We start from the raw sequence: 57671 nt of genomic DNA, 5'->3' as shown, positions 1-57671 counted from the left end.
GCATTACTAAGGTGGTTACTGAAATTGAAAACAGTACCTTTGGCAATGATTTTAAGAGATACTTTAGTCCACCTAATAAAAGAAAAAAAGCCCGAAAGAAAAATGCATTCTCTCGTTTCCCCTCATATTTTTCCTGTCAAGACAAAAAGACAGCCCGAATAAACTCTTCTTTTATAATGCTACGAAGTTGAACCATTAAGACTGTATGAGAATATTTCACCGAGTCCTGAAAAAACCTACTGGCAGCCGGTGGGTTAATATTAGGCACTTATTGAAAAAAGTAATCAAGAAGCTAAACTTCTTTTTTTCATCCAATACTTCTACTGATATTTTTAGCTTTTCTAAGATAAATGGCTTAACTTCTTTGAACTAACCGAAATATTTTTTATTTAACAATCATCCAATTTTTATCTTTTTGCAGAGTCAAATCAAGCTGTGAAATCTGCGTCGCCTTTGTTTGCTGATCGAGATACTTCACGGATACTGAAACCTGCACTTGATTGCCCACTTTCCGATACACCGGATTGATCATCTCTGAAAAGACATAGTCCTTGCCAATCGGTTTCAGCACATTGTCTTTGACATAGTAGGACAGTTCTTCTTTACTTGCAGTAGGATATAGTTTAAAGAACGTTTTTAAAAATACGTTGATTTCTTCTGTCGTACCTCCATTCACCGTACCATCATTTTCTACTGCTTTTGGCTCATAACCTGACTTCACAGGAATCTCGCAAATGGTGGGATTTCTGACGATGACCATGTTTCCGGCTTTATCCATATAGACTCCCACCTCATAAGAGGCATTCACCGCCTTTTTTGTGTGGCCCTCCGTTATCAGCTGATCAACGGAAAAAATGACGGCATACTCGTGTTCATCGATTTGCCTTACCTTCCAGATTTCCACGTCGTTAACTGAAGAAGAGGTAGGAATGTCCCTGCGAATGGTGTCGATGTTTAAATCCTGTAATTCTTTAGTCAGATACCCTTTGAGAGCTTCTGTCCGTTGGTCGATTACATTCTGGTTGTTTTTCCATGAATAATAGACTTTGGCAAAGTTTTTGATGAAATTTTCGATCGGGTTGATATCTATCACTTGTTTTTCAATCACTTTTGTTTCATGAACCGTGTGCCTATTGATGGCGGTAAAATTTTTGTAGATGCCAAAAGCAACACTGCTTATCAGCAGAATCCACAGAAAAATGACCCATTTTCTGTGGATTCCGACTTTCATCACGTGGACCTTTGGGGACTTGAGCTGCTTTTCTTTTTTTCTTATTTTCATAGCTTAAATCTTCCTTTCTATTTGTTTTTGATCCGACCAGCGCTGACTAGGTGTTTCTGCCAGTATGAGGTTGTAAGATCGGCATACCCAATCGGATCACCAGCTTGATACATGCGATTGTTACCGACATAAATACCGACGTGTGTGATATAAGTAGCTGCATTATAGGTATCGTGAAAAAAAACCAAATCTCCCGGTTTCGCTTCCGATAGCGGAAGATGCTGCGTGACGTCATACTGTTCCTGAGCTGTCCGAGGCAGTCTAATGCCCGCTTTTCCAAAGCTCCATTGCGTCAATCCACTACAATCAAAGGACGTGTTGGGATTGTCTCCCCCAAACACATAGCGCCAGCCTTGATATTTCAAGGCTTCGTTCATGATTGCCTGAACGGTGGCATTGTCGAAATGTGCCACGGTCAAATATTGCGAGACCAAAGCGACATAGAACATATTTCCGTAACGGTATCGCCAGCCACTATTTTTCTTCAATGCAATCGGGTTTGTGTAAGAAACTTTTTCCCCATCGGATTTTTCTTTCGCAAAGTTCTCCGCAAGTTCAAAGGTGTATTTTTTACCGTGGCTCGCCACGTAATCGATGAAATTTCCTCCATAGTTGTAAGATTGAATCACGGTATTGATGTCGCCTCCTTTTTTCCTAGAAGACTTTAGTAAAGCCGCAAAATATTTGCACCCTTGCTGAATCGACTTCTCCACAGTAAAGGAATGCTGAGGTTGTCCGGTCGAGGCCATCGACTGCATGACATCTGTGCCACGACCTCCGCTTTCCACCTGCATGATGGCAAGCAAATCACCGACATAGCGTTCGATTTGATATTTCTTGGCATACTTTTCCACCATTGGCTGGTGGGCCAGTACTTCCTGTGACAGATTAGCACCTGCAAGATCGATCCCATTGCTGCTGCCATCTCCATCCTCTTCATTTGAAATGAAAACAGCGACAAAAATTAGTAGGGAAATCAGCATAGCGAAGACGGCACCGAAGATTAGCCAAACGTTTAATCTCATTTTTGGCTTCCTCTCTGCCTACGAGTCACGCGTTGCCTTGTCTGTTGACCCGTTTCTGTCCGATTATGCCTGAGGGTTGCCTCTTGTTTTTTGATCATCGGGGCCAGTTGTCGGCTCTTTTTTGGTGTAAACGGTTGTCGCGTTGCGTTTGGATGAGTCGGTGCGTGCTCTTTCTGCGTCGCAACTGGGCTTCTCCTGTTAAGATCCTGCTTGGTGAGATCTTGGCGTACTGTAGAATCTGGCATCTGGACGACCGGACGATTGAGCTCGGTATTTTTTGCTTGGCTTTTTTTCGCCTGATCCTTGAATGAGTGGATTGAGTTTATCGTCCTTTTGTTTGTCTTCAGCGTGGAATCAGGCATTACAGACCGTGCAGGTGCCGAATGAGGCCTTGCCGTTTTTTGCTTCTTGGCTGGTTTATCTTTTGTTAATTTGGTTTTAGGCCGTTCAACGAAATCCTGTTCGGTTGCCTTTTGTTGACGGGTCCGGTTAAATTCCAGTCGGCGTTGCGCAATCGTCGGACGCTGCTGCATTTGGTTCTTTTCACGGTTCTGTTTTTTGTCCGCGATTTTTTGCACTGTACGACTTTTGGCGTCCTCTGTCTTTTTTGTCATCGTGTCGTGCTTTTCTGTCTTCCCATGAATCAAGACTTGGCGGGTATTCAAAGGTAAAGCCGCTGTTTGCTTCTTTCTTGGATTTGGGTTGTCCGTGCTTCGCTTTATTGTCTCTTTGCCCGCACCCGCTGACCGACCCGTACGAGGCTCAAGCTGGGATTTCTTTGATCCTTGTGTTGGACGTTGGCTGCGGGTTTGCGTCTGTTGGGAAGCTCCGGACCTCGAAGCTTTTGCCCTTGCCCCAGGGCCAGCTGCCGCACCGGTTGCTCCGGCCGTAAAAAAGCGACCCATTTTCCGCTTCCATCGCCGCGTCTCGCGATGTAAGAACCGATAAGGCCGTTGCAGGATTGGGCTTCCCATCTGCTGAGAATCACTCGCCTGCAAGTGGAATAGACCCATAAGGTCACCCAGTTTGGCGTAAATACCCGCAAAAGTCACAATCTGTAAAAAGGCAATCAGGAAAAACGGGAATTCTCCGGATAGGGCGTAAAGCATGGTGGAAATAGAAAAGGCAATCGTGACAATTAGCGTAATGCCTGCCCGTGTCATGATGACATTGAAAAGCTTCATGATGGCCTGTTTGCCCATGCCATTAAAGCCCGGGATCATGGAAAGCAGAAAACTGATGGGCAGGAAGAGGGCATAGATGATGAACAAGATCTGCGAGAAAATCATGATCCCCGAAAGTAGAAACACGAAGATGGAAATCCCGATATTGAATAGAAACAGGAAGAACACCATCCCCAAACGTGGGGTCGTCTTGGTGAGTGTCAGGTTCTTATTGCCTTCTTTTTCAATTTCCTCTTTAACAACCGCTTCCCGGTCTGCGCCGTTGTTTGCGTCCGGATCTGCGGACAGCAGCTTTTCCACCCGTTTCTGTCCGATTTTAGTCATATCAGAATTGCCATACTGTAGAAGCAGCCAGGGCTGCTGCACTTGTATCGAAAACAAGTTATCCCGGATGAGGGCTGCGCTGTCCTGACCATGACTTCCCGAGTGTGGCATCACCATTTTTGTCCCCAGCGACAGACTAGCCTTGCTGATGTCCGCCGAAAATCCATTGATTTTGCCGATATAGTCTGGGGCATAGGCAATAAAGGAAGCGGACAGAAGAAAAACCACCAAAAAGTTCATCACGGCGTGAATCACTTTGGTGGTCTCTCGCTTGATCAGCCCCACATAGGCCACATAGATCCCGAGGATTAAAATAAAAATCAGCAGGAACCCTGGATAAAAGCCAGAACTATGAAAGCCGCTGGGCGAAATACCTGCCAATGTTTGCATGTTTTTTCCAATCGCGTTTGCAGTCTTGGAAACGAAATCTAAGGAATAGGCTTCCTGTACGAGATACCCTGTCGCATTGGACAGGTAGAGGGAGAGCGTCCAGATAAAATTCGTGATGGCGTAGAGTCCATACATGACCTGTTTGCCAATACCATCGGTCCAATTCCACGGCAGCCAGTCCCATGAATTGTCCACATAGAAGTCCAGCTGGTAATTGCCCAGAGGATATTTAGAGTAAACATGTTGCGCACTGACTGTATCATCAACAAGACCGGCCGCATGGGCTGCTGTTCCAAGTAGGACAAAGAAAAGCAGCGATCCAACCGTAACCAGCAAAATGGTGTAGACGATGTGCCAACTCTTTTTCAAATGCATTTAGGTCGCCTCTTTTCTAACCGGAGGGCGGGTATCGAAGGCATGGAGCAGTTCTTCAAAAACCGGATGAATCTGGATCACGCCGACGCGGCCATACAAGTCGGAAATCAAACACTGACCGTTTTCAAGATCACGCAAACGTTTCTGATTGTGCTCATCCTCCTTGTCCACGCCGAAAAATTCGAGCGTCTTCTTAATCTCGTGGATATCCGTTGAACGAAACGCAAACTTCAGGCCGATATTGTTTTTCATCTTTTCATCCAGCAAATCATCTGCGTTCTGCGTGACAAAATAAACACCGGCGTTCATGGCCCGTCCAGCCCGCACCAGCTTATTGGAAAGGGTCTTCCCCTGGGCAACTTGCAGGAAGCTCCAGGCCTCATCCAAGCCTACAATCTTAAACACGCTGCGGTCGGAGTGAATGAAGTCAAGCGCAAAAGTGCTGATGACGATTAAAATGGCTACACTTAAAAGCTCCACCGTGGTGTATTCTTTAAATTCGGTTTCAGCATCGGGAAGCACCAGGTCGGCCACTTGGATGATGTTCAACTGCTTATCCAGACTGATTGACTGAAGGGTAGTGCCATCGGAGAACAATAAGTGTCCCAGATTACTGTCCTTAATACTGTCGATATGATCGGCCATGCTGCTCGCGACCGTAGTGCCTTCCTTGTAGAGCTCGTCAATCACGCATAAAAGACCTCGCCGGTTACTCTGCGTCACCCGACGGATGGCCTTACGAAGCGTTGGGAACTTCTCACCATCTCGACTTGAAATGCCCGTGAGAAAAGTCAGAATGTCGATGGCGAGGCTTTCTCCATCCTTCGTCTGCTTCATAATCACGTAGGGATCGAGCAGACCTTTATTCCGTTCTTCTCTTGTCAGATTAATGATGTTAATTTCCTCGACCATTTCCGGCAGCGTTTCCTTCCACCCACCACGCTCAGATTTGGGGTCGACGATCACTGCCTGTCCGCCGTAGAGGACGGCATAATAGACGAGTAGGTTGTTCGAAAAGGATTTGCCGCCGCCAAGGGAACCGAGAAAAGCGGCCGCAAGGGCGTTAGTGACGGAGCCCTTCACGCCTTGTGCCGCAAGGCTCGGCTTTAAGTAAACGTTGCGCCCGGTGTCAAGATTGTAGCCGATATAGATCCCCTCTGGTTCCCCAAGCATCTGCGCCGCACCAAAGCCTAAACCGGCGAGAAAATCACTGGTTACATACTGGATGTAGTCATTCATATACCGCTTGCTGGCAGGAAGGAACTCACCATGCAGCCCGATCATGTCCCCGAACGGTCGCACGAGTTTAATGCTTAAATCGTCGTAGAAGTCCATGACTTCGTTACACCGACGCTTTAATTCGTCCAAATCCGGGGCTGCTACCCGTATCACATAACTGAGTTTATACATCGCTTCCTTGGTCTGGTCGAGATTCGCTTCCAACTCGTTCACGCTATCTAAGGCGTCCATCACGTCGTTACCTGACTCATTGTTGGACTGCCAAGCATGGTTGTCTAAGTCTTTCAGCTCTTTTTTCTTGTTTCGAACCGTCGTTAAGGCTTTCTTATTCGTGACAATCTCCACATTCATTGACGTGTCAATCGGGAACGTAAATTGTTGTTGTTGATAGTAAAAGATTTCTGAGGAAGGGAAGTCCAGCTCTCGTACAATCGAATTGATCGTGAAATAGGAAACATAAGTCGTCTGGTCTTCCTGCTCGATTTTCAAATATCTCTGGTTTTCCTCGACAAGGCAGCGAGTCGGCTTGATGAGGTCATACCGCTTCACCAGCATTTCCTGCTTCAGTTTCTTTGCCGGTAAATGGTAGGCATATTCCTCATAGGGCGAACCCGTCTTCCCATAAAGATGTTCAATCAGATAGCCAAAGTCATCTTTATCCAGCCTGCGAACTTTGAATCTGCGGGAAATCTTGCTTTCCAGCAGGTGTTCCATTTTCATAAACCGGTTAATCTCTTTCGTACTCATGCTGACGAAATCGCCCATCAGTTTGTGATTGACCTCGTAAAGGAAATCAGAAAAGGTCATCAGAATGGATTCACTGATCACCTTAAGGCTGACTTCCTGTTCGTTTAAAAGCAGTTTGAAGCCAATAAAAAAGCGATAGTCGATTTGGTTTTCACCAATCATTCCGACTAACGCTTCAGTCTGTTCATCAATTTTCCGGCAAGCAATGTCTCTCAATCTTCCAGAGATTTCTTTCTTGCTTCGCTCCTGCGTGGCCCGAATACTTGATTCTGTAGCAATCTGCAAGGCATGAATTTTCCCGTCACGGCTCTGGGCGACCAACTGACGAAAATGCTCATGCACCTGGTATTTTTCTTCTGGACTCAGAAAGGAGTAGTTGTAGGGAATCAGTTCATAATAGGCGAAACATTCCCCGTCGTGATTAAAAACGAGGTTATTTTCGATGTACTTGATCGGATACAGCATAACGTTCCCTCCTCACGGCGGTAATCGCTCCACCGACGGTCTCTTTTTTCAGCTTCACAGACTTTCCAGCATAGGTGACTTTGGGACGGAGCATATAGGAAAATACGGATTTCAGAAAGCCATAGGGCTTTTTCCCATCAAAGGTCTTCTGTGACATGAACCACGTGAAGCCAACCGGAAGACCCACATATTTCAGCAGGACGCCATGAATGAAAGACAACGGTGGCACGTTCGCAAAGAGCACCACCAGCAAGAGCGAGCAGACAAACCAAGCCATTTGCGTAAAAGTGACCGGAAAGGGTAGTTGGAAGTCATTGATGGCGTAGATCACCTTCTCCACGTTCCAGATGCTAGTATAGCTTCTGATTTTTTTCATCTGTCACTATTCCTTTCTGTTTAAGAGACTTTTTAGTTAACTGACGTATTCAAAAACACCGTGGGAAGTGACGAGAAAATTTCCTTCCAACTCCAAATCCCGTCCATAAGCTTCATAGTCAATATAGTTTTGCAAATGAGAAGGGACTTCACCAAGGGTACCTGACTCTTCCAATAGGTAACGGGCCACATTCTCCATATCATCACAATCGGGATAACAGATGATGTCATCCTTATGCTCCACCATTTCTTCAAAACTGCCAAAAAAGGCGTTCTGGATTTCTCTCATTTCCTCCTCAATCGGTGTTCCTTCTAATTCCTTCGCTAGAGAACACAGACGGTTGATTTCCTCAATGGGCGTGTATTCATCAATATCAAAGGGCAATTCGTAATCGTGGATGGCATATTCTTCATATTCATGATTCAATCCGATACGCTCCTTGACCTCCTCAAAGTCAACGGGTGGAGTGAACCATGCACCGACTAATTCGCCCTCATTGTACTTGCCAAGATTGGCTATATAGACTTTCATTTCCATCTATATATCACTTCCTTTTCCTAAAAATAGATACAAAAAAAGCAGTGGTTTTCGACTGCGCAATGGCTACCCATTAAATTTATTTAGATAAAAGTGCATTTCCCTGTCGCACTACCGTTTGACGTACCTGTTTTTTGGCATGCATAAGAAAAGCCCTTATACATGCCAAAAGAACAGGTGTTAAAGTTACGCACCCACGACTCTGTTAAACAGATTCAGTAAGACATCTTTGACACCTGCCGCATTGAAGACTAATCCCACGGCAATCAAAGCAATCACTAGAAAACCAATCAGCTTGGAAAATTCCCGTTTAAAACCGAGATAAAGCCCGATGACCACAATCGCCATCAAGACGAGAGACTGAGCATTATTTAAAAACCAAGTGTATAAATTCCGTCCAAAATTCATGAGCGATTTCTCCTTTTATACATCCAATTTGTGATTAAAATTTCGTTGATGCATTGTTTAAAGATCATTTTTGCCGATGATGATTCGTGACCATCTGTTCGGCAGCATCGGCCTGCTGCTGGACTATTTTTTCGTGGCGTTTCGTGAGCTTGGCATGCCGGATCATGTCATCAATGACGGTAGTATCTTTGATCTGGTCGAGCCAAAGCGCCACTTTTAATGTCGGGGCCACCTGTCGCTGTAACCAGCCTAAGGTCCGGTCAAAAGAATACGGCTCCGGTTGGGTGGTTAATTTCAATTTCTCCCGGTTTTTTCCGATAAACCAGGCCCAGTTTTCGTTCATTTTCCATGTGCTGCGTCGCTTATTTTCCACTTTGTCCACAAAACGCAGGTAACGGTTGATGATGGAAAAAGCCGTACGCTCCGCATCGTGGTAAGCCATCAGGTCAAGGATGGCGTGATCGGCACGTTCGTTTTTCAGGCGGATTTCAAATCGGTTTTTGACTTCGGCTTCGTCGATAGGGATGTCACTCTTTGCATACTGCTCGTAGTCCTTTTCATAAAGGCAGAAATAGATTTCACTTTTTAGAGAACCGATATAGAGCGTGTGCCCCATGGCTTCCTTTTCCTCTCGGCGGATGAGCTCGCCGCTACGGTAACTTTTAAAGCTGCGAAACACAGAAATACATTCTTCATGTCGGCATTTTTCCGTCAGCTGCGGAATATCCAAAATGTCTGCCTTGTCATTGATCGCTAAGTCCAGCCTCTTGAATACACCGCCCTCGCAGATGGCATCCATGAAAAAGTCGGTCCAGCTTCGGTGTTGGGCTAAAAGGAATCCCTCAAACTGGCGGCAGCCTCGTCCTTTCAGTTCCAGCAGCACACCTTTTTGTTCATCAGGAGAGACCATCACAAAAATATCTCCCAAAGCGTAATGTTCCGTGTAGGAATAGAAGCCATAGTCTTCATGAAGCATGTAGTTCATTTTCAAAAGCAGAATGTCTTCAATGACATGCTTCACATCCGTGGTTGGGAATCGTATCCGCACATAGTCAAACAGCATCTCAAGTGGTGCATCGGGATTGAGCCGTTCCAATGCTTTTAGTAACGCCGTTTTGATGTCATCCGATGGGGAAGCCCTGCTGTTTTCAATATCGTTGAGATACTGTCTGGTCATTCCGGCAACAACCGCCAGGCGATTTTGTGAAAGGCCGTATGAAAGCCGCTTTTCCTTCAGATGTTGTACCCATAAATCATTTTCGCTCAATGATTACCCTCCAATCAAAAAGAGGATGTCAACTGAAAGGGGCATAGTTGACATCCTCCAAAAATTCCAGAAACCTAGACAGAATAGGGTGTTTACTGGATTTTGAAACTGTTTTTTATTGTATTTGTGCCCCCCTGTTAGATACGGGGGGCTAAATCGCTGGCGTGGCTGACGCCACACCAGCAGCAGGCTAGTCCGTCCCTTCGGCTTTCGCTTCGCACGCCGCCTGTCCGTCCTGCCTGCTTCTTATCAGTGTTCCAATCTCTTTTATAAAATTGTGTCCTTTAGGGACTAAAGGGGTATAAAACTCTGAGATGACACTTGTCCCTGTATCCACATAACCTCGCCCTTTGATTTGTTTTAGGAAAAAATCCTTTTCCACCTCACCAAACATCATGCTGTAGCCCATTTCCGACATGCGTCCCAAGGCCACACGGAAGTTGAATTGGTCACGAATCCCATCGCCTAAAAATTTAGCGTCTGGACGCTGGCAGGCAAGGATCAGGAAGTACCCGGCCTGTCTCCCAAGCATGACGATCCGTTTCAACTTGGTTAAAACAACAGAACTCTCTTTCCCAAGCATTTCCATGAACGCCACGTATTCATCAAAGATGAGGAAGTGAGCGGGCAATCCCAGATAAGCATAGTTCTCTCCGGTCTTGTAGCCAGTCATCTGTTTCATGGCTTCACTGCGTTCCATCATACTGTCATAAAACTGGTTCAGACAGGCCATCATGTCTTCTTTCTGATGATGGACATTCGGCATGACTTCAGAAAGATCAGCAAGATCCGAATTTTTTGGGTCAAGGACATAAAGCATGGCGTTTGTGCGCGCTAAGGCTTCAATGAGTGAGAAGATGAAGTAGGTTTTTCCTCCGCCTGTTCCCCCAGCAATGAGCATATGAGGTAACTTATCATACTCCCAATAAACAGACTTCATCAGCTTTAAGCGCCCGTCTTTAGCAGTGACTTCTTCAATGGAAATACGATTCGTAATCGTATCATAGAGCAGGGTATATTCTAGATAAGAATCCTTGAGCTCTTTGTCCACCAGTTCACAGTACAAGCCACTTTCCAGCTTCTTTTCCAAGTGCAGGAGCTGATCCTGATATTTACCCAACGTAATTTCTACGTGGATGTGAATCAGTCCATCTTTGAGCCGGTAATACATCTTTGGGAAATGGCGGATTCTCTCCTTTGGCCTGCCGGATGGTAGGTCTTTAAAGAGCCCGTCATGTTGCACCTGTTCGGATTCATACCATTTATTTTCTAGGATCATTTTGGCTAGCTTTTGGCGGTGCACGAGCTGTTTCACTCTATCTCGATGAAAGTGGTAATAAAGGCCGGCCACAAGCATGCTTATTCCTGCAGCTACACTGACACTGAACATGAGATAGGGCGTGATAGCAAACTGCAAGCTGCCTTCATGCAAAAGTCGTACCTTCTTCCAGTCCATTAGCATGAGCCGCTTCCCATGAAAGGCCAGCAACACGAATAGGAAAACAAGAACGAGTGAGGTAGCAGCAAATCGAAAGACAAGATGTTGATCACCCGCTCGAATCCTTTTTCCTTTATAGATGAAATGTTTCATAAATGATCCTTTCCGGAAAATGAAATGGCATTACTTTCCTTTAGTTTGTGGCTGCGGATGGGGGACGGCTTGTTTATTTTTCAGCGCTATGTCCTCGGCCTTGATATACCAGTCCACATCCGCTCCCAAAAATGTGGCAGTCGCTACTGTATCCGCTACCGGGTTGATCAGTTCCACTTCGGCATTATAGTCAAACTCTTTTAACGGGACGGCAGCCGGAATACTGACCTGTATCATGCGTCCTTGTCCACGGGATTTAAGGTCATAAGTCCGTTCTTTAATTTCATCACTAACCGTCCCGTCCTCATTATTCACGCGCACTTCACGGCGGAGTGCGGAGAATTTCAGCGCACCAAATGTCTTGTCCTTATCAATCACAATGCCTTCAGCTAATCTCATTTTTTGCCCTCCTTATGCTTTCACCATATCGTCTGCATGGAGAATATAATTTGTAAAACCACGAGCACCAATTTTATAACCCTCTGCGGTAATTCGAGGATTGATCAATTTCACCTTGTCTTCTACTTCAAAATGCTTTTCACCCGCTTCCGGTGGTAACACCAAAACGATATCGTCCGCTCGCTGGATGTCGGAATACAAATTGTAGCTGCGGGAAAGGATCATCGTGCGACCATTAACCCGGCGCTGTTCTACATTGCCTTCTCCAGCATATTCGAGGTTTCCAAATGTCTTTTCAACGTTTGGAATAATGTGTTTCAGTTCCATAAATCATTTTCCTTTCTGTAAATAATTTTGTTTTGATTAATACGCTGATTCAAGCTTAAATTTTGTCGGGAAAAGAGCGAGATGCTCTGGTGAAAGCACATCCCTTCCAACACCAAAAACTTGAAATAAAAAGGCTGAAATGATTTCTCATCTCAGCACAGGATTGATTAAAATTTGTGACACAGTGATGGTACCTTTCGAAACAGAATGACTTGGCGGAAAAATAAAATAAAAAAGAAGGCATATTCTTCAAAATATACCTTCTGAACCTCGAACTGATACGGTTCTCTGACTCCGGTCCTTGGCGGAATTTTGGCGGAGATCCTTATCAATTTAAGTGTTTTTATCCATTTTACCTTTGCCAAAAATGCTGTTAAATCAACGTTTTGACACCAAACGAGGTATCTACTTTATTCCCACTCAATCGTTGCAGGTGGCTTACTTGTAATGTCATACACGACGCGGTTAACGTGATCGACTTCGTTAACAATGCGAACTGAGACTTTTTCAAGCACTTCCCAAGGGATTCGGGCCCAGTCACTTGTCATACCGTCGATTGAGGTAACGGCACGAATGGCGATACAGTGATCATACGTTCTACCATCGCCCATAACGCCAACACTTCGAATTCCAGGGAGGACGGTGAAGTATTGCCAAATGTCTCGATCAAGACCAGCGTTTTTAATTTCTTCGCGAAGAATGGCATCAGATTCACGGACAATTTCAAGCTTGTCTTCCGTTATTTCGCCAAGCACACGGATTCCAAGGCCGGGGCCTGGGAATGGTTGACGCCAAACGATATCATCTGAAAGACCTAACTCAGAACCGAGTCGGCGAACTTCATCTTTGAATAATGTATTCAACGGTTCAATGAGATCGAAGCTCATGTCTTCTGGTAGACCGCCTACGTTGTGGTGAGATTTAATCGTTTGTGCTGTATCTGTACCACTTTCGACGATATCAGTATAGAGGGTTCCTTGTACCAAGAAGGAAATATCATCTAATTTTTTTGCTTCTTCTTCAAAAAGATAAATAAATTCATTACCAATGATTTTACGTTTTTTCTCTGGATCACTTACACCAGCTAATTTATCTAGGAAACGATCCTTAGCATCGACGCGAATAAAGTTCATGTTAAATTGATTTTGGAAAACATCGACGACTTGATCTGATTCACCTTTACGGAGCAAACCATGGTCAACAAAGACGCAGTATAATTGATCACCAATCGCTTTATGAACAAGTGCTGCAGCAACAGAAGAATCTACGCCTCCACTAAGAGCACATAGAACTTTTTTATCGCCAACACCTTTACGGATCTCTTCAACTTTTTCATCAATAAAATGTTCCATTGTCCATGTCGTTTCTGCTTTACAAACATTAACGATAAAGTTTTTCAACAAGTCATTTCCATGTTCACTATGTCTTACTTCTGGATGATATTGCACGCCATAAAGGCCTTTAGCTTTATTACTCATCGCAGCAACTGGACAAGATGAACTGCTTGCATCGACGACGAAATCTTCAGGCGGAGCAATCACTAAGTCTCCATGACTCATCCACACCGTTTGGTCGGTCGGTTGGTTCTCATATAGTTCACTGCCTGGATTTACACTGATGGAAGCTTTTCCATATTCACGATGTGAGGCTCTTTCAACTTTCGCACCATAATGCACACTCATTAATTGCATGCCATAACAAATACCTAAAATTGGAATGCCGAGTTCAAAAATTTCTGGATCACATTTTGGTGAACCTTCACCATAAACACTGTTAGGACCACCAGAAAAAATAATGCCTTTTGGATTTTTTTTGCGGATTTCTTCAGCTGTTAGTGTGTTTGGCAATAGTTCACTGTAAACACCCAAGTCACGGATCCGCCTAGCAATAAGTTGATTGTATTGGCCACCGAAATCCATAACAATAATCGAATCTTGATGATTTTCCATTGATACACCCCATCTAATATACTTTTATCTCATCTACTTTAATGCCAATCCTATAGTAAATCCCTTAGAAGCTTTGACAGAGTAGATTTTTTCTTGCTCTTCTAAAAAAAGGACCTTCATATGTCAATGCCGCCTTAACGGCGAGTAAAGACCCCCACCTCAATTTTCTGAGTTTTTTAGGAAGGTAGGCGGTGGATCAACTGCCCGTAAAGGTCCGATTGGTTCAGGCTTTCCATCAGTGGGGGATGACGCAGGCTAAAAACGCGACGTCCTGTCGCAACGCCTGCACTAGCACATCCTGTGCGTCGAAAAATCCCCACTGATGGAAGTTTCACTTTATGAAATCTCATGAAAAGAACTAGAGTCTACAAAAGAAGTAAACCACTAGTCCTTTTAATGCCCAACACTACTTTCCTTGCTAAAACAATCTCATGAAATCATTCTAACAAGTTCGACATCGTTCATCAAGCATCCCATTTCTTTATTATATTTTCGCAACATTCGATCATTATTTTAATTTGTTCGTTAGTAAATGAATCTCTATTTCCATAAATCATTTGCTCATAATATTTTGTTAAAGTCGTCATATCGGAACGATTTAATTTTTCGTCAACCTTCTCTGCATATTCACGCAAGGTCAGATTGACATTATTTACAAGTCCCTTCGTATCTAACCATCTTTTAAGAAGCGTGTAGGTCTCATTTAAATAAAAGTCTTCTTGTCTTAGACTCTTGTTCAGCCGATTCAAGAATATCCATGATAGCCATTTTTTACGAGTGAACCAAGTAACAGCCGCAATGATAACAACACTTAGTATACTTACTAGCAACCATGTTTTTGTAGATATTGAGTGATGCCGTTTATCCTCTTTTATCGTCTCATTTTTTGGTTCTTGCTGCTGTTTTTGCGTTTCTGTTCGTTGCTGTTTTTGTCCGTTTTGTTTTTGCTTTGGTTGTTGCTGTTGTTCATGGTTATTATTTTTTGATGTAGCCTCTGAACGGGATGGGTTTGTGGTTTTCCCATCATTTTTAAATTCGGCTACACTTGAAAACGATTTGGTCGGCTCGAATGGAACCCAACCGCTTCCTGGAAAATAGACCTCTACCCATGAATGAGCATCCGCATTTCTTATTTCATACATTTGATTTCCTTGTTTTGACGTGCCTTGATACGTCCCGGTTGAAAAACCCTTCACCCATCTTGCTGGAACGCCCATGGTTCGAAGCATCACAACCATTGACGTAGAAAAATTATCACAATAGCCAATCTTTGATTGAAATAAAAATTGATCGACGTAATCTTGATTTTTTTTCGGAAATGGGATATCGTCTGACCGATACTCAAAGCGTCCTGATGTCAGGTAATTGACGATCGCATTAGCCTGATCATAGCGATTTGTGGCTTTAGCCGTAATTTTTGCCGCTAAATCTCTCACTCGGTTTGGCAATTCACTGGGTAATTGAGTGTATTCTGATCGTATATCTGCCGGGTCTTGACTTAAATCCTTTACACTTTTCAATTTTGTAATCGAAAAAATAGGATGAGTCACATCCATCTTATAACTTTTTACTGAATCCATATTATTCGTCGTTAATTTCCCACTTTCAAGATTGACACTCATTGGTCGATTCTGGATAAAAAGATGGGTTAGCTGATCTGAATAAGGTAGAAAGTCATGACTATTACTTACAAATCGAACGGAAATTTCCTGTTTGGCTAAGGTCGCTCCCTTTTCATATAGCTTTAATGTATCGAATTGATCATAAGGTTTCTGTAAGGCGGTAAATCGATTTTTCGTATTCACCCATCCTTTTCCTGTATACCGATCTTTTGATTCAATACGCCAGTATCTTTCGCCTGCAACTTCTGCATGAAACAGAGGCGTCTCATCCATCGTAAACGATCCTCCAAGTCGTGAATCGTCTTCATCGTAGCCAATTCGATGGGGTACCGAAAGAGGCAGACTAGAATGACCTTGCATGACTTGCGATATATATGGAACAGGATCTGGCCATTTTGAATCTGACTTGGGTGCTCTAAAACCGATAAATGTGAGGACGAGCAGGATACATACAATACTCATTAACCATATCTTTTTAAAATGTTTTGTGATGAATCGAACTTGATCATCTTGCATTCGAGCCATTTTTAAACAGCTCATTAAAAGCAATCCAGCTACAATTACAACCACGATAGCGCCAGTAGCTTGATAGTCTGTAAAGGTATCCAAAATCCCTAAGTACACTAATGTAATAAAAAGAAAGAGTAAAAATCGACGTGCTTGGATTAACCAATGGTGCATTAAATAGGTTATCAACCACAATAGAATGAAAAAAACAAAAATACGAAACAGATCTGTAAAACCAGCGTAATTCCGATTGATAAGAAAAATAAAATTTTGATTCAGTTCTTGAAAAAGATAATCAATCCAATCAAAACTTAACAACGGATCTTGATAGAAAAACAAGGCATGAAGACAATAAAAAAGGGCTAGTGCTTTTAAGATGAGACTCAGCCACATGGAAATGCGTAAGTAAGATACTAACAAAGTTCCAGCAATGAAGAAGATGAATACATAGCCTTTATTTAGGTTCATAAGTTCATTAATTGGTCTTGCCCATTCCCATAAGATGAGAAAGGCAAGACAATATAAAGCTATATCAAAAGCATGGCTTTTTTGTTTGTTCATGAGGGTCGGTCACCTGCCTTTATTACCCTATTCGGTAAAGATGAAAAAATGGAGAACCCGCAACATCTAAATGCTTGGACATCTTAACTTCCTTATCCACCATGACAAAGACATGGATTGGATGCGCCTCTGTTGCGGCTTTTTTTAACAATCTGAACTGATGTTCTGAAAAATGGACCATCACATAATAATAAACCGTGCCTTGCTGCCTATCATCAAGTACATATCCATCTGAGTTATCTTGATGGTTTGGACTTAATCTAGCAAGAGTTTGATAGATTATGGACATTTGATAATCACCCGCGGCACGTGGTACTAGTGAAGACATCGAGCCAATCTGTTTTAATTCTAACGTGTAACCGTTTTTCAGCAGAACTTGAGCAAGGGATGCGCAGAAGGACACACTCCTCTCAAATTGATCATCGTGATGAGTTTTAAGATCCATGACAATCGTCGCATGACGCTGCTTTATTGTATCGAATTGTTTTGTTGCCAACTGATTCGTTCTTGCCGTGGTTTTCCAATCCAACCAACTCAGGCGATCACCGGATTGATAGGCTCTGATTCCTGATAAACTTGTTAGATCCTTTTCAACATCATAATAAGTCGGAACCATGCCTTGTTGATCCTTTGTTGGATGAGCAATCGTGTGAATAGCCGGGTAGACAAGAACAATGGTACGCACTGGGATACGGACCTTTTTTTGATAGAATCCAAAGGGATCACCGATAAGCAAGGTCACATATTCGAAGGTATGCTCTCCCCTTTGTATCTGGGGGATAACATATTGAAGGGTCATCTGACGCTTTCCCCAAAAAAGGACCATCATTTTTCCCTGTTGACTTGAATCTATCACCGTTGAAGGTACCTCATCCATGATTGTAAAGATAAAAAGGGGTAGTGGCCATTTTCTTGTTATGGTCAACTCAATCGTTAAAGTTTCCCCTGCTTTTGCTAATTTTGTTGATATAGCTCTCTTAACATGGATGTGACGGAGTGGATATACTTGCAATAAAACAATATATAAGACGATAGGTAAAAAAGAGTAAAAAATAAACCAACTGACAAAGCCACCTTGAAACATGGCATAGATGAAACTTAAAGATAATAAAATCGTGATGTTAAGTAAGCCAAAGTAAGGTGTTTCTCTCACTTTAACAATGATATTCTTGATCATTTGACAGAATCCCTAGCACTAACGGGTATCTTCACTTGTTCGATAATCTCTGTAATGATATCTTCTATCCTTGTTCGTGAGTAAGAGGCTTCAGGATTTAAGACGATGCGATGTCCCATAACATAAGGGGCAATTTTCTTAACATCATCTGGCACGATGAAATCTCGCTGTTCCAATAATGCACAAGCTTGACCTGCTTTTAAAATTCCCAGTGTTCCACGAGGACTAATTCCTAGACGAATAAGAGGATGGTTTCGAGTGGCTGTAACGATTGATACAATATATTTTTTAATACTTTCTGATACATAAATGGTCTCTACTTGCTTTATGAGGTCTTTTAATTGATCCATCGTCATCACAGCTTCAATTTCATTTACTGGTTCTTTTCCAATCATTCGACTTAATATTTCTAATTCATCCTCTGGACTCGGATAGCCGATCGATAATTTCATTAAAAAACGATCCAGTTGAGCTTCTGGTAAGGTATAGGTTCCTTCATACTCAATTGGATTCTGTGTAGCTAGAACAAAGAATGGATCAGGCAAATTTCTAGTTTCTCCATCCACTGTAATATGACCTTCTGCCATTCCTTCGAGTAAAGCAGATTGAGTTTTCGGAGAGGTGCGGTTAATCTCATCAGCTAAAACAATATTTCCCATCAGAGGTCCTGGTCTAAATTCAAATTGGGATTCTTTTTGATTGTATATTGACATCCCCGTGAGATCCGAAGGTAATAGGTCTGGCGTAAACTGAATACGTTTGAATACAGCTCCGACTGACTTGGCTATGGCTCGCACAAGCATTGTCTTACCGACTCCCGGAATATCTTCTAATAAAACATGGCCTCCAGCAAGCAGTGCCATAATCGTTAACTTAATCGTTTCTCTCTTTCCTATCACAACTTTTTCTATGTTATCAATCATTTCTTCTATTAATTGAAAAGTTTCGTCTGATTTCAGTTCTTTCATTTTCTAACCTCTCTTTAGCTGAAAATTCTGACCCCATAAGTATACTAGACTTTCAAAGCAATTACCAATTAAGCGTGTTGTTAGCTTAAAGGTGCAAAATCAATGTTTTGAATCAGAATTAACCGTTTAAAGGCTTTCCGAAATGCCAATAATGGATGGTAAGGTTAAATAATAGAGCAAGTAGGCTTTATTTCGACAGATAAGTAGCTATTGAAAGGATTTATAAAATGGACGCAAAATCTCTAATTATCGAACTTATTGTTGGTTTTATTGCTTTGTTTTTGATGACAAAAATATTAGGTAAAGTCTCACTCGCTCAAATCACTACATTTGATTTTATTTCCTCAATTGTGCTTGGGGAACTCGTTGGAAATGCCATCTACGATAAAAACGTCAAACTCAACTCGATTCTACTTTCTGTTGCAGTATGGGGACTCCTGATCTACATCATAGAATTTTTTACACAGAAATTTCGTGGAACAAGAAGCATCCTGGAAGGTAAACCTTCCATTATTATAAGAAATGGTCATCTGGATCGAGAAGAAATGAAAAAGAATAAACTTGATCTTGATGAACTTCAAAATTTGCTTCGCCAACGAAGTGTATTTTCGATTAGGGAAGTTGCTTATGCTGTGCTCGAAACGGATGGATCTGTCAACGTTCTAAAAAAATCGAAATATGATACAACCAAAAATTCAGATTTCAACGTTCCTCAAAAACCTGTTTATTTCCCTATCACGATCATCAATGATGGAGAAGTTGATTATGGTAATTTAAAGGAAGCCGGCTTTGATGAAAAATGGCTTTTTAACACCTTGCGTAAACATAAAATAGACAACGCCAAACAAGTCTTTTATTTAGAATGGAAAAAAGATGAAGGGGTTTATCTGGAGAAAATGTAAAAATCATTAAAAAGGTTTAGGGCCGATCCAAATTCGCCTAGGGCGATTATATACCCACACTAAGTCACATTTAAGTTATTACACGCGTGCTCTCCCGTGCGCGTTGGCGTTCACATATAGGCAGAGTCTCCTTCTAAATAAAGGAGATTATTTTCGTATTTAGATTTAAATTTCAACTTCTTCTATCCAAATGAATCAATCCATTATATAATGCATAAAGGGGTACATACGCTCTCATTTGTATTGGAGGATTTATTTTATGAACAAACGCAGGACTGTCTATTTAAAAAATCTTATTTTTATCTTAAGCATGGTCATGATCGGACTTCTAGCTGGCTGCAGTAGCCTACTCACAGATACTGATAATCAAAGTGCAGACCGAGTTTCAGCTACTGTTATTAAAGTCGTGGATGGTGACACGATTCATGTTCGAATTAACGGCAAGGATGAAACGGTTCGAATGTTACTTATTGATACACCTGAAACGCATGCTCCTGGTAAGTCTGTTCAAATGTATGGTCCAGAAGCTAGTCAATTCGCCGAAAAGGAACTGCCTGTTGGTAGCCCTATTCAAATTGAAGAAGGAGTTAAAGGCTATAAACGTGATAAATATGACCGTTTACTTGGCTATATTTATTTAAAAAATGGAGACATGTATAATGCCAAAGTTGTAGAAAAAGGGTTTGCACGTGTCGGTTACATTTACCCACCTAATACTAAACATTTGGATATGTTAAAAGAAAAACAAGCTGATGCTGAGAAAGCTCATCTTGGTATTTGGTCAATTCCAGGATACGTGACTTCAAGTGGTTATGATATGACTAAAGTTAAAACCCAAAAAGCTTCAACTTCTACCAACACGTCACCTTCTCAATCAAGTTCTTCCAGATCTTGCAAGATCAAAGGGAACATTAACTCCAGTGGGGCTAAAATCTATCATATACCGGGTGACCCTTCATATAACCAAACAAAACCTGAGCAGCTGTTTTGTTCAGTAAGTGAAGCCAAAAAAGCAGGTTTTAGAGCACCTAAGAGATAAAGATACAATATTTTTAAATGAAGTCTGTTTTCGCAAACAGTGTTGTAAGGCATGGCTTTAGCTTTTTTTTACTGGCTAAAAACGACGGGCAACGTCTTATAGAAAAGAGCCAAAATCAAAAGCAGCAGTCTCTCTCAAATGTGAGACTGTTTTGTTTTATCTTAAATGTGGTACTACATACATAAAGGAATGATTTACATGAAGAAATCTTTGGTATAATATAAAAACATTTATAGACACTAAACCTATAATACATTTTATTTAGGAGGATTTATTGATGAATCGCTTTTTTTTCTTTCTAACAATTATTGGTGTCCCCCTCTCACTGATTGGGAGCTTCATGCATTGGTCACCGATATTAATGTTTGTACTTAATTGTATTACGATTATTGGATTAGCGAGTTATATGGGCCGAGCAACAGAAAGCCTCGCCATTGTTACAGGCCCCTCAATAGGTGGACTGTTAAATGCCACCTTTGGCAATGCCGTAGAGTTAATTATTGCCATCCTTTCCCTTAAAGCAGGTCTTCTCAATGTCGTTATGGCGTCTATTACAGGTTCCATCCTCGGGAACTTACTCCTGGTAGGTGGATTATCCTTCTTTGTCGGTGGGTTAAAATATAAACGACAAAGATTTAGTGTCTTTGAAGCAAGGCATAATGCGGGTCTCCTTATTTTCTCGATTGTTGTATCGTTTGTTTTTCCGGATGTTTTTTCGACTCGATTAGAAGATAACGCGACTCATATTCTTAGCATAGCCATTTCCATCATTATGATTTTAATTTATCTTTTTGCTCTCTTTTTCAGGCTTGTCACTCACCGGGGTGTTTATAAAGGGCAAGATGACGACCATAATCATGTGGAAGAAGATGAAGTTCCTGAATGGAGTGGTGTCAGAGCGATCATCGTTCTTGCCGTTTCTACCCTATTTGTTGCACTCATTAGTGAAAACTTGGTACATACGTTTGAGCCTGTAGCCAAATCATTTGGCTGGTCAGAATTGTTCATCGGGATTATTATCGTTGCAATTGTCGGTAATGCGGCTGAACATGCTTCAGCTATTCTCATGGCTTACAAAAATAAAATGGGCATCGCAGTAGAAATTGCGATTGGTTCATCGTTGCAAGTGGCGATGTTTGTCGCTCCAGTTCTAGTTTTAGTCTCAGTCTTCTTTCCAACCTTTATGCCTTTAACGTTTACGATTCCTGAATTGGTTGCGATGGTCCTCAGTGTCGTCTTAATCATTAGTTTAACAACAGACGGGGATACCAACTGGTTCGAGGGAGCCGTCCTTTTGGCAACTTATATTATTATGGGTATCGGTTTTTACTTGTTATAAGATTTTTCATTAAGACCAGCCGAATTGATGTGCACCCCGAAAGTTAGACCTAAAAATCTAACTTTTGGGGTTCAGTACAAATGGTTGGTCTTTTTTTGATATTAAAAAAGACAAAAACCAATAGTCGGTTTCTGTCTTTCTATTTAATAACTTGCATTGGATTTCCTCCAACAAAGGCACCAGCGGGAACATCTTTATTTACTAATGTACAGGCAGAAATAACCGCATTGTCGCCAATCGTCACTCCGGGAAGGATTGTACTGTTTGCCCCAACCATCACATTGTTTCCAATCTTGATTTCACCTAATCGATATTCATGGATCAAATATTCATGGGCAAGCAAAGTTGTATTATAACCAATGATTGAATTGTTCCCTATCGTAATTAATTCGGGAAACATCGTATCCGGCATGACCATTAAAGCTATGGAGGTATGTTTGCCAATCTTCATTCTTAGAAAAACGCGATAAATCCAATGTTTTAGACGCATGGAAGGCGTATAACGTCCCAATTGGATGAAAAAGAAATTTTTACACACCTTAAAAAAGGAGACCGTTCGATATAATTGCCACAACGAATTTTCCCCGTTTAAAGGATACCGTTTCGTCTGTCTCATTTTTCTCGCTTTTGGATGATGTCAAGAAGCTCACCCATATCATCGACGATATAATCAGGTTCCGCACTTTCTAATGCTGCTCTGCCTTTAATACTCCAACTCACGCCGACACTTACAACACCTGCATTTTGGGCAGCTTGAATATCTGAAATACTATCCCCGACCATCATCGTTTGACTTGGCTCAGCATGCAAAGCCTTCATGGCCAGTTGAATAGGCTCTGGATTCGGTTTTGGAAACTGAACGTCATCGATCGTGACCACTACATCAAAAAAGCGATCCAATTTCATGAGTTTGATTCCTTTAAGAACCATTTTTCTCGTTTTTGTTGAGACAATCCCGCATTTAATCCCTTTGTCTGTTAATTGCTGCAATGTTGTCTCGACATTATCATATTGTTCGACGAGTTCATCATGCATTTCTGCATTATGCGTTCGGTACATCTCTACCATTTCTTGAGCTCTCTTTTCATCCACTCTCTGAAAACTTGTCTCAAGTGGTTCGCCAATAAAAGAAATGATATCGTCTTCTGTATATTTACCTGGGTAGTAGTTCTCAAGTGTATGTTTAAATGATGCGATAATTAAAGGATTTGTATTGATAATAGTTCCATCTAAATCAAATAATACGGTTTTCATTATAACTATCTATTCCTTTCATATTTTATCCCGCCTTAACGGGCAGTAAAGGTCTGATTGGTTCAGCTAACCATCAGTGGGGATGAAGAACCCCCCCACTGATGGAAGTTTCATTTTACGTTAATCTCTATATTTCACTTGGGCATAGCCTTTTTTTCTTCGATAAATCATAAGTGCCAAGGAGACGATAATAAGCACGATGGAGATGACTTGAGCCATGCGAAGATGACTCGTTAACATTAAACTATCCGTGCGAAGCCCTTCGACATAGTAGCGACCAATCGAATACCAAATGACATAACTTAAGAATATTTCACCTCGTCCTAAGTTAACTTTTCGTAAAGCAAGTAAAAGAATGAAACCGAGGAAATCCCAAATGGATTCATATAAAAACGTTGGTATGTAATAAACGCCGTCAATGTACATTTGATTAATGATAAATTTAGGAAGATGTAGATTCTCTAAAAAGTGACGGGTCGTTGGTCCTCCATGTGCTTCTTGATTCATGAAGTTGCCCCAACGTCCGATGGCTTGTCCTAGAATCAAACTCGGCGCCGCTATATCCGCAATTTTCCAAAATGAAAGCCCTTTGACTCTACTAAAAACAATCGTCGTTGCGACAGCACCAATCAGTGCTCCATGAATGGCAATACCGCCATTCCAGATGGCAATAATCTCAGAAGGGTGTTTTGAATAGTATGCCCACTCAAAGATAACATAATAGATGCGCGCACAGATTATAGCAATTGGAGCTGCAAATAAAATAAGATCAACAAAAAGATCTTTTGGCAACCCCCGGCGTTTTCCTTCACGGGAAGCAATAATTAACCCTAATAGAGCACCAAAAGCAATAATAATACCATACCAATAAATATGAAAATTACCAAACTGTATTGCTATCCTATTTAAAGGTTGAATTGTTTCATCCAAATTAACATCTCCTTTTCTTCATATAATTTTTAAATATCCATATCTCTTCGGGTAGTCAACGTTTGATTCAACCGATCTGAGAATTGTTGCGCTGTGTGTATCCCCATATTTTTCAATCTAAAGTTCATCGCTGCCACTTCAACAATAACAGCCAAATTTCTACCTGGGCGAACAGGGAGAACTAACTGTGGAATATTCGTATCAACGAGACTCGTATGCCGTTCTTCAAGACCTACGCGATCATACATTTTCTTAGGATCCCATATTTCAAGATGAATACTGAGAGAGACTTTCTTATAACTTCGAACCGCCCCAGCACCAAATAACGTCATCACATCGATGATCCCTAGTCCACGAATTTCAAGTAGATGTTTGATCAGTTCAGGAGCGCTCCCAACAAGCTCTGTTTCCGACATTTTTCGTATTTCTACCGAATCATCAGCCACTAATCGATGCCCTCTTTTTACGAGTTCAAGTGCCGTTTCACTTTTACCTACACCACTATCTCCTGTTAATAGCACGCCGACCCCATATATATCAACGAGTACACCATGAACAGCCGTCATCGGCGCTAATTTTGCTTCCAAGTAATTAGTAAGTAAACTACTTAATTTGGTCGTTTGTTTATTCGAACTAAGGATTGGCACACCTTTATTATTTGATGAGACAATGAATTCTTCAGGAACCTCAATATTTCTAGAAATAATAATACAGGGTGTTTCAGGCGCACAAAGTTGGTCTGTTCTTTTGAAACGTTCGTTAGAATCTAATTCTAGGAAAAAAGTCAATTCCGTTTTTCCTAGTAACTGAAGTCTTTCCGCTGGATAATACGTAAAATAACCCGCCATTTCAAGTCCTGGTCTTGAAATATCGCTGACTGTAATTTCTCTATTAATCCCTTCAGCCCCGCTAACAAGTTTTAAATCAAACCGTTTGATTAATTCACTAACGCTTACTTTACCCATAATTCGCCCTCCCATGAAAACTTAGGTTTATTTTACCACAAAAGTTTGAACACCCATACGTCTATCTCTTACTCAAACTATGTATAACATACCATTCGCCTGAGAGTTCCTTTAATCTTCTCAAAAAAATGCATAAAGAAAAACTGCGGCTTAACGCTTCCGCAGTGGTTTGACGATAAAATTTGAGATAATTAAATTACAAAATGTCATGATGATGGACGCAAGAATGGCTGTTCCAAAACCATCGATTTGAAAATCAGGCCCCATCAATTCGGATACGATCCATAACGTCATTCCATTAATGACAAAAATAAATAATCCTAAAGTAACAATGGTCACTGGAAGCGTTAATATAATTAATATTGGACGAATGATAATATTCAATATGGATAAGATCACACTTGCTCCAAAGACAGACCAGATACTTGTAAAATGAAACGTATGAATATAACCCGCTATCATCATTAAGACAATAGCATTAACGATAATATTGATTAACCAATTTTTAAACAAAGAATCACTAACTTTCTTCTGATGGAATAATAACTGCTGCGATAATATATAGAAAAATAAAAGCAAAAAAAGCCGTTAAGACGGTTAATGTGGCATACACAATTCGAACGATCGTGGCATCGACATTCAAATAGTCGCTGATTCCGCCTAACACACCAGATACCATTTTATTTTTCTTTGATTTATACAATTTTTTCAAATTATCACCCCTATCTCGAAAAGTCTATGGTGATCACACCTAAATAATTTAAAGATACTATTTAAGAATATATGCAATTTCTTTATTTTATATAACAATATGTCTACTATACCCCTATAAAGAAGAGATAAACAACCCTATAACCGATAAAATCACAGTTTTTATGTATTTTAAACCATATTATGCAAAACTACACGTTAATTAAATCAAAAAATCAACTAAGTTTCAAATGATCCTATGTAAAACTGATAGCAGAATTAAAAGAACTTATGAATGAGCAAACATTTTACTACTTAAAATATATTAAAGGATATGCCGAAACATATCCTTTTTAGTTATTGCACGAAATTTTCTCTAATAGAAACAGGTCTAAATTTACAAAACTCCTAATTAAACCGTCGAGTTTACAACTTACTGAATGGTTTGTTCTTGCTTTTCTAACCTTTCTTCCATTCGTTTCTTATCACGTTCTAGTATCGGTTTAAGATACTTTCCTGTGTAAGATTCTGGATGTGCTGCGACCACTTCCGGAGTCCCTGTCACAACGATGGTTCCACCGCCGTCCCCGCCTTCAGGACCAAGATCGATTAAGTAATCAGCCGCTTTAATAACGTCAAGATTGTGTTCAATTATGAGCACCGAATCACCATTATCCACCAATTGTTGAAGAACTTCAAGTAATCGGGAAATGTCATCCACATGCAAACCCGTCGTTGGTTCATCTAAAATATACAAAGCTCGCCCTTTTGTTCGTTTATAGAGCTGGGAGGCCAGCTTAACCCTTTGGGCTTCTCCACCTGATAAGGTCGTTGCTGGTTGTCCTAATTTTATATAACCAAGTCCAACAGCGTGTAACGGTTCTAATCGTCTTTTAATACGCGGGATATTTTCAAAGAACTCTAAACCTTCTTCAACCGTCATATCCAATACGTCCGCGATCGTTTTACCTTTGTAAGTCACTTCTAATGTCTCACGATTATATCGTTTTCCGTGACAAACTTCACATGGCACATAGACATCCGGCAAGAAGTGCATTTCGATTTTAATAATGCCGTCACCACGACAGGCTTCACAACGACCGCCTTTGACATTAAAGCTAAAGCGTCCTTTTTTATAGCCACGAATTTTAGCTTCGTTGGTTTGAGCATAGACATCACGGATCATATCAAAAACACCCGTATAAGTGGCTGGATTTGAACGTGGCGTACGCCCGATCGGCGCTTGGTCAATATCAATGACTCGGTCCAGTTCTTCCAATCCTTCGATGCTTTTAAATTCACCTGGTTTTTCCTTTCTGCCATGAAGCTTTTGAGCTAAATATTTAAAAAGGATGTCATTGACTAACGTACTTTTACCTGAACCAGACACTCCAGTGACACATGTGAGTAACCCTAGCGGAAAATCAACCGAAACATTCTTTAAGTTATTTTCTTTAGCACCCTTCAATTTCAACTTCCGCTTATCAGGCTGCCTTCGCAATGTAGGTACTGGAATGAATTTTTTACCAGATAAATATTGCCCAGTTAAGGAATTTTCATTAGTCATTATTTCCTCAGGTGTGCCTTGTGCTGTAATGGTCCCTCCATGGGCACCCGCTCCAGGTCCAATGTCAATAATATGATCAGCGGCAAGCATCGTGTCTTCATCATGTTCGACAACGAGAAGTGTATTACCGAGGTTTTTCATATTAACGAGAGTTTGAATCAGACGGTCATTATCCCGCTGATGCAGCCCAATTGACGGCTCATCGAGGATATACAGGACACCCATCAATCTAGAACCTACTTGTGTCGCTAAGCGAATACGTTGGGCTTCGCCTCCTGACAAAGTCCCTGCCGCACGGCCAAGCGTTAAGTAATCCAAGCCGACATCAATCAAAAATCCTACACGTTCCTTAATTTCCCGTAAAACAAGACGGGCAATCGCACGTTCTTTTTCCGATAATTGAAGCGTATCAAAAAAGTGTTGAAACTGACGAATCGGCTGAGCTGTCACTTCACTAATATTATGACCGCCAACTTTTACAGATAAGGCTTCCTTTTTCAAACGCTGTCCTTTACACGTAGGGCAAGCCTTAGACGCCATATAACCTTCCATCTGTTCACGAACGTAATCAGACCCCGTTTCCTTATAGCGACGACTAATATTCGGAATAACGCCTTCAAAGTAAATATCTCTTTTCTTATGCTCGCCAAATTCAGTCACGTATTCAAAGCGAATCCGCTCCGTTTGGCTCCCATTTAAAATAATGTCCATTTGTTCTTTTGATAATTGTTCAACGGGTACAAATTGGTCAATACCAAAGTGGTCGCAAACACATTTCAAGAGCTGAGGGTAATATTGAGAGCTAGTTGGTTCCCACGGAGCAATCGCGTGATCGTGTAACGATTTACTCCAATCCGGGATCACTAGATCTAAATCTACTTCCATACGTGTTCCAAGTCCATCGCAATCCGGACAAGCGCCAAAAGGACTGTTAAAAGAAAACAAGCGAGGTTCAAGTTCTCCAATGGAAAATCCACAGTAGGGACAAGAGTGATGCTCACTAAATAGGAGTTCTTCTCCGCCAATGATATCGACAATCGCACGTCCATCGGCGAGTTTCGTCGCCGCTTCAAGTGAGTCTGCAAGCCTTGAACGAACGCCGTCCTTAACGACAATACGGTCAATAACGACTTCAATATTATGTTTTTTATTTTTTTCAAGGGAAATTTCTTCAGCGACTTCACGTAGTTCTCCATCAACGCGAACGCGCACGTACCCTTTTTTCTTAATGTCTTCAAGGATCTTAACGTGGGCTCCTTTTCGTCCTGAGACAATAGGAGCTAGGACCTGAAGCTTTGTCCGTTCTGGATAAGCCAAGACACGATCAACCATCTGTTCAATTGTCTGAGACGTAATCTCAATGCCATGCTCTGGACAGATGGGATGACCGATCCTTGCAAAAAGCAAGCGTAAATAATCATAAACTTCCGTCACGGTCCCAACTGTCGAACGTGGATTTCGACTCGTCGTTTTTTGATCAATCGAGATCGCCGGTGACAATCCTTCTATCGCGTCCACATCAGGCTTATCCATTTGTCCTAAAAATTGACGAGCATAAGCAGACAACGATTCAACGTAACGCCGTTGTCCTTCAGCATAAATGGTGTCAAAAGCAAGTGAGGATTTCCCTGAACCTGAAAGACCGGTTAGTACAACAAGCTGATCTCTTGGTATGGTTATATCAACATTTTTTAAATTGTTTTCCCGTGCGCCTTTAACAATAATATTTTCTTGTGCCATGCTGCCTCATCCTTCCCCTTTCAGTTCCAGGAGTACATCCCTTAGTTCTGCAGCTTTTTCAAAGTCAAGGGCTTTAGCTGCTTCTTTCATGTCATGTTCAATTTGTTCAATCGTTTTCTTACGCTCCGTTGGTGACAATTTTTTCTGTGGTTTAACAGCTGATTTTTCAGAATAAGTGGCGGTTTCTTCAGCGGCATGTGTCGCACGTATCACATCTGGAATCGCTTTTTGAATCGTCGTTGGTGTAATACCATGTTCTTTGTTATAGGTCTCTTGAATGTGACGACGTCGATTAGTCTCATCAATGGCCACTCGCATAGAATCCGTGATCCGATCAGCATACATAATGACCTGGCCGCTGGCATTTCTGGCTGCCCGCCCGATGGTTTGAATAAGGGAACGCTGCGAACGCAAAAAGCCTTCTTTATCGGCATCCAAAATTGCAACGAGAGAAACCTCTGGAATGTCTAAACCTTCTCTTAATAAGTTAATACCCACTAAAACATCAAATGTACCTATTCGTAAGTCACGAATGATATCAATCCGTTCCAGCGTTTTAATTTCTGAATGCAGATACCGCACTTTGATGCCCATTTCTTCCAAATAGTCCGTCAGATTTTCAGACATTTTTTTGGTCAGCGTGGTGACAAGTACACGTTCATTCCGGGCTGTTCTTATTTGAATTTCTTCTATTAGATCATCTATTTGTCCTTCGATTGGTTTTATCGTAATGGTCGGATCCAGTAATCCTGTTGGTCGTATAATTTGTTCGACAACTTCTGGTGTATGTTCAAGTTCATAAGGCCCCGGTGTCGCTGACACGTAGACAATTTGATGAATATGATCTTCAAATTCTTCAAATTTCAATGGGCGGTTATCTTTTGCCGATGGTAATCGGAACCCATGGTCCACAAGAACATTCTTCCGTGCTTGGTCGCCATTATACATCGCTCGAACTTGCGGTATCGTTACATGTGATTCATCAATGATCATGAGAAAATCTTTTGGAAAGTAATCGAGTAACGTATAAGGTGTCGATCCTGCTTCTCTTAATGTCAGGTGTCTTGAATAATTCTCGATACCTGAGCAAAAGCCCATCTCGTTCATCATCTCTAAATCATACCGAGTTCGTTGTTCAAGACGCTGAGCTTCTAAAAGCTTTCCTTCTTCTTTTAATTTACTGAGTTGTTCGTTTAGTTCTTTTTCAATTCGCTTAATCGCAACTTTCATTTTTTCTTCTCGAGTGACGAAGTGAGAAGCTGGATAAATGGCAACGTGATCGCGTTCACCAACGATCTCACCGGTTAAAGCATCTATTTCTGTAATTCGATCGATCTCATCACCAAAAAATTCGACTCGAATGCAATGTTCATCTCGTGAAGCAGGAAAAATCTCGACGACATCTCCACGCACACGAAACGTTCCTCTTTCAAAACTAATATCATTTCGCATATATTGAATATCCACCAAAGCACGTAACATCTGATCGCGGTCTTTTTCCATTCCTTTTCTTAAGGAAAGAACGAGCGCACGATACTCTTCTGGAGAACCTAGACCGTAAATACATGAAACACTCGCAATGATGATGACGTCATCTCTTTCAAAGAGTGAACTGGTTGCTGAGTGTCTAAGTTTATCTATTTCATCATTGATGCTGGCATCTTTTTCAATGTACGTATCAGATTGGGGGATATAAGCTTCTGGTTGGTAATAATCATAATAACTAACAAAGTATTCTACGGCATTATTAGGGAAAAATTCTTTGAATTCATTATATAACTGAGCAGCAAGGGTTTTATTGTGGGCCATAATGAGTGTTGGTTTATTTACCTGTTGAATTACGTTGGACATGGTAAAGGTTTTACCTGTACCTGTGGCTCCAAGTAATGTTTGATGTTTCTTATTGTGCTTAATTCCGTCCACAATTTTCCGAATGGCATCAGGTTGATCGCCACTCGGTTGATATGAAGAAACGAGTTCAAATCCCATTCTTTTTCCTCCAGTTTTACTTATCTCCTCTAATTATAGCACAGGTGTACGTATAGTAATCAAATTTAACGAACGAACATTCGATGTTTTTATTCCATAAATGATGGATGTTCATTTCTGTTAATGATTTTAGATACAGATGACACCATTTTTTTCATAGCAATTTGACACAAAAAAATGAAAGAAAACCCTGCTAATCCGATTTAGCAAGGTCATTCTTAATTTATGCATTTGTAGGCAATTGTGATTTTTCTTTTTGATCCATATATTGCTTACGTTTGTTTGGTTCCAAGAACAAGAAACCAATTTTATGATCATCGTTTTCATGAATAGCACCTTTGACAAAGCGTGATTCACCTGTTTGATCAATGACCTCTAGTTTACAATAGGCCGAATTCATTTGTAAAGCTTGATAAAAGGCATATTCCGAATGGACGTCTTTTCCGTTGACTCGATAGATAATTTCACCAATTTGAACATCCATTCGATCCGCTAATGAATGTGGTATAACATCAACTACCCGTAAACCATCACTTGGTTCCGTAAAATAATACGAGCCATATCGGTGCAGGAGATGATGAACTAAAATAAGGCCTAATCGACTGATGAAACTTAACAAGCCAGCTATAGCAACAAGGATGGGTAAATGAAAAATATTAGCTAGAATAACCGAGATTGCACAAAGAAGTCCGGTAAGAAAAAGCCACGCACTTGATGATTGAACAGCTTGTCTTGGCAAACGATCCGAAATAAGCTGTTGGTAACCAATCCCGAGAGGAAAAATGAGAAGACCGAAACTTTCACCAGGCACAAATGGCCAAAAGTGGAAAGCCGCATGACTCTGACTCATCGGAATGAAAAACAGAAGCGGAACGATCCACATGTGACTGGCTTCATGCGCTCCAACCTTTTTTCCACGATGACTATTTATTAACCGTGGAGATGTGTTATCATCTCCTCGGATCATCACCAGCAACCACTCAATCGCTAAGCTAAAAAGAAAAAAGACACCAAATTCAGGTAAAGACGTCGTTCGAATATCTTGTATCCACTGATTTAAAAAGAGATAAGGCGTATTTAGATCTGGCAGAATGTAGGCAATCACAATAGCAAGACCGATCCCAATAGACGGTGACAAAAAGCGAAGCTGACCTGTCAACATAATCAGTAAATACGTACAGGATATAAGGACTAACATACCTGGAGTCATACGAATATGCAGTCCTAAAAAGAAAATAGCACTTAAAAGTGCGAGGACGAGACTCGCTTCTATACTTGAAAAAATCGTATTAAACATCCCATAAACTTTTACCCCAAAAGATCTTCTTTCACGCCGGACTCTTTGCACTCCGAAAGCCACAAGACCAATCAATAAAAGATAAAAAATAGGATTAATTAAAAGTGACACAATTCCTTTTATAACTGATATAACGACATCCACTAACATCACTTCCCCGTCTACGATGATAATTTATATGTAAGGCTTATCGTCCATAATCTTTCTATTAACTTCTATTTTACCATAAAAAGTAGAATCTAAGAGGATATATTAAAAGATATCTTAAGATTCAGTAGACTAACATGAATAAAAATATTATAGGAGTCGACATTTTGTCTTTAAAACATTCGAACCAAGGGTAATCTTTGTGCTGAAAATCATCACTAGGATTAAGAGCAAAAAAAGATCAATAAATCCTTAGAGGTTTTATTGATCTTGATCTAAACTATTTAATTTCTTTATCAAGTGTACGTAAAGCGGCTTTCAATTGTTTATCGTGATCTCCACTTGAAATGACTTTTAATACACTCGCTTGCAATGCATCCGCTGTTGCCTGATTAACCGAACCTGTGACAGGTAGATTTTTTGCCTTTTGGAATTGGCGAACAGCATTATCAGTTGATTTGTTATAATATCCATCTTCTCGGCCTGGATCAAAACCAGCACCTATCAACATTTTTTGTAAATTAGTGACATTCGTACCTGTTTGGTCATATGAAATGACGCTACCTTTTTTTATGTTGAGCGGACTTGCAAAGTAGTAATCCGGTTGCTTCACTTTCACGTCTGGTTGGATCCCCTTCTTATGGATCCAATTTCCATCTGGTGTTAACCATTTAAACATGGTTAATTTAACTTCACTTTTATCAGACATCTCGATGCCTTGTTGGACAGTTCCTTTACCAAAAGATTTCATTCCCACAAGAGGATAGCCTCCGCCTTCACTCATTGCACCTGCAAGAATTTCAGAAGCCGAAGCACTTCCTTCATCAATTAGTGTCACAATCGGGTAAGGCTTTTTCTTAGTCAATGAAGATCGGAATTGATCTCTTTTACCCTGTCGATCTTCAACTTGAACAATCGGTTTGTCTTTTGTAATGAACTGGCTAGCAATACTTTCTACAGCTTGAAGATAGCCACCAGGATTTCCTCTTACGTCAATGATTAGGCCTTGAATATTCTTATCTTCCAATGCATTTAACGATTTATTAAATTCTTTATCGGTATTTTCATTGAAAGAAGTAATATTGATGTAACCAATCGGCTTTTGATTATTTTTTATGACTTTAGAATTAACGGTGGTTAGTGGAATCTTACCACGTTTAATGTTGAAGGCGACTGTATTCGTGCTCCCTGAACGTTTAACTTCCAATTTAACGACGGTTCCACTTGGACCTTTAATCTTATTGACGGCTTGATCAAGAGACAATCCACTGGTTGATTTCCCATTAATCGTTAGAATTTGATCATTCGGCCTTAGGCCCGCTTTTTCAGCTGGAGAACCCTTAATCGGTGACACGATCGTAACACGATCTCCAACCATTTGAACCTCAGCGCCGATTCCTTCAAATGAAGAAGATAATGATTCATTGAAACTACTTGCTGTTTTCGCATCCATATAACTCGAGAATGGATCACCCAAGGCTTCGATCATACCTTTAATGGCTCCATCATAAAGTTTGTCGCTACTCACTTTCTTATAGTAGCTTTTTTCAATTAAATCATGGATGACATTGATTTTTTTAGCTTCACTACTCGTCTGTGACGTACTGTCCACGTTTACGACGGCTTGACTATGTTTCATCGTCGTACTCGTAACAAAATAGGATGCCGCAGCTCCGACAACAAGAGCGATAACGACCAGTAACGCAACAATTTTTCCATTAAATTTTTTCATCTAGTTGACACTCCTTGAAGAAACAGCATCGCACCAAATGATGCGATGCCGTTAAGTTCCTTAACTCTATGGTTAGATAATACACTATATGACCCAGTTTGTCCTAATATGTGGATTTAGTGAATATAATTTAATGGATTGACGGAACCATTATGTGGTGGCGGAGTCCAAGGACCAATGTAAAGTTCAAAGTGTAAGTGTGATCCGAATGATTCACCAGTGTTTCCCATTGAGCCAATCACTTGACCTTGAGAAACCGTTTGTCCCGTAGAAACACTATAAGACGTCATATGAGCGTATACGGTTGTATAGGTTTTACCATTAACGCTGTGTGCAATCATCACAACATTTCCGTAACTAGATGAATGGTAGGCATTTGATACAACACCCGAAGCGGCGGCATGAATTGGTGTGCCGATACTATTTGCAATATCTATACCCGGGTGAAACCCTCCATCAAAAGAACGGTGACCAAATCCTGACGAAATATAACCTGCAGCAGGTTTAATAAAGTCTGCATTGACTGAAGGCACAGGATCTGAATGTGAAACGGCTGGAGATTGTGTGTGTGAAATCGATGGTGAAGAAGAGTGGCTAGCTGTTGATTGTTTAGCACTCTTCGCCGCTTCCACAGCTGCTCTTTCTTTTGCTTGACGTTCAGCTTCTGCTTTTTTCTTTGCTTCTTCTTCCTTGACTAAAGCCGCCAACTGATTTTTAATAATACTTTGCTGAGATTGAAGAACTTTTTCCTGCTCTTGTTTATCCATAATATCATCATGAATGTCATTTTCTTCCGCTTTCAATTGAGTGAGAAGTTTTTTCTGATTTTGCTTCTCTTCATCTAGATTAGCTTTTAAAGTTTTTAAGTTTGCTAGATTATCTTCTAGAGACGTTAACTCTTTTTGATAAGCTTGTTTTTTTGATTCTTGTTTCTTTTTATCATTTTGTTGGTCTGTGAGAATTTGCCGATCTTGTTCAGCAATTAAATTTAATGCTAACACACGATCTAAAAAGTTACCAAAACTATTTGAACCCATAATCACTTCAATATAGTTAACAGAACCGCCATTTATGTACATTGAACGAATACGTTTCTTTAAAAACTCATTTCTCTCATTAATGCGCTTTGTAATGACTTTAATTTCGTCTTCTAATTTTTTTATTTTTTGCTTTTCTGCATCAATGTCCTGTTCTTTTCCTTGTATGTTTTTATTTATTGAATCAATCTTCTTTTGCGATTCGTCTAATTTATGTATCAAAGAATTTTGTTTTTTATTATTCTCTGAAAGTTTTTCTTTAGATGAATCTATTTTTTCTTGATTATTGCTTTGCTGGTTTTTAATATTATCGAGTTTATTTTCTAGATTGGCTTTAGATTCTGCAGACGCGATACTCTGTGTGTAACCAACAGTCAGCGAAAGCGCAAGACCTAAAGTTGCTACTTTACGAACATAACGAAATTTCACTCATACTTCCCCTCTCATAATAAAATGAAGAGGCCCATAAGGCCGTCTCCGTTTATTCTTTTTCCACGAATCAGTCATACTCTCAAGAACTTACGAATCGAAGTGACACTTCCCCAAACACCAATTCCTGCACCAATAACAACGAGCAACAGACTTAAATACAAGGCCATAGTTGGATAAGGAATAAGCTTAATAAAGAAAGTCGAATAGGTTCCAGCGTCACTAAATTTTTCATAAACGGCTTTGTAGCCCACATTGACTAAAATGATCGGAATAATAGAACCAATGACACCAATTAACAATCCTTCAAGAAAATATGGCCAACGAACAAAGGCATTTGTCGCCCCTACTAATTTCATAATCTCAATTTCTCTTCTACGAGCAACAATGGTAAGTTTAATCGTATTAGCAATAAGGAATATGGAAGTAAAGAGAAGCCCGATAATCAAGACAATCCCGACATTACGTGAGATTCTGACCGTTTTAAATAGTTTTTCAACGGTTCCTTTACCGTAATTCACTTTATAAACATAGGGTAAAGTTTTAACTTGATTTGCGACTGTTATGGTCTGTTCTGGTTTCTCTGTTTTTAAGATAAAGGCATCAGGTAATGGATTTTCATTTTTAACAGAGCTAAAAGCACTCTGATCATTACCCTCACCTAAACTATTTATTAAGTTCTTTAATCCTTTTTCACGAGATTGATAGGCGATCGATTGAACATGACCAATACTCTTTAAACTTTGTTTTAATTGATCTTGCTGTGCCTGCGTGGCTGTCCGATCGATGTACACTCGAACTTCTACATTACTCTCTATCTCGCCTGCAATCTTATTTAAGTTCATCATGACGGATAAAAACAAACCGACTAATACAAGTGCAACAGCGACTGCACTTATTGAGGCAAATGTCATCCAGCCATTTCGTCCAAGGTTCTTCAAACTTTCACGAGCATGTCTGCCAAGTGTTCTAAGCTTCATATCCGTAATCACCTCTCTGCTCATCACGAACAATCATGCCGCCTTCAATGGCAATAACGCGTCTTTTCATATTGTTCACGATATCTCTGTTGTGAGTTGCCATGACCACTGTCGTTCCATTGTCATTAATTCGATCAAAAATTTCCATAATTGACCATGCACTGTCTGGGTCTAAGTTTCCTGTTGGTTCATCCGCTATAACTACTGATGGGTTATTACAGATTGACCGAGCAATAGAAACACGTTGTTGTTCACCACCAGAAAGTTCTGTAGGCAATGATCTCGCTTTGTGTTTTAATTTCACAAGATCTAAAACTTCCATCACACGTTTTTTAATGACTTTAGGATGTTCTTCTATTACTTCGAGAGCAAAAGCGACATTTTCATAGACTGTGAGTTTAGGTAATAGTTTGTAGTCCTGAAAAACCACACCAATTTTCCTTCTAAGTTTTGGCACTTGACGTTGTTTTATTTTCGCAAGATTCACACCATCAATGAGAATTTCCCCTTTTGTTGGCACAATTTCACGATACATCAGTTTAATAAAAGTGGATTTTCCTGCCCCGCTTGGCCCAACAATATACACAAATTCACCTTTATTAATATGAAGGTCTATACCATTAACGGCCATGACACCATTTTTGTAAGACTTCCATACATTTTTAAAATCTAACATAGGTTCACTTCCTTCGACATTTATGACACAATTTTATTCATCGGGCTATGTACGGCATATTATAACTTCAGAAATTATAGGAATTTTATTTTATCCAACTGGAAGATGACTAGGAGTTATATTCAAGACTTAGTGGTTTTTATATAAATTTTAAATCGACGTTATTCTTATTATAACATCGATAAGCGACAAATTGAGACAGAGATTTATTACATTTTTATTTCATAAAATGGCGTTTTTCGGTTAAAAAAGTGACCGTCAAAAGTAAAAATGACCGTCACTTAATGGAAATTTAATGTAAAAGTACTAAAGCGAAAATTTTCAGTGGGGTTTTTCTTCATTCCGACTGATTGAAAGTCTGAACCAATTAAGCTCATGTGGGTTATATATCGAGATGTTAACCGTGTCTGCGAAACCCTTCTCCAAAGACTTCTGTAGCATTCGACACGATCAGAAAGGCCTTTGGATCGATTCTTTTCACAAGTTGTTTCAAACGAGTTAACTCATTTTGAGATACAACAACCATTAAAACTGGCCGGTCATCGTCAGTATAACCACCGCGGCCCTCCATTTGAGTTACACCACGATCTACTTCTTCGAATATCGCTTGTTTTAACGTATCTTGATGTTCAGAAATAATAAGCGCTAACTTCGAGTTGCTGATACCAAGCTGTACAATATCGATAACTTTACCCGTTAGATACATACTGATAAGAGCATAAAGGGCACTTTCTAAAGATAAGGTAAAAGCAGAACTAACCACAATTAAACCATCAATGAGGACTACACACATACCGAGCTGTAAGCCGGTAAATTTATGAATGATCTGAGCTAACAAATCGGTTCCACCTGTCGATCCCTTACCACGAAAAACAAAGCCAAGACCAAGCCCGACTCCAACGCCACCAAAAATCGCACCAAGGATGGGATTTACCGTTGCTGCGTCTAACCCTGACGTTAAAAAGACCACAAACGGCAAAAAAATCGTTCCAACAATGGTTTTTAATGCAAAGTTCACATATCCGAAACTTTTTCCCAAAATCAACACGCCCGCTATAAAAAGGGGAATATTTAAAGCCCACTGAACATAAGAAGGCTCAAGTCCTAATTTCCAGTATAAAATCGTACTGATTCCACTGACCCCACCTGAGGCAATTTTATTTGGAACTAAAAAAAGATTAAATGCTATAGCGATCAAAGAGGATCCAATAAGGACATAGATAAAATCTATAACAGTGCCCCAGATTGGGTTTCTTAACATTTCACTTCTGTTTCTTGATTTCATGTTCATCAGTGACTCACTTTCTTTTCTTATTTAGATACTGGTCTTGAAGAATTGAGGGACTTCCTTCGTGTATTGAGGCGCTTTCCTCGTGGATTGAGCCGCTTTCCTCGGTTATTGAGGCGCTTCCCTCGTGTATTGAGGTGCTTTCCTCGTGGATTGAGCCGCTTCCTTCGTGTATTGAGCCTCTTTCCTTGGTTATTGAGGTGCTTCCTTTGTGTATTGAGGCGCTTCCTCGGTTATTGAGGCACTTCCTTCGGTAATTGAGGTGCCCCCTCGGTTATTAAGGGACTCAAGGGATCAACTGCGATGATGTTACCTTGAGTACCAAACGCAAAAAAAGTGTACCATGATATGACCATGGTACACATCCTATTTAAATACTTAGTCTCAAGAAAGCATCGATGAAGCCATCTAGATCTCCGTCCATGACACTTTGCGTATTTCCAACTTCAACATTTGTACGATGATCTTTTACCATTGAATATGGGTGGAAGACATAGGAACGAATTTGACTGCCCCAGCCAATTTCTTTTTGTTCGCCTCGAATCGCGTCAAGTTCAGCTTGTTGTTTTTCGAGTTCGAGTTGATAGAGTTTGGCTTTCATCATTTTCATCGCTTGTTCACGGTTCTGAAGTTGTGAACGCTGGTTCTGACACGTAACAACCGTGCCCGTTGGGATATGTGTCATCCGAATCGCAGAGTCTGTTTTATTGACGTGCTGTCCACCAGCTCCACTTGCTCGATACGTATCAACTCGCAAGTCTTCAGGTCTGATTTCAACATCCACATCGTCATCCATTTCAGGTAAGACATCACATGATACAAAGGAGGTATGTCGGCGTCCTGAAGAATCAAATGGTGAAATACGTACGAGACGATGAACCCCTTTTTCAGCCTTCAAGTAACCATAGGCATTGTGGCCTTTAATCATTAACGTCACACTTTTAACACCTGCTTCATCACCCGGTAAATAATCCAGTGTTTCAACTGAGAAGCCTTTTCTTTCAGCCCAACGTGTATACATACGGAGAAGCATGGACGCCCAGTCTTGAGATTCGGTTCCACCGGCACCAGGATGAAGCTCTAATATTGCATTATTTTGATCGTGTGGACCACTTAGTAGTAATGTGGTTTCATAGTTATTAAAAGCTTTGATGACATCTTCAATCGATTCATCAAGTGATGCTTTCAAATCAGCATCGGCTTCTTCTTTAACTAATTCATACGTAACAGCTAAATCTTCATAGTCCGTTTCAAGTTTTTTAAATGCATCAACTTTTTCTTTCAACGCATTTGTTTCATCTATAACTTTTTGTGCACTATTTTGATCATCCCAAAAACCGGGCATGGTCATTTTTTCTTCTAATTCAGCGATCCTGGCCTGTTTACTTTCCAGGTCAAAGAGACCCCCTAAATTCTTGGAGACGAGATTCCATCTCCGTTAATTCATGCTTAATTTCAGGTAATTCCATTATCCGTGCCTACTTTCCATGACAGTTTTTATATTTTTTTCCGCTTCCACAAGGGCATGGGTCATTACGACCAATTTTATTCTTTTTTACAAAAGGAAGCACTTTTTTAGATGTCTCTGGATCTGCATTTGGATCCACTGCTTGGCCCTCAGCTACTTTCTCACGTTCAATATGCTGCTCTTCTTCAATTTCTGCACGCATCAAATAATTGACCACTTCTTCTTCAATTGAAGCGACCATTTCTTCAAACATTTTGAAGCCTTCGAAATTGTACTCTTGGAATGGATCGATTTGACCATAAGCACGAAGGTGAATCCCTTCACGTAGCTGTTCCATGGCATCAATGTGATCCATCCATTTTGTATCAACAGCACGAAGCATGATCACACGTTCGAATTCACGCATACGTTCCGGTGTGAAGCGTTCTTCTTTTTCATCATAGCTTTCGATTGCTTTTGCTTCAAGGAATTCAACCATCTCTTCAGGATCTTTTCCTTGAAGATCTTCTATTGATACCGTTCCTTCATCAAAGAGCTGGGCATTAATATAATCCACAATTGCTTGAAGATCCCATTCTTCAGGAACTTGGTTATTTGGCGTATGAGCATTTACATGGGCTTCGATAATACGATGGATCATCGCTTCGATATCCGGACGAATATTTTCAGATTCTAATACTTCCGCCCGTTGTTTATAAATAATTTCACGTTGTTGACGCATCACATCATCAAATTGAAGCAATTGTTTACGGGCATCGAAGTTATTTCCTTCAACACGTTTTTGAGCGGCTTCAACAGATCGACTGACGAGTTTACTTTCAATCGGTTGATCGTCCGCCATACCGAGTTTTTCCATCATTCCAGCCATACGTTCTGAACCAAAACGACGCATTAACTCATCTTCCAGTGATAAATAGAAACGAGAAACACCCGGGTCCCCTTGACGTCCTGCACGACCTCGAAGCTGATTATCAATCCGGCGAGATTCATGACGTTCTGTACCAATAATAAATAATCCGCCGAGTTCTTTAACTCCCTCGCCAAGTTTAATGTCCGTACCACGACCAGCCATGTTGGTCGCTATCGTTACGGCACCCACCTGACCCGCATTCTCAACAATTTCAGCTTCGCGCGCATGATTTTTCGCATTCAAGACATTATGCGGAATGCCTTTACGTTTTAACATTTTAGAAATCAATTCGGAAGTTTCAACAGCTACCGTACCAACAAGGACTGGTTGACCTCGGTGGTAGGCTTGAACAATTTCTTCCACAACCGCTTTGAATTTTCCGTCCATCGTTTTGTAAATTAAATCAGGACGATCATCACGTACAACAGGACGGTTGGTTGGGATCACAATAACATCCATGTTGTAAATGCTTTGGAATTCTTCTTCTTCAGTTTTCGCTGTACCTGTCATACCTGCCAACTTATGATACATTCTGAAGTAGTTTTGCAGAGTAATTGTTGCGAGTGTCTTACTTTCACGTTGAATTTGAAGTCCTTCTTTAGCTTCAATCGCCTGGTGAAGACCTTCACTGTAACGACGACCAGACATCAAACGACCAGTAAATTGGTCAACGATGACGATCTCGCCATCTTTTACAACATAATCTGTATCCAAGTGCATGATCGCATGTGCTTTTAACGCTTGGTGCACATGGTGATTGATTTGAACATTTCCATAATCATATAGGTTATCAATTTTGAAAAAGTTCTCAGCTTTTGTCATACCTTCTTCAGTCAATTGAACCGATTTCGTTTTTAAGTCAACCGTATAATCTTCTTTCTCAGTTAACAAACGAGCAAATTGATTCGCTTGTGTATAGAGCATCGTTGATTTTTCAGCATTACCAGAAATAATGAGTGGTGTTCTTGCTTCATCAATTAAGATAGAGTCAACTTCATCAATAATGGCAAAGTTCAATGGGCGTTGCACCATTTCTTCTTTATAAAGCACCATATTATCCCGCAAGTAATCGAAACCAAACTCACTATTTGTTCCATACGTGATGTCGGCTGCATAAGCAGCACGTTTTTCTTCTTCATTCATACCTGGAACGTTAAGTCCAACGGATAATCCTAAGAAATTAAAGAGAGCTCCCATTTGTTCAGCATGGGTGGAAGCCAAGTAATCATTGACTGTAATCAAATGAACGCCTTGACCTGCGAGGGCATTTAAATAAAGGGGCATCGTTGCCACGAGGGTTTTACCTTCACCTGTTTTCATCTCGGCAATGTTCCCTTTGTGTAAGGCAATACCACCAATTAGTTGAACGAAAAATGGGGTCATACCAAGAACACGAGTCGAAGCTTCTCGAACAACAGCAAAAGCTTCCACAAGAATGTCATCTAATGTCTCGCCGGCTTCTAATCGTCCTTTAAATTCTTCCGTTTTTTGCTTTAACTCATCATCACTTAGTTTTTTCGTGTCATCAGCTAAAGCATCTATTTGATGAGCTATTTTCTCAATTTTATTTAATTTTTTTAGACCTGTATCACCTAAAACTTTTTTAAGCAATCCTAACATGCTTAATACACCTCATTCTTTGCATATAAAATTAAACATTTTTCAATGGCAATATTTTTCTGTAATTAATTAGGTGTTTCTGTGTGTTACATGTAAATTTGTAAATAAAAATTCCCCATAGTACTAGTGTAACATTATATCATTATATCGCAACGCCCTATTGTGGACAACTTTTGATTCTTATATATGTGTATCTTTTATAAAAAAATTGTTACATACCTTTGTAACACCATGCTGTTACAGCTGTTACAAAACAAATTCTAAACAAAGACAATGTTCGTGCCCGTTGTTTTATTTATGGCGCACTAAAATAACCACCTGAAACTACTCAGGTGGTTATTCCTATATATTCAATTAGATCATTCTGTATCAATTAACCCATACTTCCCATCTTTTCGTTTATAAACCACGCTCGTTTCATTCGTCTCCGCATTGGTAAAAACAAAGAAGTTATGGCCAAGCATGTTCATTTGTAAAATGGCTTCTTCAGCATCCATCGGTTTTAAATTAAACCGTTTATTACGTACAACCTCAAAAGCAGAATCCCTCACTTCTTCTTTAACCGCAACTGTTGTAGCCGTCATAGAATTAAAAGCATTTAACTGGGCATCCTTGCTCAGATTTCTACTTTTGCGATTAACCTTCGTTTTATATTTTTTCGTTTGTCGTTCAAGTTTTGATACAACCGAATCAATAGCGGCATACAGGTCTGTGTTAGATTCCTCTGCTCGGAGTAATAATCCCTGCATCGGAATGGTCACTTCAATGACTTGATCATTATTGTGTACACGCATATTCACTCTGACTTCAGAAACAGGTGGGGAGTCAAAATATCTGTCTAACTTGCTAATCTTTTTCTCTGCATAGTCCTTGAGAGCGGATGTTACCTCGATATTTTCACCACGAATGTTAAAATTCATTTGTAACTCCTCCTTTCGGTTACTTACAATATTCGTTAAACATTGCAAATATCCTTCCTAAAAACAATAAAAAAATTAAATTTTCTAACTATGTAATCAAAGACCTGAATTAATGGTAACTGCTTGACCTTTGATTATGTCTGTATTATAACATCCCATCGAATCGTTGTAAACGTTTTCACGGTTTTAGTTAAATAGAAAGCCTTCTATAGAGAAGACTTTCCATTTATTGAGCAACTTATTGAGCAACAAATGAAATGAACGTCGAGTCAGCTTCCTTTCTCCAGTTTGAGAATGCCTGACTCATTTTCGCTAGTAGCTCTGTTGAAAAGATATTCAATTCTACTAGAACATCCGATTCGTATTTTGACACCTTACGATAATAGTGATTAACGCATTTTAAAATAGCTTCATTTTGACTATAGTTTTCAAGAATCAATCGGTGTGACTTATTAATTTGATCCCACCCAGAAATAATGTTCGGTAGCATCTTTACCATGGCATCAGGCTGCTCCATCATCTCTTTAGATAAAATATAGTCAAACGCTTCTTCCATCGTATCTAACAATGCTAAATAATCACGAAAAAAAGTAACAGATTCTTCGGTTATAATCATGTACAATTTTACTCCTTTTTATCTAAAAACATCCCATCCACGGGTGGACCTTGATAAGGATTTCGGTAACGATGGGAAGTTTTTCGTTTCCTTTTGAGCATTATAAGATCATTTCTTATATCATTGCAAATAGACTTTAACCCGGGATCAATCACTTGGTTCAATTCAACAATCTTTTTACCTAGAGCTTTTTGTTCTGTAGAATAAGACGGTGGTAACTTCTTCATCCATTCTCCCCGTTCAGCTAAGAGAGATTGAATTTGCTCTATCGTTTCATCTCGAGCCTCTTTATGATACTCAGAGATTGATTGTTGCAACGCCATCGTTAATTCATAGATTTTTTCAACAGCGTCCATTAAGCAAGTCCTGTTTGTTTTTGAGGTTGTTTTTTGCGTGTGATTTTGATGACTTCACGCCAAGCATCACGGAAATTCGTGACAAGTTCTTCGGCTTCATCTAAAATGGTGGGATCGTTTTTAATATTTGCCTCTATTAATCTACGGTTAATATAATCATATAATGGTAGCATTTCATCGGATATCGGTTGCTTACGATCTAATGTTACTATCAATTCATTAATAATCGTTTGTGCTTTTTGTAGAACTGTATTCTGAGTTGATCTATCTTGATTCTTAATTGCCTCTCGACCCTGCTTGATAAATTTCAAGCAACCTTCATAAAGCATTAAGGTCAGTTCGCCAGGTGATGCTGTCATCACAGAGTTTTGTTGGTATTTTTGGTACGGATTTATTGACATAATTAAACATTTCCTTTCTCGCTTACTGTCCTAGCAAATTAGTCAGACTCATGGATTGCTGGTTAGCATTTTGGATGGCTTGTTCCATGGCCGTAAACTGTTTATAATAGCGATTTTCAATGTCTGTTAAGCGGTCCGTCATGGCGGAGATTTGATCATTTAGATCATCGAAGCTCTTGCCCATTAAAAATGTGGCATTAGTACTGCCTACTGATCCTGCTTTTTGTTGAATTTGTTTAAATGCGTCGTTGATCGATTTATCCAATCGTTGAGCTAAGCCTTGCGACGCATAATCATCTTCTGTTCCTTTATTTGTGAACAATTGCATGACTGCGTCTGGATTCTCTGCAATGGCTTGTTTTAACTTTGTCTCATCAAGTACGAGCTTCCCATGTTCTAAATAATCGGAACTTGTTGTTATCCCAATCGTTGCTAATTGATTATAATCCGAATCTGTAACACTACTTACACTGCTATAGAGATCGGTCCGCATTTGGTTCAATACACCAGACAAAAGACTATCATTACTTAATGTGCCGCTTTTCGCTTTATCCGTCCAAGCTGTTATCTCAGAATCTTTCATTTGCTCTTTTTGAGCATCAGTCAAAGGTGGATAGTCTCTATTTTTTGTCTCGTCAATTTTATCGTTGATTTTTTGGATGGTGTCATTGTATTTATCGACGAAAGATTTAATGTTATCGAAAGTGGCATCTGTGTTATTGGATACACTAATAGTAGCAGATCCTGTGTTTTTCAAATTAAATGTCACATTGCCAAGTGTTACACTATTTGTATGGCTTGAAGTTGATAATCCATTTAGCACAAATTCTGCGTCAATTCCGTCCTGTTCACTTGTTTGATTTAAATTCAATGTATCGGTCAAAAAAGCTCCACTAAATTCTATTTCTGAATGACCGTCTAGAGCGGTCCCCTTATTCATATCACCTGTCGCTGTTCTAGTTATAGATACTTTTTGAGAAACTGAGTCATAAAAAGCACTCACACCTAATTCAGAATTTGATATACTAGAAAGAATACCATCTAATGAGGTACTTGAATCGAAACTAAAGGTTTTAGAAATTTGATTTCCATTATTATCATATGTGTTGATTGTAAAATCTATAGTACCGCTATCTGGTATAGTTGATGAATCTGTCAAATTTCCTTTTTGGTCTTTAAGACTTTTGGTTGAATCAAAATTAGCATCTAATTTAACAATGACTCCATTACTCATATTATGAGCTGAAGTTGCTACGTTCGTAATATCAACTTTATAGGTAGCATTTCCAGCTGTTGTACCTGCTACTGCAGTAACCTTTGAATCATCTGAAGACGTTGCTGTCTTGTTTAAAAATGTCCCCTGCAATTTCATATTAAAATTTGTTGTTTTCAAATCATTAAGCAACGTGTTCATACTACGATAATCGTCACGCTGCCACTCTAAATATTGCAGTTTCTGTTTCATTTTATCAAGAGGCACGGATTGAGCGGTCATCATCTTATTAACCATACCATCAATGTCCATTCCACTCGCAAGGCCACCAATACGCATGGTACTACTCGTAAACATACCTCCTGAAATGCTTGAGCTATCTGCCATCGTCATCACACCTCTTATTTCAACGTATATCTAATGCTTAAACACTTTTATTCACTATTAGACCAAGTTTCTCCGCTATTGAAGCATACATATCTAGAAACTTTTTAGGTGGAATCTCGCGAATGACCTTATGTGTCTTCGTATCCTCTACCTTAACGTAATATTCATTCAGTTTTTCATGTAAAACATAACGAATCTCCGTAAACTGGGGATCAAGCAAGCTATTTGCCTCATCTACGAGTCGAGTCAGATCTTTTTTGTTAAAACTTATTTTGTCTTGTTTCTTTGATTGATTAAGAAGTTCCTCATTCGTCACCTTATCAATCGTGTTGTCCATGCCCTGCTGTAATGTTGGTGACGTGTCCCTTAAATGATTAAGATTCACGTCCATATGTATGGGACCCCCTTAGAGTCAAAAATTATCTAATATTTATATCGGATTATGAATAAGATTGTTTAGAAAGATATTGAAAAGAGTTTTAAAAACTATTATTGTTACTGATTTCGAATACGAAGACCTAAAGATAATTTTTCCATTGTATTTTAACCATCGATACGTGTATGGCTTAATAGTTGAACAAAGGCGTGAATCACTACAAAGTGAGGCATAAAAATAAATTTAAAAAGAGCCTATCACACAATTTAGGCTCTTTACACACCATTTTATTTGAGGACACTCAAAAAGTAACTTCTTGAATAACGATTGTTTCTAGTTCTTTACCAAAGTCGTTCTTTTTTCGATTAAATGCTCTTTCAAAGACTTTAGGATCTTTAATTATTTTCTCTTTATCAAAAACAAATAAGAAAAGGTGATCGGCTTTATAGTGAAATGAATCTGCACCTAATTCTTCTGTTATTTTACGTTCAGTCATACTTGGTCTTGTACACTTAACCTCGATTACTATCCCATATTCCTCCAATATAATATCGTACCTTACCGAATTATAACCAACATCATCAAATACCTCTAATCTTGTATATGGAAATATTGGTTTGATTAAAGAATACAATATTCGTTGAACATCATATTCGTTCCCGATTCTAATTTTATCTAAATCATCTTTTTTAATTTTACCGTTTCCGTGAACATCATTCTGATACATAGCCTTTATATGTACATAAAAGTTTAGCAAAATTCTTCTAATAATGATAATAGCCAAAGTTCTATCTATAGAATCACCATTTATTTCTGAAAGATAAATTCCTGACTCAATATTAGATTTTAGATTCTCCAAAAAAACCATTGCTTTTTTAAAGGCATTGTTGACTTTATTACTAGTGTCTGTTTCAGAAAATTTATTGACAAATACATTTGTCTCACGTAAAAAATCTTTGCCTATTGACTTTTCAGAAAACATTTGGTCCAATGTATTTCTTACATCACTTTTCCAATCCTCAAATATACTAAGATTCCCTTTGTTCTGCTCGTATAGCTTTATAACCTTTTCTAAGTCATTAATTTTTTTATTTATTTCCTGTATGGCTATTTTAGGGGATTTATTTAGGTTCGTTATAGACATATACACGGCCCCTTCCACTCTATTGAATATCTATTTAATTAGCTCTCCATCTTAAATAAAATAGAAATAATGGATCTAGAATATAGATTTGATTATCCTTCCATTCAAAAACTTGGTAAATGGATTCACTTGATAACATAATATCATGAATTTTTTGAAGAGCATCTCTAATTTTTTTTCTATCTATTCTTTCCTGTGATATCAGTGTTAATTGATCTACTCTTTGTTTTATTTCCTCTAAAGAGATACTTATTATAGGAGGATCCTGAGCTATTGCTTTTAGTAAAAGACTATAAATATCTACTTTCTCCCCATTTGTATTTGCCAACTCGTATCTTTTTCTTTTTTGTCCCCGTGTGTATGGACCTGCTTCTAATTTTTTAACAACTTCTTTATATGGTAGATTTATAGTTGTGAAACGATAACTTTCTTCTAGTTTTTCCTGATCTTTTAATTCCTTTATATTTTCATCCTCGTCAATATTTATAATGAGAGATAAATTTAAACAGATCGATTGCATTAATTGTGGAGAGGTAAGACTTTCCATCGCCATCTTTGAAGCAAAACCATTATTTATTTGGACTCCTAGTTTTTCAAAACCAATAACTGCGATTTCCTTTAGTTCACTTTCTTTCCACGGTTCTATATTTATTAAATTTAATCTGCCACTCAAATCCGGATTTTTTCTTATCGCATCATCAGCTCTATGAGGGAGTGCTATAACTACAGCTTTAAACTCCCTTCTAATAGCATCTTTTAATTGATAAGCTATGTCTAACTGCAATTCTTCTGGAGCATAATGAAAATCATCCAAAACTAAAACTAGATTATTCTCTTTAAAGTATTGAATGATCTTATCCTTACTTGATATATATTCTTCTCTATTAATAACTGATCTATCTTCTGGAGTATAATCATTTCCTCTAACCTTAATCATTTCTGAGTATTCACCTTTAATCGACAGGCCAACTTTTTTAGCAATGATTTCCCAAAAATCCAAACCATGTTTTAAATCACTACCTGTTAAAGAAACCGCATTATCAATACCAATAACTTTCTCACATAAAACGGTTTTTCCCGTTTTTGATGGACCTATTATAGATGTTAAATATCCGGGAGTATTGAGGGCCTGTTTTAAACGCAACTCATATGTAAAACCAAAATCCGATGACTTCCTATAAACATACGTATATTTTGGAAATGTGCCCGGTTTAAAAACTTCATTTGAACGGAGTTTTACCAAAGTCTTCCCCTCCTTATATACCTTAATGTTTATATTTTAACCTAAATACCCCTATTTTTAAACCTAAAACATACCTTTACATACCTTTTCACACCTTTTTATGCCTTTAACTTAGCTTTAGTTAAAAAAGGAGGTTATATTGATTTGACTTTAATGGAGGACGAATAGCAAAACGATAATATGGTGCATTATAAACACCCCACTCCTTGGAGCCACTATTTTATCATATATTCGCTTAATTTGAATTGTATAAATAAGGGTTATCCTGAAAACTCTATTCCTACATCATACCGCTGCTCTATTTTGCCCTCTTCTATAAATGATAGAAAGACTGGTGCTACTAGAACGGCGCGAGATGATATCTTTATCAACTCAGAGTTATTGCAAAACCATGTAAACTCCGAAAAATCAGCAATCATTTTATACCTCTTGTTTTTATATTAAGCATCAAACAGACAAAAAGAAAGGGACCCCAGCAAAACTTGAGTCCCTGCCATACAATCTGATATTAACAAAAAAGTTGTAAAACCCCTTGTGGTTGTTGATTCGCTTGCTTTGCCACTGTACCTATAGGTAGCAGAATAGACTATATCTTTATCCTAGTAATCTCCGAATCTATTCGACAAAATTCGGGTGGTGACAGGCACGGCAAACATTAAAACATTCAACCTACGCTTTTCTATTGACGGCCAAAAACGTCTGATTCTTTATGATCGCCCTTCCATTCTATATTTTTTATTTTTGGTTAGACCTCACCTATGCGACGGCATGAAAAGAAAAGACATTCTACTTGCAACTAAAGATTTACAAGAATATCCTCTTCGACATCGAACAACATTAAAATTACCTCAAGAAATCAAGCTCACTAAACCATCAAGTCACCTTAGAATCTTACTTCAGAAATTAAATTTTATTAACCTTAAATTAGATGACAAACTGTATTTTGAAGAATTTTTTCATAACCATATTGATCTAGTACGTAACGATTCTATAAAAAACAAGGGTTATCAAATTAATTTAAAACAACATGATCTGAAAATTCTAGATGAATTTCATCAGAAAACTGGATATTTTAAAAGCCATGGTATTTGGTTTGCTTATCTATATTCTCAAAATAAACATACAAATGTTTTAAAGGCCATGGAATAAAACCCCATGACCTTTTTGATATTTGATTAACGAAGAAGTTGAAGAATTTCTTCTTGTTGGTGGTTGGCTTGCTTTGCTGCTGTACCTTTCAGTTACAGTTACAGAATAGACCATATCTTCATCCTAGTAATCTCCAAATCTATTGGACAAAATTCGGGTGGGGACTGTAGCTACAAACAACAGATAATTTCACATAATTGTAAGTTAACAAAGAGTTAGATATCAAACCAATAGTGATTTATATTATTGATTTTTTTTCTATAGAGAATCTTTTCATTTAAATTTTTGTTCTTCCCTTTATTTTCCAAGGAGGAATTACTCAACAATGAGTTAATTGAATTATCCGAATACGGTTTTCCAGTGGCGTCATTAATGATGTTATATTCAAAAATCCACTGTTTAAAATCTTTAAGTGAAAATAGATGTTTTAATTGTCCATTTTCACACGCCATTTTTGTTTTGTCTATTAATCGTAAGGGTCTACTATAAAGGTGTTTTTCATTCTCCGGCAAAGCATTAACTATTGCAGAAAGAACGAATGCATTAATAGACATTTTCTGTTGCTTACTTATTGACATTATTTTTTCATATAAATTATATGGTATGCGCAGTAAAACCTTTTTTTCTTTCATCGCAATCCTCCTTTTTGATTCAGGTGTAAATATATCATACAACCTGAATAAAAGCAATATGGACCTATTCAATTAAATAAGTCCGTTCAGAAAAACATATTAACGAAGAAGTGTAAAACTCCTTGTGGTTGTTGGTTCATTTACTTTACGATTATTCCTTTCAGTCACAGAATAGACTATATCTTCATCCTAGTAAAATTCGGGTGGTGACTAGTCACCTTCTGCATCCTCCATAATAGAAAAAGGACTCCCCTCCGATGAGAGAAGCTACAGTTTTGAGGAACATCATTAACAAACCTTAATGTTTATGATATATACTTATTTTTCTTCGTAAAATTATTTCTGTTTCTAAATCAAATTTTCTACTTTTCCATAGTTTACAAACAACATTTTTGACTCTGAACTGATACTACTATCTTGTATTCCTTGTAGTAATTTCTTTGCCAAAGTTTCATTATTACCACCAAATGGATAAAATTGATACAAACCAGATAGTACAAATAATCTAACACCAAGTCTATTGCCAAATTCCTCTGTAAAAGCTGCGTCCTGATACAAAAAGTTTCTTGACAGATTTGAAATATCATCCGTACTTATTCCCTTTTCATCAAAGAATTTATCCCATATGTATTTAGCCCGCACAAAATCATCTACTATTTGTTTGTCACCGTTAATTAATTTGGAAATTATTTCACCATACACAATAAATCACTCCTCAATACATTCTTAATAACTATCCGCCCGTAGAACGGGCGGTTTTGATTGCACTTTACCAACGAAGTCCATAAAGTAACCTCTAAATTGACCGCCAACCGTTTAACTTCCAACCTATTTTTTAAATGGATCTACATATTCTCGCTTGTTCATTTTGTCTCGCAAACGATCCACTGATTCTTGTTCTCAAATATATTTGGCCACTGTTTTTCGTTTAATCCCACTGTACTTACATAGTAACCTTTTGCTCAAAATATACGATTCCCATGGTTATATTTCAAGTTTCCATGTCGATCATGTATCATCTGAGAGCTTTTCCCTTTTAAGTATCCCATGAAGTATGAGACAGACATTTTGGATGGTATTCTGACCAACATGTGTATGTGATCAGGCATGGCATGTGCTTATATTATTTCTACATCTTCCATCTCACATAGCCTTCTTAATATCGATCCAATGTCTTTTCTCAGTTTCCCATAGATCAGCTTTCTTCTATATTTTGGGATGAATGCAATTAAAAATAAGACCCTAGGAATAATCCTAGGGTCCCCAATTTGGTTAATAATATTAACGAAGAAGTTGTAAAACTCCTTGTGGTTGTTGGTTTGCTTGAGCCAACATTGCTTGTGCTGCTTGAGAAAGAATAGAGTTCTTAGTTTGTGCCATCATTTCTTTCGCCATCGTGCGAACATTTGCTTTCACAAATGACCAGACTATATCTTCACCCTCTAGCAATCTAGTAGGGGTCGGGCACTTCGGATTCACAATGCTGATGACCATTGCTTCGCCTATGGATTTCATCATCTTAAGCTTAGCTTTTAGATGGTCTATCCTAGTCGTTGAACCTTCTCCACTCTTTCGAGACAGGAGCTTGGTTGCTGATTGCCCAATCTTTTCTTTTTTCAAACCATCACGCTTGTCGTTTCCAACTACGTTGTGGCAAGAAAAGCTCTAAGGGGTTTCCAGCAATTCACCCGATAATGATCTCTAGCCGTTACCAGCTAGGACGACTGTGCTTGTCACTGCTTAAGCAGCTAAAGCATAATCTACGTCACGGACACGAGATTCAGCAGCAGTTAAGTTTTCGCTAGAAGTGTTCAAGTTGTTGATAGTATGTTCTAAACGGTTTTGAGTAGCACCAAGATTTGAACGTTCTGCTGAAACTTTTGCGATTGCTTCATCAATAACTTTGATTGCTACGTTAGCTTGACCTTGGTTACCTACTTTAAGGTCTTTTATCCCTAGAGCTGAAGAACCCATGTCTTTAATTGCTAAGTTGATGTTTTGACCAGTGTTAGCACCGATTTGGAATGTAGATGAACCGTCAGCATGATCTTCAGTAGCCTGAGTAACTTCAGAGAAACTAGATAATGCATTAGATGCCCCAGTCCTTACATTACCACTTGCATCTTTAACAGTAACTGTAAAACCATGAATAGCCCCTGCTTCGCCAGTTGCAGATGCAGTAACTTCAATAGCCCCTCCATTTACTGTTGCGGCTCCAAAGTCACCTGCTGATGTAATATCAGCGATGGTATCATCACCTGCTAAATTAACAGTAGTTGTTGTACCGTTTTTAACATATGACACCTCAACTGTATCACTTGCTTGGATACCTAAACTATTACCATCTTTATCTGTTAAAGTGTTTAAAGCTTCTGTACTTGCGGCAATTGCAACTCCACTTGCCCCTTTAAGTGAAGTGTTTGAAATTTTATTAGCACCTGCAGTTGTAGTTTTATCCATTGAACCATCTAGTAGATTCTTTGTGTTGAACTGAGTTGTCCCAGCAATACGATCAATTTCTTTACCCAATTGATCCATTTCATCTTGAATGTTTTTACGATCTTCTGCCGTGTTCGTATCATTAGCCGCTTGAGTTGCTAATTCACGTTGACGTTGAAGAATTGAGTGAGTTTCATTTAAAGCACCTTCAGCTGTTTGAATTAAAGAAATACCATCTTGCGAGTTTGCAGAGGCTTGGTCTAATCCACGAATTTGACCACGCATTTTTTCAGAGATTGCTAAACCTGCAGCGTCATCTCCAGCACGGTTAATACGAAGACCTGAAGATAATTTCTCCATTGATTTAGATTGTGCACCAGATGCACTATTCAACTGACGATAAGTGTTCAATGCCGCAATGTTATGATTAATTCTCATTTTGTTGTTTCCTCCTTGAGTATTATAATCGCACGTCCTTGTGCTATTTTCGTACAAGAGAGGGCGGCCGTCCCTGCTACTTGCTACATTTTATATATCGTCAAGGATTTCATGAAGTTTAGTCTTTTTTTATCGTTTTTATCATTTTTATTAGATCATTTGGGAAATTCATTTGTGTAGCTAAACTATTTTCTTCCTGAATCGCCTCGTATACTTCTTTTCGATAAATATCTACGTCTTTCGGAGCTTCAATGCCAAGTTTAATTTGATCTCCGTCGATAGCAACGATCTTAATTTCTATATGATCCCCTATTTTAATTGCTTCACCGAGTTTACGTGTGAGAACCAGCATTATTTCACTCCTCCTGCTTTAAGAGGCTCTAAGCGCTGCTTTGTGCTGTATTTTGTATCGTTAATAATATATTGTTTACCCAATTGTTCCCTTTGATTAATGATGATCGGGGCTTTTAAATTAACGGTCGAATCTTTAAATGGGTCATGAATATGAACAATGACGAAGACGCCGGCATCTTTTGCGTCTTTTATTTCTAATTGCTCAACCAATGGATTCGGTAAGTCAATTTCATAGTCTCTATAGTAGAAGAAGGGAGAAGTTAAAACAAAGGCAATGTTAGCATGCTGAATGGATTGCAAAACAAAAAAGGCTTCGCCAAAGGGCTGAAGAATAAATGCTTTTTCTTCTAAAAATCCTGGAATGCCTTGAGGAAATGATATAATTTCGTTTTCGTCAATCGTTTGTTCACCAAAATATTTCGTTTCTATTTTCATTGTTTTTTATCCTTTCTCATCAACGTATAAGCCTTTGGCTTCAAATGAAAGTGACGGGTATTGCTCCATGAAGATTTGTACTAAGCCTGGTTCTGATGTGAATCTCGGCGGATTGAGCTCAACATCGATTTTCGGAGCATGGGTTTTCCAATCAATCTTTAGTTTGCCTGCATCACCACTTATTTTGACTGCTTCAGAAGAAGGAACATGTCCAGTGTCATAGTGATGGTCTTGCGTACCATGTCTTATGGCTTGTTCAGCAATGGGATTCCCGCCTCGTTCAATATGCATTAATTCATCACCTTCAGATGCTCGTCTTGCTATTCCTTCAAAGATCGCTTGGCGTCCAGCTTGTGCTGCTTCTGTTATTCTTACACGGGCAGATTTCAAATCAAGATTATGCCAAGCCTCCGTCTGATCTATCAGTACCCTTGCTGGTTCCCGTTGAATGTTCATAACAGCTTTTGGCTGCTGAATTGATTGCACAGCTTTTTTTTGTTCTATTTCTAACGTTGCATCATGTCGCCTTATACCAATCCGTCCGTAAACTTGATGCATCTCTAAACGAGGCGTCGTCTTCATGACTTTTTCACTCCTCAATTTAACCACATTGTGTAAAGAACTAAGGTTGAAAGTTTCTTTATTTATAGCCAATCTCTAACCAACATCTGTGTTGTAAAAAAGCCCCATCCAATGGGACTTTTAATAGTTTATTTGATAAAATCAGCCAGTGTTGGCTGCATCATTTTAGCTCCAACTGATAAAGCTGCATTATAAACGGATTGTTGTGTTGTTAGATTAACCACTGTCGATTCGAAGTCAGCATCTTCATTTGACGACATGATCTTTTCAGTGTCTTCTTTTTGAACGGCCAAACGATTTTGGATTAAATCCATACGATTCATTTTTGCTCCTAGGTCTGCTTGTGCTGCAGATACATGACTTAGATGGTCATCGATCTTTGATAGAAAATCACTTATCTGATCGCCTGTCGTATTTCCATCTGATAGAGCATTTTCTAGATCATCCATGTCATCGAAGAGCCCTTGATTAAAAACGCTCTGTGGATCAACATTAATCTGAATTTTAACGCCGTGATTAACATCAATAGTGACTGGCGCATTGTTCATTCCATTATTAACCGTTATTTTTCCTGATGAATCTATACTAATAGGGGCCACACTTGAATTGTTCCCGTTAAAAATATAACGCTCTCCAATTTGCGAATTCCCAATTGTGACAAGCTGCTGTTTCATTTGATCAATTTCTTGTTTAATACTGTTACGATCGTCTGCACTATTTGTGCCATTGCTCGCTTGAACGGTTAACTCTCGAATACGATTAAGAACGTCATCCGTTTGAGACAATGCACTATCCGAGCTATCGAGCCACTTATAGCCATCCGTCACATTTCGCTGATATTGTTCAACTGCTGAAGCGTCTTCTCTATATCCTATACCAAGCGCCGCGACAACCGGATCTTGGGAAGGTCGTGTGATTTTCTTTCCACTGGCTAATTGCTGTTGATAGTCGGCCATTTTTCCATAGCCTTTGCTGAGCTGAGTCAAAATATTACCACTCAACATGCCCTGTGTAATTCTCATGCTCTATTACACTCCCATTCTATTGATCAAGGTATCAAGCATCTCATCCAGCGTCGTCATCACACGAGCAGCAGCACTGTAAGAGTGTTGATACTGAATTAAATTGACCATTTCTTCGTCGATAGAGACGCCGCTGACCGATTGACGGTTGTTGCTCGCAGTTTGCATGAGTGAAGCGGTATTGCTCGTCATACGATTCGCTTGTTGTGCATTGACACCCATATCACCGATCGTCCCTTGAAGGTAACTTATAAGCGTCGTTTCTTGACCTTTTCCTTCAAAGTCATATTTTTCCGTTTTTAGAACATCCGATAACTTTTGAGCAATAGAGTTATCATCCGATGCTCCACCAGTAGCACCCGCTGAAATGTTCGCTTTTGTTAAGTTATCATTTACTTTGAAATTCGCTGCGGATGACGTATCACTGAAGAAATCACCGATGGAGGCATTATATCCTGCACTGCCTTTGTAAACAGAGTTAAACGCATCACCGAACGTTTTCGCCATATGGTCTAAATTCGTTAACATATCCGGATAATCCTTAGAATAACTATCAACCAATCCTTGAAGTTTTCCGTTCATTTGATCTCCAGGAAGTGTTTGACCATTAAGTGAAACCGTGACCGTTGGATTTGACGTAGTTCCACCGTAAGTTGTCGAGATTTCGTGATACGTCATATTGCTTCCATCAACGAGTGTTGCAGACGGAGTAAAACTTTGTCCGCTTTTATTTGTTATCTCAATTGTATATTTTCCTTCTGCAACTGGAGAAGCGTTTCCTCCACTTTCCACTCTCGTCACTTTTACATTGACTAGTTGTGATAGCTGATCTACTAAATTATCTCGTTGATCATATAAATCGTTCGCAACGAGGCTATTGGGTTCAAGCTTACCGATTTCCTTGTTGATGTCATTAATTTGGCTGGCAATGGAATTAATTGTATCTCTTGAGACATCTATTTGTTCTTTTAAATTGCCTTGAATATCAGTTAACGAATGGGATAAATAATTAAATGTATCGGCTACTGTTTTTCCGTTTTGAAGAACCACGGATTTTGCTCCATCATTGCTTGGATTTGAGGCCAAGTCTTGTAATGAATTCCAAAAGTTATTTAACACGGTTGAAAGTCCGGTGTCACTTGGCTCATTCATAACGTCTTCCATTTGGCTTAATGCATCGCTTTTAGCACTCCAATAGCCGTTACTATTGGCTTGGGCTCGATATTGATCATCCGCAAAGCTATC

Annotated in this window: 52 protein-coding genes and 2 pseudogenes (2 of these 54 cut by a window edge); 5 read left to right on the top strand and 49 right to left on the bottom strand. The window is 39.3% G+C overall.

Annotation, left to right across the window (positions count from 1 at the left end; genetic code table 11):
- Nucleotides 1-162: the 3' portion of a hypothetical protein gene (locus GMB86_RS06225; RefSeq protein WP_155217829.1), read on the top strand. The gene continues 108 nt to the left of window position 1, outside the view; only the last 162 of its 270 coding nucleotides appear in the window; its start codon lies beyond the left edge, outside the window; the stop codon is at nucleotides 160-162.
- A gap of 223 nt (nucleotides 163-385) precedes the next feature.
- On the opposite strand, the gene GMB86_RS06220 is transcribed toward GMB86_RS06225, so the two are convergent.
- The 15 genes from GMB86_RS06220 to GMB86_RS06150 all read right to left on the bottom strand — a co-directional run bounded on the left by GMB86_RS06220 (nucleotide 386) and on the right by GMB86_RS06150 (nucleotide 18720).
- Nucleotides 386-1282: a conjugal transfer protein gene (locus GMB86_RS06220; RefSeq protein ID WP_093674655.1), complete on the bottom strand. Its 897-nt coding sequence runs from the start codon at nucleotides 1280-1282 to the stop codon at nucleotides 386-388.
- Between the two features lie 17 nt (nucleotides 1283-1299).
- Nucleotides 1300-2307: a bifunctional lytic transglycosylase/C40 family peptidase gene (locus GMB86_RS06215; protein WP_155217827.1), complete on the bottom strand. Its 1008-nt coding sequence runs from the start codon at nucleotides 2305-2307 to the stop codon at nucleotides 1300-1302.
- Nucleotides 2304-4580, bottom strand: coding sequence for a CD3337/EF1877 family mobilome membrane protein (locus GMB86_RS06210; RefSeq protein WP_155217825.1), 2277 nt, complete (start codon nucleotides 4578-4580; stop codon nucleotides 2304-2306). Before GMB86_RS06210 ends, GMB86_RS06215 begins: the two co-directional genes overlap by 4 nt.
- Nucleotides 4581-7031 carry a conjugal transfer ATPase TcpF gene (tcpF, locus tag GMB86_RS06205; protein ID WP_155217822.1) on the bottom strand — a complete coding sequence of 817 codons (2451 nt, stop codon included), beginning with the start codon at nucleotides 7029-7031 and terminating at the stop codon, nucleotides 4581-4583.
- Entirely contained in the window at nucleotides 7000-7407 is a 408-nt protein-coding gene (locus tag GMB86_RS06200) for a conjugal transfer protein (RefSeq protein WP_010023712.1), read from the bottom strand. Before GMB86_RS06200 ends, tcpF begins: the two co-directional genes overlap by 32 nt.
- A gap of 36 nt (nucleotides 7408-7443) precedes the next feature.
- A complete protein-coding gene (locus GMB86_RS06195; protein ID WP_010023710.1) occupies nucleotides 7444-7944 on the bottom strand; it encodes an antirestriction protein ArdA in 501 nt (166 codons plus the stop codon).
- Nucleotides 7945-8130: 186 nt separating this feature from the next.
- Nucleotides 8131-8352, bottom strand: a complete 222-nt coding sequence (locus GMB86_RS06190) for a hypothetical protein (RefSeq protein ID WP_010023708.1) — start codon at nucleotides 8350-8352, stop codon at nucleotides 8131-8133.
- 64 nt (nucleotides 8353-8416) lie between these two features.
- A complete protein-coding gene (gene mobT, locus GMB86_RS06185; RefSeq protein ID WP_010023706.1) occupies nucleotides 8417-9619 on the bottom strand; it encodes a MobT family relaxase in 1203 nt (400 codons plus the stop codon).
- 190 nt (nucleotides 9620-9809) lie between these two features.
- Nucleotides 9810-11210: an FtsK/SpoIIIE domain-containing protein gene (locus GMB86_RS06180; protein WP_155217820.1), complete on the bottom strand. Its 1401-nt coding sequence runs from the start codon at nucleotides 11208-11210 to the stop codon at nucleotides 9810-9812.
- Between the two features lie 30 nt (nucleotides 11211-11240).
- Complete coding sequence (locus tag GMB86_RS06175) at nucleotides 11241-11609, bottom strand: YdcP family protein (protein ID WP_093674659.1); 369 nt, start codon at nucleotides 11607-11609, stop codon at nucleotides 11241-11243.
- 12 nt (nucleotides 11610-11621) lie between these two features.
- Nucleotides 11622-11936 (bottom strand): YdcP family protein, encoded by a 315-nt coding sequence (locus GMB86_RS06170; protein WP_093674660.1) that lies wholly within the window; start codon nucleotides 11934-11936, stop codon nucleotides 11622-11624.
- Between the two features lie 410 nt (nucleotides 11937-12346).
- Nucleotides 12347-13885 carry a glutamine-hydrolyzing GMP synthase gene (guaA, locus tag GMB86_RS06165; protein WP_155217818.1) on the bottom strand — a complete coding sequence of 513 codons (1539 nt, stop codon included), beginning with the start codon at nucleotides 13883-13885 and terminating at the stop codon, nucleotides 12347-12349.
- 464 nt (nucleotides 13886-14349) lie between these two features.
- Nucleotides 14350-16575 (bottom strand): transglutaminase-like domain-containing protein, encoded by a 2226-nt coding sequence (locus GMB86_RS06160; RefSeq protein WP_155217816.1) that lies wholly within the window; start codon nucleotides 16573-16575, stop codon nucleotides 14350-14352.
- Between the two features lie 22 nt (nucleotides 16576-16597).
- Nucleotides 16598-17752: a DUF58 domain-containing protein gene (locus tag GMB86_RS06155; RefSeq protein WP_155217814.1), complete on the bottom strand. Its 1155-nt coding sequence runs from the start codon at nucleotides 17750-17752 to the stop codon at nucleotides 16598-16600.
- Entirely contained in the window at nucleotides 17749-18720 is a 972-nt protein-coding gene (locus GMB86_RS06150; protein WP_155217812.1) for an AAA family ATPase, read from the bottom strand. Before GMB86_RS06150 ends, GMB86_RS06155 begins: the two co-directional genes overlap by 4 nt.
- A gap of 227 nt (nucleotides 18721-18947) precedes the next feature.
- Here GMB86_RS06150 and GMB86_RS06145 point away from each other — a divergent pair, with 227 nt between their 5' ends.
- The 3 genes from GMB86_RS06145 to cax all read left to right on the top strand — a co-directional run bounded on the left by GMB86_RS06145 (nucleotide 18948) and on the right by cax (nucleotide 22000).
- The gene (locus GMB86_RS06145) at nucleotides 18948-19622 is read left to right on the top strand and encodes a DUF421 domain-containing protein (protein ID WP_155217810.1); all 675 of its coding nucleotides are present in this window, start codon (nucleotides 18948-18950) and stop codon (nucleotides 19620-19622) included.
- A 259-nt stretch (nucleotides 19623-19881) separates the two neighbouring features.
- Nucleotides 19882-20661: a thermonuclease family protein gene (locus tag GMB86_RS06140; RefSeq protein WP_155217808.1), complete on the top strand. Its 780-nt coding sequence runs from the start codon at nucleotides 19882-19884 to the stop codon at nucleotides 20659-20661.
- Between the two features lie 277 nt (nucleotides 20662-20938).
- Complete coding sequence (gene cax / locus GMB86_RS06135; protein WP_155217806.1) at nucleotides 20939-22000, top strand: calcium/proton exchanger; 1062 nt, start codon at nucleotides 20939-20941, stop codon at nucleotides 21998-22000.
- A 139-nt stretch (nucleotides 22001-22139) separates the two neighbouring features.
- Here cax and GMB86_RS06130 read toward each other — a convergent pair whose 3' ends face one another.
- The 24 genes from GMB86_RS06130 to GMB86_RS06015 all read right to left on the bottom strand — a co-directional run bounded on the left by GMB86_RS06130 (nucleotide 22140) and on the right by GMB86_RS06015 (nucleotide 49375).
- A complete protein-coding gene (locus GMB86_RS06130) occupies nucleotides 22140-22616 on the bottom strand; it encodes an acyltransferase (protein WP_155217804.1) in 477 nt (158 codons plus the stop codon).
- Nucleotides 22613-23254 carry a pyrophosphatase PpaX gene (gene ppaX / locus GMB86_RS06125; protein WP_155217802.1) on the bottom strand — a complete coding sequence of 214 codons (642 nt, stop codon included), beginning with the start codon at nucleotides 23252-23254 and terminating at the stop codon, nucleotides 22613-22615. Before ppaX ends, GMB86_RS06130 begins: the two co-directional genes overlap by 4 nt.
- A 120-nt stretch (nucleotides 23255-23374) precedes the next feature.
- The gene (lgt, locus tag GMB86_RS06120; protein WP_155217800.1) at nucleotides 23375-24184 is read right to left on the bottom strand and encodes a prolipoprotein diacylglyceryl transferase; all 810 of its coding nucleotides are present in this window, start codon (nucleotides 24182-24184) and stop codon (nucleotides 23375-23377) included.
- A 29-nt stretch (nucleotides 24185-24213) separates the two neighbouring features.
- Nucleotides 24214-25149 (bottom strand): HPr(Ser) kinase/phosphatase, encoded by a 936-nt coding sequence (gene hprK / locus GMB86_RS06115; protein WP_155217798.1) that lies wholly within the window; start codon nucleotides 25147-25149, stop codon nucleotides 24214-24216.
- Between the two features lie 150 nt (nucleotides 25150-25299).
- A complete protein-coding gene (locus GMB86_RS06110) occupies nucleotides 25300-25662 on the bottom strand; it encodes a phage holin family protein (RefSeq protein WP_268987294.1) in 363 nt (120 codons plus the stop codon).
- A gap of 7 nt (nucleotides 25663-25669) precedes the next feature.
- Entirely contained in the window at nucleotides 25670-25861 is a 192-nt protein-coding gene (locus GMB86_RS06105) for a PspC domain-containing protein (protein ID WP_155217796.1), read from the bottom strand.
- Nucleotides 25862-26272: 411 nt separating this feature from the next.
- Nucleotides 26273-29146: an excinuclease ABC subunit UvrA gene (uvrA, locus tag GMB86_RS06100; protein WP_155217794.1), complete on the bottom strand. Its 2874-nt coding sequence runs from the start codon at nucleotides 29144-29146 to the stop codon at nucleotides 26273-26275.
- 6 nt (nucleotides 29147-29152) lie between these two features.
- On the bottom strand, nucleotides 29153-31135 hold the full coding sequence (gene uvrB, locus GMB86_RS06095) for an excinuclease ABC subunit UvrB (RefSeq protein WP_155217792.1): 1983 nt from the start codon (nucleotides 31133-31135) through the stop codon (nucleotides 29153-29155).
- Nucleotides 31136-31358: 223 nt separating this feature from the next.
- Nucleotides 31359-32576 (bottom strand): PDZ domain-containing protein, encoded by a 1218-nt coding sequence (locus GMB86_RS16075; protein ID WP_155217790.1) that lies wholly within the window; start codon nucleotides 32574-32576, stop codon nucleotides 31359-31361.
- 283 nt (nucleotides 32577-32859) lie between these two features.
- Nucleotides 32860-34311 (bottom strand): S41 family peptidase, encoded by a 1452-nt coding sequence (locus GMB86_RS06085; protein ID WP_155217788.1) that lies wholly within the window; start codon nucleotides 34309-34311, stop codon nucleotides 32860-32862.
- A 116-nt stretch (nucleotides 34312-34427) separates the two neighbouring features.
- Nucleotides 34428-35777: a murein hydrolase activator EnvC family protein gene (locus GMB86_RS16070; RefSeq protein WP_155217786.1), complete on the bottom strand. Its 1350-nt coding sequence runs from the start codon at nucleotides 35775-35777 to the stop codon at nucleotides 34428-34430.
- A gap of 74 nt (nucleotides 35778-35851) precedes the next feature.
- Nucleotides 35852-36757: a permease-like cell division protein FtsX gene (ftsX, locus tag GMB86_RS06075; RefSeq protein ID WP_155217784.1), complete on the bottom strand. Its 906-nt coding sequence runs from the start codon at nucleotides 36755-36757 to the stop codon at nucleotides 35852-35854.
- Nucleotides 36747-37433 (bottom strand): cell division ATP-binding protein FtsE, encoded by a 687-nt coding sequence (ftsE, locus tag GMB86_RS06070; RefSeq protein ID WP_155217782.1) that lies wholly within the window; start codon nucleotides 37431-37433, stop codon nucleotides 36747-36749. Before ftsE ends, ftsX begins: the two co-directional genes overlap by 11 nt.
- 397 nt (nucleotides 37434-37830) lie before the next feature.
- A complete protein-coding gene (locus GMB86_RS06065; RefSeq protein ID WP_155217868.1) occupies nucleotides 37831-38718 on the bottom strand; it encodes a YitT family protein in 888 nt (295 codons plus the stop codon).
- 373 nt (nucleotides 38719-39091) lie between these two features.
- Nucleotides 39092-40190, bottom strand: a protein-coding gene (gene prfB / locus GMB86_RS06060; protein ID WP_155217780.1) for a peptide chain release factor 2 whose coding sequence is annotated in 2 segments (ribosomal slippage) — nucleotides 39092-40126 and nucleotides 40128-40190 — 1098 coding nt in all. Because the reading frame shifts where the segments join, the coding sequence is not laid out codon by codon here.
- A 9-nt stretch (nucleotides 40191-40199) separates the two neighbouring features.
- The gene (gene secA, locus GMB86_RS06055; RefSeq protein WP_155217778.1) at nucleotides 40200-42719 is read right to left on the bottom strand and encodes a preprotein translocase subunit SecA; all 2520 of its coding nucleotides are present in this window, start codon (nucleotides 42717-42719) and stop codon (nucleotides 40200-40202) included.
- Nucleotides 42720-43078: 359 nt separating this feature from the next.
- A complete protein-coding gene (hpf, locus tag GMB86_RS06050) occupies nucleotides 43079-43639 on the bottom strand; it encodes a ribosome hibernation-promoting factor, HPF/YfiA family (RefSeq protein WP_155217776.1) in 561 nt (186 codons plus the stop codon).
- 238 nt (nucleotides 43640-43877) lie between these two features.
- Nucleotides 43878-44255 carry a hypothetical protein gene (locus GMB86_RS06045; protein WP_155217774.1) on the bottom strand — a complete coding sequence of 126 codons (378 nt, stop codon included), beginning with the start codon at nucleotides 44253-44255 and terminating at the stop codon, nucleotides 43878-43880.
- A gap of 8 nt (nucleotides 44256-44263) precedes the next feature.
- Nucleotides 44264-44611, bottom strand: coding sequence for a flagellar protein FliT (locus GMB86_RS06040; protein ID WP_155217772.1), 348 nt, complete (start codon nucleotides 44609-44611; stop codon nucleotides 44264-44266).
- Nucleotides 44611-45012, bottom strand: a complete 402-nt coding sequence (gene fliS / locus GMB86_RS06035; protein ID WP_155217770.1) for a flagellar export chaperone FliS — start codon at nucleotides 45010-45012, stop codon at nucleotides 44611-44613. The genes GMB86_RS06040 and fliS overlap by 1 nt, the downstream gene beginning before the upstream one ends.
- 22 nt (nucleotides 45013-45034) lie before the next feature.
- On the bottom strand, nucleotides 45035-46612 hold the full coding sequence (locus GMB86_RS06030; RefSeq protein WP_230459018.1) for a flagellar hook-associated protein 2: 1578 nt from the start codon (nucleotides 46610-46612) through the stop codon (nucleotides 45035-45037).
- 37 nt (nucleotides 46613-46649) lie between these two features.
- On the bottom strand, nucleotides 46650-47003 hold the full coding sequence (locus GMB86_RS06025) for a flagellar protein FlaG (RefSeq protein ID WP_155217768.1): 354 nt from the start codon (nucleotides 47001-47003) through the stop codon (nucleotides 46650-46652).
- A gap of 286 nt (nucleotides 47004-47289) precedes the next feature.
- Nucleotides 47290-48132, bottom strand: a complete 843-nt coding sequence (locus GMB86_RS06020; RefSeq protein ID WP_155217766.1) for a PD-(D/E)XK nuclease domain-containing protein — start codon at nucleotides 48130-48132, stop codon at nucleotides 47290-47292.
- A 34-nt stretch (nucleotides 48133-48166) separates the two neighbouring features.
- Nucleotides 48167-49375, bottom strand: coding sequence for an ATP-binding protein (locus GMB86_RS06015; protein ID WP_155217764.1), 1209 nt, complete (start codon nucleotides 49373-49375; stop codon nucleotides 48167-48169).
- Nucleotides 49376-50011: 636 nt separating this feature from the next.
- Here GMB86_RS06015 and GMB86_RS06010 point away from each other — a divergent pair.
- Nucleotides 50012-50524 (top strand): hypothetical protein, encoded by a 513-nt coding sequence (locus tag GMB86_RS06010; protein ID WP_230459017.1) that lies wholly within the window; start codon nucleotides 50012-50014, stop codon nucleotides 50522-50524.
- A 215-nt stretch (nucleotides 50525-50739) separates the two neighbouring features.
- Here GMB86_RS06010 and GMB86_RS06005 read toward each other — a convergent pair whose 3' ends face one another.
- The 10 genes and pseudogenes from GMB86_RS06005 to flgK form a co-directional block, all read right to left on the bottom strand.
- On the bottom strand, nucleotides 50740-51156 hold the full coding sequence (locus GMB86_RS06005; RefSeq protein ID WP_155217760.1) for a hypothetical protein: 417 nt from the start codon (nucleotides 51154-51156) through the stop codon (nucleotides 50740-50742).
- Nucleotides 51157-51504: 348 nt separating this feature from the next.
- Entirely contained in the window at nucleotides 51505-51858 is a 354-nt protein-coding gene (locus GMB86_RS06000; RefSeq protein WP_155217758.1) for a hypothetical protein, read from the bottom strand.
- 126 nt (nucleotides 51859-51984) lie between these two features.
- Nucleotides 51985-52433 (bottom strand): annotated as a pseudogene (gene tnpA / locus GMB86_RS05995) (IS200/IS605 family transposase).
- 4 nt (nucleotides 52434-52437) lie between these two features.
- A pseudogene (locus tag GMB86_RS15715) lies at nucleotides 52438-52551 on the bottom strand (flagellin); the annotation flags it as partial.
- Nucleotides 52552-52896: 345 nt separating this feature from the next.
- Complete coding sequence (locus GMB86_RS05985) at nucleotides 52897-54033, bottom strand: flagellin N-terminal helical domain-containing protein (RefSeq protein ID WP_155217757.1); 1137 nt, start codon at nucleotides 54031-54033, stop codon at nucleotides 52897-52899.
- 118 nt (nucleotides 54034-54151) lie between these two features.
- On the bottom strand, nucleotides 54152-54385 hold the full coding sequence (gene csrA / locus GMB86_RS05980) for a carbon storage regulator CsrA (RefSeq protein WP_155217756.1): 234 nt from the start codon (nucleotides 54383-54385) through the stop codon (nucleotides 54152-54154).
- On the bottom strand, nucleotides 54385-54822 hold the full coding sequence (gene fliW / locus GMB86_RS05975) for a flagellar assembly protein FliW (protein WP_155217754.1): 438 nt from the start codon (nucleotides 54820-54822) through the stop codon (nucleotides 54385-54387). The genes csrA and fliW overlap by 1 nt, the downstream gene beginning before the upstream one ends.
- 6 nt (nucleotides 54823-54828) lie before the next feature.
- Nucleotides 54829-55404: a DUF6470 family protein gene (locus tag GMB86_RS05970; RefSeq protein ID WP_155217752.1), complete on the bottom strand. Its 576-nt coding sequence runs from the start codon at nucleotides 55402-55404 to the stop codon at nucleotides 54829-54831.
- 128 nt (nucleotides 55405-55532) lie between these two features.
- The gene (gene flgL / locus GMB86_RS05965; RefSeq protein WP_155217750.1) at nucleotides 55533-56426 is read right to left on the bottom strand and encodes a flagellar hook-associated protein FlgL; all 894 of its coding nucleotides are present in this window, start codon (nucleotides 56424-56426) and stop codon (nucleotides 55533-55535) included.
- Nucleotides 56427-56432: 6 nt separating this feature from the next.
- A protein-coding gene (gene flgK / locus GMB86_RS05960; protein ID WP_155217748.1) for a flagellar hook-associated protein FlgK crosses the window boundary here: on the bottom strand, nucleotides 56433-57671 show its 3' portion. Its footprint extends 231 nt past the window's final position; the window shows 1239 of its 1470 coding nt (coding positions 232-1470); the start codon falls outside the window, past its right edge; it ends in the stop codon at nucleotides 56433-56435.

The sequence above is a fragment of the Terrilactibacillus tamarindi genome (genome assembly GCF_009718825.1).
Taxonomy (GTDB): Bacteria; Bacillota; Bacilli; order Bacillales; family Sporolactobacillaceae; genus Terrilactibacillus; species Terrilactibacillus tamarindi.
This window is presented reverse-complemented; position numbering and strand designations above follow the sequence as displayed.

What these genes read in the sequence shown, in the direction of transcription:
- csrA (WP_155217756.1), bottom strand. Translation starts at nt 54,385, where the DNA reads ATGCTGGTTCTCACACGTAAACTCGGTGAAGCAATTAAAATAGGGGAT.
- GMB86_RS06020 (WP_155217766.1), bottom strand. Translation starts at nt 48,132, where the DNA reads ATGTCTATAACGAACCTAAATAAATCCCCTAAAATAGCCATACAGGAA.
- GMB86_RS06180 (WP_155217820.1), bottom strand. Translation starts at nt 11,210, where the DNA reads ATGAAACATTTCATCTATAAAGGAAAAAGGATTCGAGCGGGTGATCAA.
- GMB86_RS06025 (WP_155217768.1), bottom strand. Translation starts at nt 47,003, where the DNA reads ATGGACGTGAATCTTAATCATTTAAGGGACACGTCACCAACATTACAG.
- GMB86_RS06155 (WP_155217814.1), bottom strand. Translation starts at nt 17,752, where the DNA reads ATGATCAAGAATATCATTGTTAAAGTGAGAGAAACACCTTACTTTGGC.
- ftsE (WP_155217782.1), bottom strand. Translation starts at nt 37,433, where the DNA reads ATGTTAGATTTTAAAAATGTATGGAAGTCTTACAAAAATGGTGTCATG.
- hprK (WP_155217798.1), bottom strand. Translation starts at nt 25,149, where the DNA reads ATGGGTAAAGTAAGCGTTAGTGAATTAATCAAACGGTTTGATTTAAAA.
- hpf (WP_155217776.1), bottom strand. Translation starts at nt 43,639, where the DNA reads ATGAATTTTAACATTCGTGGTGAAAATATCGAGGTAACATCCGCTCTC.
- uvrB (WP_155217792.1), bottom strand. Translation starts at nt 31,135, where the DNA reads ATGGGATTTGAACTCGTTTCTTCATATCAACCGAGTGGCGATCAACCT.
- GMB86_RS06145 (WP_155217810.1), top strand. Translation starts at nt 18,948, where the DNA reads ATGGACGCAAAATCTCTAATTATCGAACTTATTGTTGGTTTTATTGCT.
- fliS (WP_155217770.1), bottom strand. Translation starts at nt 45,012, where the DNA reads ATGTCAATAAATCCGTACCAAAAATACCAACAAAACTCTGTGATGACA.
- tcpF (WP_155217822.1), bottom strand. Translation starts at nt 7,031, where the DNA reads ATGCTGTATCCGATCAAGTACATCGAAAATAACCTCGTTTTTAATCAC.
- secA (WP_155217778.1), bottom strand. Translation starts at nt 42,719, where the DNA reads ATGTTAGGATTGCTTAAAAAAGTTTTAGGTGATACAGGTCTAAAAAAA.
- GMB86_RS06170 (WP_093674660.1), bottom strand. Translation starts at nt 11,936, where the DNA reads ATGGAACTGAAACACATTATTCCAAACGTTGAAAAGACATTTGGAAAC.
- GMB86_RS06190 (WP_010023708.1), bottom strand. Translation starts at nt 8,352, where the DNA reads ATGAATTTTGGACGGAATTTATACACTTGGTTTTTAAATAATGCTCAG.
- GMB86_RS06215 (WP_155217827.1), bottom strand. Translation starts at nt 2,307, where the DNA reads ATGAGATTAAACGTTTGGCTAATCTTCGGTGCCGTCTTCGCTATGCTG.
- guaA (WP_155217818.1), bottom strand. Translation starts at nt 13,885, where the DNA reads ATGGAAAATCATCAAGATTCGATTATTGTTATGGATTTCGGTGGCCAA.
- GMB86_RS06005 (WP_155217760.1), bottom strand. Translation starts at nt 51,156, where the DNA reads ATGAAAGAAAAAAAGGTTTTACTGCGCATACCATATAATTTATATGAA.
- flgL (WP_155217750.1), bottom strand. Translation starts at nt 56,426, where the DNA reads ATGAGAATTACACAGGGCATGTTGAGTGGTAATATTTTGACTCAGCTC.
- GMB86_RS06210 (WP_155217825.1), bottom strand. Translation starts at nt 4,580, where the DNA reads ATGCATTTGAAAAAGAGTTGGCACATCGTCTACACCATTTTGCTGGTT.
- uvrA (WP_155217794.1), bottom strand. Translation starts at nt 29,146, where the DNA reads ATGGCACAAGAAAATATTATTGTTAAAGGCGCACGGGAAAACAATTTA.
- GMB86_RS06220 (WP_093674655.1), bottom strand. Translation starts at nt 1,282, where the DNA reads ATGAAAATAAGAAAAAAAGAAAAGCAGCTCAAGTCCCCAAAGGTCCAC.
- GMB86_RS06160 (WP_155217816.1), bottom strand. Translation starts at nt 16,575, where the DNA reads ATGAACAAACAAAAAAGCCATGCTTTTGATATAGCTTTATATTGTCTT.
- GMB86_RS06200 (WP_010023712.1), bottom strand. Translation starts at nt 7,407, where the DNA reads ATGAAAAAAATCAGAAGCTATACTAGCATCTGGAACGTGGAGAAGGTG.
- GMB86_RS06130 (WP_155217804.1), bottom strand. Translation starts at nt 22,616, where the DNA reads ATGAGACAGACGAAACGGTATCCTTTAAACGGGGAAAATTCGTTGTGG.
- fliW (WP_155217754.1), bottom strand. Translation starts at nt 54,822, where the DNA reads ATGAAAATAGAAACGAAATATTTTGGTGAACAAACGATTGACGAAAAC.
- GMB86_RS06045 (WP_155217774.1), bottom strand. Translation starts at nt 44,255, where the DNA reads ATGATTATAACCGAAGAATCTGTTACTTTTTTTCGTGATTATTTAGCA.
- GMB86_RS06140 (WP_155217808.1), top strand. Translation starts at nt 19,882, where the DNA reads ATGAACAAACGCAGGACTGTCTATTTAAAAAATCTTATTTTTATCTTA.
- GMB86_RS06030 (WP_230459018.1), bottom strand. Translation starts at nt 46,612, where the DNA reads ATGGCAGATAGCTCAAGCATTTCAGGAGGTATGTTTACGAGTAGTACC.
- cax (WP_155217806.1), top strand. Translation starts at nt 20,939, where the DNA reads ATGAATCGCTTTTTTTTCTTTCTAACAATTATTGGTGTCCCCCTCTCA.
- GMB86_RS05985 (WP_155217757.1), bottom strand. Translation starts at nt 54,033, where the DNA reads ATGAGAATTAATCATAACATTGCGGCATTGAACACTTATCGTCAGTTG.
- ftsX (WP_155217784.1), bottom strand. Translation starts at nt 36,757, where the DNA reads ATGAAGCTTAGAACACTTGGCAGACATGCTCGTGAAAGTTTGAAGAAC.
- GMB86_RS06065 (WP_155217868.1), bottom strand. Translation starts at nt 38,718, where the DNA reads ATGAAATCAAGAAACAGAAGTGAAATGTTAAGAAACCCAATCTGGGGC.
- GMB86_RS06040 (WP_155217772.1), bottom strand. Translation starts at nt 44,611, where the DNA reads ATGGACGCTGTTGAAAAAATCTATGAATTAACGATGGCGTTGCAACAA.
- GMB86_RS06195 (WP_010023710.1), bottom strand. Translation starts at nt 7,944, where the DNA reads ATGGAAATGAAAGTCTATATAGCCAATCTTGGCAAGTACAATGAGGGC.
- ppaX (WP_155217802.1), bottom strand. Translation starts at nt 23,254, where the DNA reads ATGAAAACCGTATTATTTGATTTAGATGGAACTATTATCAATACAAAT.
- GMB86_RS06085 (WP_155217788.1), bottom strand. Translation starts at nt 34,311, where the DNA reads ATGAAAAAATTTAATGGAAAAATTGTTGCGTTACTGGTCGTTATCGCT.
- GMB86_RS06175 (WP_093674659.1), bottom strand. Translation starts at nt 11,609, where the DNA reads ATGAGATTAGCTGAAGGCATTGTGATTGATAAGGACAAGACATTTGGT.
- GMB86_RS06150 (WP_155217812.1), bottom strand. Translation starts at nt 18,720, where the DNA reads ATGAAAGAACTGAAATCAGACGAAACTTTTCAATTAATAGAAGAAATG.
- GMB86_RS05970 (WP_155217752.1), bottom strand. Translation starts at nt 55,404, where the DNA reads ATGAAGACGACGCCTCGTTTAGAGATGCATCAAGTTTACGGACGGATT.